Consider the following 53,906-nt stretch of genomic DNA (forward strand, 5'->3'; position numbering starts at 1 on the left):
CAGCGTTCCGTCGTCGCCTGACCGATGGATGCGATGTTGCCGATCCACGCACTGAGACAGCGACCTGTTGCCTCACGTCAAGATGCCCGGGAACAGCGAGTCGTTGCCTCATTGGGGACTGTCCGGGACCTTCCGGTGCCAAGTGCGCGGGTTTCCCGTGGGCTCGCGGTGCAGATAGCTCAAGTCGGGTAGCGCTTCTTGCAGCGGAGAGTGAGACGACGGCGGTTGATCCGGGGCATGACTGAGGTCACAACGGTGGCAACAGGCATTGCGTAGGGTCAGGTTTCGACGGTAGGCGTTGATACTTGTGAGTGAAATCCTGGTGACCGGGGGGACCGGTGTCCCGGGCAGACTGATCGTCCAACGCCTGCACGAGCAGGGTCATGAAGTGCGTGTGCTCCTGCCAGCCCGGTAGGGGCGAGTCAGACCCTCGCATCGCGTTCGATACAACGACGGGGACGCGCACATCCCCACGAACTCGAGGAGTCATCGTGGCAACCTCTTATGTCCCTCGTTCCGGACTGGGCACCGGCTCGCCGGCCCTGCCCACCACCGCGCTCCGGCTCGCGGGCACCGGCCTCCTCGCGCTGCTGGCGATCCCCCGGGGAAGATCGTCTTTCCCGGCTTCCCGGCCGACGATCTGTATCACTTCCGGCTGTACTCCTTGGCCGCGCAGCTGATCATGTGGGCGGTTATCGGAGTCGGGTTCGCCTGGCCGGCCCCGCGCCTGCTCGGTGAACACGCCGAGCTGTCGCAGTCCGGCGCACCCGTGCAGGCCGCATGAGTGCGGTAACGCGGCTGACGCTGATCACCCATGCGATCACCGACGCCGTGCAGGGCGCTCGGTTTCCGGTCGACGAGCCGCTCAACGCGCTCGGCGACCGGACCATCGCCAAGGTCGGCTCCCTGCTGGGGGCCGACCACACCGTGATCCGGTACGCGCCCGAAACCCGTACGCGGGCAACGGCATCCGGGCTCGGGCTGAGCGGTGAACCGGATGCGGCGCTGCGCGATATCGACCACGGCGGCTGGGCCGGACAGGGGATGGATGCCCTCGCGCCCGAGGATCTGATGGCCTGGCTCACCGATCCGGGCTACCGCGGGCACGGCGGGGAATCGATCACCGATCTGATCGAGCGGGTGCGGGACTGGCTGGGCGGGCTCGCAGGAAGCGGCCGGCACATCACCGCCGTCACCCATCCCGCGCTTGTCCGGGCCGCGGTGCTGTGCACCCTGGACGCGCCCGCACAAGCCTTCTGGCGCATCGATATTCCGCCGTTGACGGCCACCACGCTGCATCATCGCGCGCCCGCGTGGACGCTGCGGACCACGGCGGGCGCACTGTATTGAATCCCACCGTACGAGCGGGTGGCGGCATTCGGGCTCGACTCCGGCTATCCTGTTCGAGCAGCTGGTTCGCTGACGATGCGGCATACGGAGCCCCGAACCCATCGTGAGCGTCGAAACCTGTGCCCGGCACAGGTGAGAGGGAACCCGGTGGGAATCCGGGACTGTCCCGCAGCGGTGAATGGGAACGACGGTCGTCACACGCACTGGGCGCTTGCCCGGGAAGCGACGACCGACAGGTCCAGCCCCGGCCGGGTGCGCCGGGGTCGACCCGGAGCCGGGTCGGCGCCCATGAGTCCGAAGGCCTGCCCGTTGCGCCGGATACGCCGTATCCGGCGGTCGTGGCCTCGCGGATTGGGCAGTACGCCGAGTGGACCCGGGCACGGGATGATGCTTTCAGGGCTCCGTCCGCGTACACCCGCGCCGCGGCGACGACCATCGGCTTCGACCATGGAAACCAGCGATGCAGAACAACTTTGCCGCTCCGGCGGTCGGCTCCACGCACCCCCGTATCGCACCGATCACCTCCGGCGTCCCGTCGGTGGTGAAGAGCCTGCGCGCGCACTCCGGCGCACGCGTGCCGTTCTCGGTGGAATTCAATCCGCCCCGGGACGCGGCCGGGGAAGCGCGGCTGTGGCGCGCGGTGCGCGAATTCGAGCGCATGCACCCGGCCTTCGTCTCCATGACCTACGGCGCGGGTGGATCCACCAAGGACCGCACCGCCCGGATCACCGGACAACTCGCCCGGGAGACGACCTTGCTCCCGGTAGCGCACTTGACGGCCGTCGGCCACAGCATCGCCGAATTGCGCTCTCTCGTCGGCTCCTACGCCGACTGCGGCATCCGCAATATCCTCGTCCTGCGCGGCGATCCGCCGGGTGATCCGCTCGGCTCCTGGACCAAGCACCCCGAAGGCGTCGAGTACGCCGAGGAACTGGTCCGAATCGTCCGGGACCTCGGCGACTTCCATGTCGGCGTGGCCTCCTTCCCGCAGGGCCACCACCGCTCACCCGATCTGGATACCGATACGGCCTTCCTCGCCGCGAAACTCCGTGCCGGAGCGGACTATTCGATCACGCAAATGTTCTTCGACGTCGAGGACTACCTGCGCCTGCGCGACCGCCTCATCGCCCACGACCCGGTCGAAGGCGCGAAACCCATCATCCCCGAACTGATGCCGATCACCTCCCTGCGCACCGTCGCCCGCGCCGAAGAACTCAGCGGCCGCCCCCTCCCGCCCCGGGTCCTCGAACGCCTGCGCCGCGCGGCCGGCACCGGCCCCGAGGAGGACAAAGCCGCGGTCCGCGCGGCCGGTATCGAGATCGCCACCGAAATGGCCGCCCGACTCATCGCCGAAGGCGCCCCCTGCCTCCACTTCATCACCCTCAACTTCGCCAAAGCCACCGGCGAGGTCCTCGGCAACCTCGGCTACCGCTCGACCGCCACCCCCCTCAGCGCCTGACCCGGCACCCCTCTCGGCACCCCGGAACCCGTTGTCGCACCCGCGGCCGAGACCTATCGGTCGAGTTGGGCTTGGAAGACGGCTCGGTTGAAATAGGCGCGGGCTTCACGGATGAGGCCGTCGTCATCGAGCTCGTAGACGTTGATGCCCGACCAGTTGACCGGGGTGCCGGTGGTGGTGACGGCGGCTCCGGACCAGGTGACCGCGACGGAGTTGCCGACGGTGTGGGCTTCGCGCGGGGTCAGGCCGAGGAAGGGGCTGAAGTTCGGTAGTACCGAGGCGATGAACTCGCGGATCGCGGGGCGGCCGACGATCGGCGGTTCGCCCACCGGATCGTGGAATACGCCGTCGACGGCGAAGGCGCGGGCCCAGGCGTCGGCATCACCGGACTGGGAGGCGAGGAAGAAGCGTGTGACGGCGGCGGGCATGGCGGGCATGGTCATTGGAGAGTCTCCTGTCTCGAGGTTGGGAAATTCGTTGGCGCTCAGGCTGTTACCGGAGTGTGGTGGTCTCGGTCATAGCGCCGGGCGAGGGGCAGCACGGTCAGTCCGGCGGCGGCCAGCAGTGCTTGCAGTGCGCACACGCCCGTCCAGCCGAGCCCGGCGTAGCAGGCCGCCGCGACGGCGGTGCAGATCGCGCCGCTGAGGAAGACCGCGACCATGTAGACGGTGTTGGCGCGGCTGCGCGCCTCGGGCAGGTAGGCGAAGATGCGGGCCTGATTGGCGATCTGGCTCCACTGCACCGCGATATTGACCGCGACGATCGCCGCGATCATGGACGCCAGCACGCTTGCGCCGAGGGCATAGGCTCCCGCCGAGACCAGTGTCAGCGCCAGTGCCGCGGTGATGATCGGCAGCGGACCGCGCCGATCGATGAACCGTCCGGCCCACGGCGCGGCGACCGCGCCCGCGAGTCCCAGCACACCGAACAGACCGGCGGTCGCGGTGCCGAAGTGATACGGGTCGTGGGTGAGTACGAGGACCAGCGAGGTCCAGGTGGCGTTGTAAGCGCCGAACAGACTCGCGTGCAGCAGGCAGGAGTGCCGCAGGGCCGGTGCGCCGCGCAGCAATCGCGGCAGCGACGCGAGCAGTTGCCCGTAGCCGATCACGTTGGCGCGTTGGGCTTCTCGTGGAATCAAGGCCACGGTGAGCAACCCGGATGCCGCGGTCAATGCGGCGGCGAGCAGGTAGACCGCACGCCATCCCAGCACCTCACCGATGGCGCCGCCGATCACCCTGGACCCGATGATGCCGGTCATCAGGCCGATCTGGACCCCCGCCACGATCGAGGCTCGCCGCTGCGGCGGGGCCAGCTCTGCGGCCAGCGGCACGAGTACCTGTGGGACGACGGTGAATCCGCCCACCAGCGCGGCGGCCGCCGCGAGCAACGACAGTCCCGGCGCCAGCGCGGCCGACAGTAACGCGAGCGTGGTGACGGTCAGCATCGCCGTCAGCAGAGGCCGCCGCCGGCGCACATCACCGAGCGGCACCAGGAACAGGATTCCTGCCGCGTAGCCGAACTGCGCGCAGGTCACCACCACTCCCGTCGCGGAGGGCGCGACCCCGAATTCGCGTGCGAACAGCGTCAGCAACGGTTGTGCCAGATACACATTCGCCACGGTCACGCCGCTGCAGATCGCCATCACCGCGAACAACACCGGGCGGACCCGCGGTCCGCTATCGGACCGGATTGTCGGCGGGCTTTGCGTCGTAGACATCACCATCTCCAAACGATCGAACCAGTTAGTTCGAATGCTAGAAGTGTCCGCGCTTCGATGTCAAACGAACTGGTTCGTTACAATCTGATACGTGGCTTACGACTCAGCGGCAACCAAAGAACGCATCCTCACCGCGGCGGCGACCGAATTCGCCACCCACGGTGTCGCGGGCGCACGGGTGGACCGCATAGCGGCTGCCGCGCAGGCCAACAAGCGAGCCATCTATGACTACTTCGGTGATAAGAAGGCGCTCTTCGGTGCGGTGCTGGAACGGTTGATGGCCGAGTTGGCCGAGGCCGTCCCGCCCCGCGCCGAGGCGGACCTCGATGCCTACGCGGCCGCCCTGTTCGATTACCACAGCGCCCATCCCGAAGCCCTGCGGCTGCTGCTGTGGGAAGCGCTCGAACTCGGCGACGACCCCGTCCCCGACGAACAGGCCCGCACCGAGCATTACCTCGACAAGATCCGCGCCGCCGAATCCACCGCGACCGGCGACGACGATCCGCGCGCCCTACTGTTCTTCACCCTCGGCCTCGTGGGATGGAGCCTGGCCATGCCGCAACTGCGACGCATGATCCTCGGAACCGACTACTCGATGGCCCGATTGCGCGACTCGGTTTCCGCTGCGGTCCGAACGCTGTCCGGCGCAACGGAGTAGGACTGCCGCCGTTGGGTTTCAGGAGTCGCGGGGGTGGACTCCCACGGGCCGCGCCACACCGCGAACAGCCGATCGAGCCAGTCCTCGACGGAGGTCATGGTCGCGAGTGCATCCGCCATCCGGCACATATGCGAATACACCATTCGCGACACCGAACGCGCGGCGGTCGTCACGAGTTCGTCTCTGCCCAAAGGGAAATGGTGATGCAGGAAATCAGGGGAGGCGTTGCCGCGCTGGAGCAGTTCGTCCAGGGTGGTGGCGTGGACGCCGTGATCGGAGACGGTGGTGATGGTGCTGGCTATGAGTCTGGCGCGTGGTCCAGCGGGCATTACCCGGTGTGGTCCTCGTTGTACTTGGCCTGCAATTCGGCTGCGAGGTCGGCGTTTTCGGCTTCCATTTTCTGGACGTAGGTGACTGCGTCGCCGACGGTGCGGAGGTTGCCGAGGTCTTCGTCGGGGATTTTGACGCTGTACTTGTCCTCCAGCTGGACGGCGATTTCGACCAGGGAGAGCGAATCGATGTCGAGGTCGTCGATGAAATGTTTGTCGAGGGTTACCTCGGAGGCTTCGATACCGGTGACCTCCTCGATGATCTCGGCGATACCGGCGACGATCTTTTCCTGGGTGGTGGACACAAAGGTTCCCTTCGACATGGCAGGACTGTGGAGTGCGGACCGGTGACGGGCGAGTAGCTGGGGACCGGCGCTGGTCCGTTCAAAGCGGTTGTAACTCAACCGCTTTCCGTTATCTGCTGCACACAACATATACAGCCGGAGCGAGATCGGCTGATGGCGACCCGGTACGAAGGTGTGGAGATGGCTTTGTGGGAAACCTCCAATGGGGTGGCGGATGGGGGTTCCGGGACGCGCGGCTTATCCTGGGGAGCCGCGGTGTGCCGAAATGAGCGAGGGCTTGTGAAGATCGACCAGATTTCCGACTCCGTCTACGTGGTAGCCGGGACGAATGTGAACTGGGCGCTGGTGAGTGACGGGTCTCGGGTCGCCGTCATCGATGCGGGGTATCCCTCGGACAGTGCCGATGTGATCGCCTCGGTAGGCGAGATCGGGCATCGGCTGGGTGATATCGCGGCCGTGCTGATCACCCATGCGCATCTGGACCATATCGGCGGGGTGCCCACGCTCGTCGAACGGGCCGGAATGCCGGTCTACACCGGTGAGGAAGAGGTGCGGCACGCGAAACGGGAATACCTGCAACAGATCTCGCCGGTCGGCATGGTCAAACAGCTGGCGACCGCACGGGGGCGGCGCTGGGTTTCGCACACCCTGCCCGCGATCTTCGGCCATATCCGCATGACCCTGCCCACGGCGACCCCCGCACGCGCCGAGACCCTCGCGGCCCTGCCGGGAGGTTTGATCGCGATTCCGGCCCCCGGGCATACCAGCGGCCACACCGCCTATCTGATGCCATCCGAAGGCGTGCTGTTCTCCGGCGACGCCCTGGTCACCGCCCACCCGCTGTCCCCGCGCACCGGACCGCAGATTCTGCCGAGCGTCTTCAACCACGACGAATCCGGTACGCACGACACGGCATTGCGGTTGGTCACCCAGCCCGCCCGAATCCTCGTCCCGGGCCACGGCCTCCCCGTCCCCTTCGACCCGGCACGGTTCCGAGAGGCTCTGTCCGGGCAATGACGGCTACCCGTCAGGCTCCGTGCAACGGTTGGACGTACGGGAGCGCGGGCAGGGAACCGGCGATCGATGCGCCGTCGGAGTAGTAGCCCGGGGTGCGGGTGCCGTCGAGGAAATCGGCGGTCCAGGCCGTGGTGAGCTGTTGCAGGGCCGACACATTGAGGGTTTGGGGTACGCCGCAGAGGAGTTCGCCGAGGCCGTCGCTGCTGGCGCCCTCGGCGTCGGTGTGTTCGCCCGCGGGCAGACGGACGCCGATGAAGGAACGGTGCAGCAGGGTTTGCAGGGCCGTCGTTCCGCTGGCGAAGCTATTGCACAGCGAAGGCGGCCCGGCGATGGTGAGGATCGGCAGCCCGGTGGCATCGAGGTCCGCGAGCGCGCGGTCGGTGTTGTTGCCCAGGAACGACTTCACCGCGTCCAGCAGAACCAGACCGCGCAGGTGCGCCCAGGTGTCCGGGGCGGCGGTGTGCAGGCGATGGGCGACGTATTCGACCGCCTCCGCACCGGCCGAATGACCGATGAAGACGAGTTCGCGCGGCATCACCGGCACCGCTCGGCCCGCGTCGCCCGCCGCCGCGGCGAGGCTGCGCTGGAGCGGTCCGGTGGGATCGGCGGCCGTAGCGAACAATTGGGCGACCTGATTCAGGAACGGGGTATTGTCGCCGAGGTTCTGGAGCGTGCACCCGGCCGGATTCATGAAGGGCAGGGCGGGTGCGAAGACGAGATACCCCGCGTCGGTGAGTGTTTCGGCGAGCGCGGCGACATTGGCATTGCTCCTGGCGAAACCGTGCTGCACCCAGACCAGGCCCCGCGGCTGCCCGGCGGGCAGATACCAGTCGGCGCTCTGCCGTAGGGTCTCGGCGGCGCAGGGAATGTCGACCGTTCCCGAGAGCGTGGACGATGCGGCGGCGGGACCGATTCCGCCGGCTCCGAGGGCGCATACGGCGGCCAGGACGGTCAGGGCCGAACCTCGAAGGTTCATCGCGACTCCAGTTGCGCTACACGCCGTTTCCGTGAGCGGAATAGCGTTTCAGATCTATGGGTGATCATTAGCGGACATATCCCGGCACCTGTCAAGACTCCGGTGAACAGACCGTAAAAGTTGGGCGGGTCGAACCGATTGCCGATATGTTTCGTTCTGTGGAACAGTGTTTCGCGGAAGCCGAGTCCGGCGAATCCGGCTCGCGGTCAGGAGACCCGTGGTGAGATCTGTCCTCTATGTGCCCGGCAATCGCCCGGAACTGTTCGACAAAGCCCTGGCGGGTGCGGCCGATGTGGTGCTGCTGGACCTGGAGGACGCGGTTCCCCTGGGCGACAAGGACTCCGCCCGCGCGGAGGTGTCGAACTGGCTGCGCACCGTCACCGCCGTGCGCCCGCGCCTGTGGGTACGGGTCAATGCCGGGGCCGAGACCCGGCGGGACCTGAGCGCGGTCGCGCTACCGATCCTGGACGCGGTCTGTCTGGCCAAAACCGAATCGGCGGAACAGGTTCGCGCCGCCGCTACCATCCTGGGCGCGCACGAGGCGGTACCCGGCCGAATCCGGATCTGCCCGCTGCTGGAGAGCGCCACCGCGATCCTGGCGGCCCGAGCCATCGCCGGTGCGCCCCGGGTGGCGCGACTGCAACTGGGGGAGGCGGACCTGTGCGCGGACACCGGCATCGATCCGGGCGACCCCGCCGGACTGCTCGCCATTCGCACCCAGGTGGTGCTGGCCAGCGCCGCCGCGGGCATCGATCCGCCGATCGGCCCGGCCAGCACCGACTTCCGGGACCTGGACGCCCTCGCTGAATCAACGAAAACCCTGGCGCGCCTGGGGTTTCGCGGCCGGTCCTGCATTCATCCGGCGCAGGTCCCGATCGTCAACAGCGTATTCACCCCGGACGCGGCGGAGCTGGCGCGCGCCCGAGAACTGTTGTCGCGCTTCGAATCCGAGAAGGGCGGTATCGTGCTGGACGCAGACGGGCGCATGGTCGATCTGGCGGTGATCCGCCGGGCCCGCCGGATACTGGCCGATGCGGACGCCGATCGGTGAGTCCGCGGACCCCTCAGTGCTCGCGCAGCAATCGCCCCGCGCCCTCGACCCGATCGTCGAGCCCGTGCTCGCGCAGCGCATGCCATAGCGTGGCCGCATTGATAGCGATGACCGGCTTTCCCAGTTCTCGCTCCAGTTCATCGGCCAGGGCCACGAACGACAGATTGGTCCCCACCTGCACGATGGCCTCGACATCGGGCCCGTCGAGTTCGGCCACCACTGCGCGCAGCCGGTCGTCTCGGACCCGCGCGATATCCATCGCGGTAGGACAGCGCAGCCCGGTGATGGCGGCGACCTCGAATCCGGCCTCGGTGAAGAACGTTCCGACCTCGATATCGGCCACGGGCTGATACGGCGAGAACACTGCGATGCGCCGGCAGCCGAGTTCACCCAGCGCCGCCCGGCAGGAACTCGCCCCCGTGGTCACCGGCAGCCCGGTGCGCTCGCGCAGCCGCTGTTCGAACGCCGCGTTGCCCGCGACGCCGCCCCAGAACGTCTCCGCCGACATACCCATCACCATGCGATCGGGTTCGGCGGTGAGCGCATCGCGCACGGCCGTATCGATGGATGCGCGAATCTGCCCCAGCAGCGCCCGGAAATCGTCGTCATCGCCCATCACCGGATTCTCGATGTACATCGATCCGGCCCGGTAGGCGATGCCCGGCACACCCGCCGTCCAATAGTCGTGTTCGACAACGGTATTGGTGCTGGGCACGATTACGCCGAAGACGGCGCGGGTTCCCACTGAGTTGGTCATCGGGTTTCCTCGGATTCGCGAGATCTGATCACTGAGAGCGAGTGGTGAGGCGCGACAACGCATCCGCGACGGCACGATGAGCGCGCTCACGATCGGCCGGTCGATCCAGCAGCAGCGCATCGACCAGGAGCGGGGCGACGATCGTCATGGCGGTCTCCTCGACCACCGCCGCATCGGTGATTCCGGCGGCCAGGGCGGACGCGCGGAAGGGTTCGAGTAGATCGAGCACATAGCGCTGACGCAGCGCGACGCATTCGGGATCGGTGGCCGAGGCGGTCACCAGGGCGCGCAGAAACGCGCCGACGGGCTTGTCGCGCAACCGATCACACAGCAGGTCCACCTGTGCGTGCAGATCCGCCACCGCATCGCCGGTCGGCTCCGGCGACGGATGCGGGGCGACCGCGATGAGTGCGGCCAGGAAATCCTTCGGCGCGGGCCAGTGCCGGTAGATGGTGGTGCGCGCGACGCCCGTAATACCGTGCAGCCGTTGCGGAGTCAGGGCCGCGGCCCCCTCGGTGAGTACGAGCTCGAGGGCGGCGGTGAGCACGATCTCCGCGGTGTCGGCGGCGGGTCCGGCCGGTCGTCCAGGTCTGGTCACAGCAATAAACGATACATCTTGTTTTGCTTATTCGTAAGCGCTACATTCTGTAGCGGAATCACCGTCTCTCGGAATTACCGCTTCCCCCAGGAGGATTCATGCGCCCGCATGTTGAACTCATCGACGAAAAAGACCTCATCTGGCATCTCGCCGAGTTCGAGAACGCCACCGGCAGCGCCGAACAGCGCAATCTCAGCTATGACGAGGAGGATGGCTCGGCCTCGCTCAAGGTCCGGTTCACCAGCGAGTGGACCCGACCGGCGGGCGTACATCAGGCCGCCACCGAATGGTTCGTCCTCTCGGGGCGAGTCACCATAGGCGATACCGAACTCGGCCCCGAGGGCTTCTGGATGGCCCCTCCCGGTGTGCTGACCCCGGCGCTCTCGGTGGCGGCGGACACCGAGATCCTGCTGTTCCGCGAGGGCGGCGGCGGGGGCTTCGAAGCCGCGGTCGCGGATCGCGAATTCGTCCGCCCCGACCAGAAATTGGTCGTGCTGGACTCCGCGGCCATGCCGTGGATCGACGTCAAGGACGGCAGTCCGATGCGCTTCGACCTGGGCGGCACCCCCGTTCCCGGCCTGTACATCAAACTGCTGCGACGCGATGAGAAGACCGGTTTCTACACCCGCCTGATCAAGGCCAAGCCCGGTTGGCGTGAGGAGCCGCTCGCGCACCACCCGTGCAGTGAGGAGGCGTACTGCCTGGACGGCGGCTTCGAATACAACTTCGGAAGTATGTGGCCGGGAACGTATTTCTGGCGACCGCCCTTCATCCGCCACGGCGATTTCACCGCCGATGCCGAGCGGGGCTGTACCTGGATCGTGCGATCGGACGCCGATCTGGTGGATTGGTACACCGACAATGCCAAGGTCGTCATGACCGGTGACGCCACCAACTGGGGTCCGGACTTCCCGGAGACCGCCGCACCCCGATTCATCTCCCCGGTGCGCTCGGCCTCGATCGGGCTGTGGGCCGATCCGACGCATCAGTAGAACGACGCCTGGCCCCGACCGCGAGGGCGGGGCCAGGACGCTGCTGTGTCAGTGATCGCGGAGCAGCGACCCCGCGCCCTCGATACGATCGGCTATTCCATTGTCGCGCAGGGCCATCCACCACGTAGCGGCATTGATGGCCAGTACCGGTTTGCCCAGCCAGCGCTCGGCCTCATCGGCCAGTCGCACCATGGACAGATTGGTACCGCACTGCACCAGCGCGTCCACGCCGTCCCCGTCCACCTCCAGCAGCGCGGTGCGCAACCGGTCCTCCGGTACATGCGCGATGGATACCGCTGTCGGACAGCGCAATCCGGTGATCGACTTGACCTCGAAACCGAGTTCGCCGAAGAACCGCACCACATTCTCATCGCCGACCGGCTGATAGGGCGTGACCACGCCGATCCGCTTGGCCCCGAACAACTCCAGCGCCCGGCGACATGCCTCCGCCCCGGTGGCGACCTGCAATCCGGTGACCTCGTGGATCTGCTGGACGAACCGCCGATTGCCTTCGACTCCGCCCCAGAAGGTTTCGGCGGACATACCCATGACCATATAGTCGGGTTCGCAGGTCAGCACCCGCTCGCAGGCGGCGACGAGTTCGGCGCGAATCTGCTCCAGCAGGCGTTCCATCCCGGCGTCATCGCTCATATTCTGATCGCGGATATGAATGCGGCCGAAATGGGCCGTCACCCCGGGAACGCCCATCCGGGCGAAATCCGGTTCCACGACGGTATTGGTCGAAGGCGCCAGCACGCCGAACTTCTTGCGCCAGCCCAGGACGTCAGGCATCGAATCAACCCCCGGTGGTGTGAGTTTCGGATTCCGGCGCGAAGAGATCGCGCCGGCGGAACGGGGCCGCGGCGAAGCGGCGCATGACCTTTCCGGTGGTAAGCCATCGCACCTGAGCGCCATTGCGGGTCTGGGTGGTGACCCGTTCGGCCAGCCACGGGGTGACGGTCTCGACGCGATCGGCCAGAATATTGAACACCCTGCGCGCCTTGGCGAGTTCGGCCTCGTCGTAGCCGTCGGTGAGCAGATCGGTCACGACCATGCCGGGGCTGAGCAGACCGACCGTCACCTGGGCGGGGACCTCCTTGGCCAGCGCCCGGGTCAGATAGGTGACCGCGCGCTTGCTCGCACCGTAGACCCCGAGCCCGGCGACCGCGCGGCCGTCACTGCCCAGACCCTCCATATTCCAGATATGACCGTGCCCGCGCGCGGCCATGGCGGGTACGGCGACGGCGCAGCCATTGAGGACGCCGAACAGGTTGGTGTCCAGTACCGTTCGGGTTTCGGCGGGGCTCAGTTCCCACAGTGGCGTGCGCCGATGGGAGACACCCGCGTTGTTGATCCAGATGTCCACGCCCCCGAGGTGCCGCACCGCCTCGTCCCAGAAGCGCTGGAGCTGTGCGCGATCGGTGACATCGGCGATGAAGGCGAGACTGTCGGCCGGGAGTTCGGCACGGATCTGTTTCACGCGTTCGGGATTCGTCCCGCAGACGGCCACCCGATGTCCGCGCGTGAGCAACGCCCGCGCCATTCCGAGTCCGATGCCGCGGGTGCCGCCGGTAATGGCGATGGTGCTCATTCGCGCTCCAGGACGCCGTGCATGATCGCGGCCGGCCGATTGTGCTGGAAGAGCTGATAGACCACCGCGAGCCGAGTTCCCGAACCCATACCGGGCTCGGCGTCCATCATGAATTCCCTTCCGACGAGCCGGGTTCCGTCGTTCCGGTGCAGGCGGACGAAGTTGGCGCGCCCGTAGGCCAGACCATTGCCCCACACATCGGGCCCCTCGTGGAAGGAGCGGATACCGTCCCGGCGCACCGTGATTCGAGAGTCGGAGTCGATGGCACCGGACATCTCCAGGTGGTGCTCGGCGCTGAGCAGGCTCAGCGGATCGATGGTGAGCGTCATGCGCAGACCGCCGAGCTCGTGCTGTTCCGGGCTCCACAGCTCCAGCTCACCCGCGTAGCGGCTCTCGTCCTTGGTCGGCACGGTGAACGGCACCGCCCCGCAGCGTGTCTCGGTGTCGATGCGGTCCTCGACCAGCTCCGGATCGCGGGTGTACAGGCCGTTGAAGACCCCCACCACGGCCGGTCCCTGATACAGCACCGACGAGTACACCTGGGTATCGCCGAGGGTCTGATTCCAGGTGTTCAACGACACCTGCCAGCCGGGTCCGTAGTAGTTCGCGTCCACGAAACCGCCGTAGGGCTGCCCCGCGCCGTAGAAATCGGGTCCGGTGTAGATCCGGTCGCCGTCGGAATCGATCACCCCGAAGGCGAACGGCGCGCCCAGGGCGAAGCGGCCGGCCAGTTTGCCGCCGCCGGTGAGCCCGCCGTCCATGTAGTAGGTCGTCTCACCGTCGGCGTGCACCGAGGACCGCCTGATGTCCTCGAATCCCAGCCAGACGCCCTCGGCGTCGAAAAGGGAAGGCCGCCCGGCCCATTCACCCGCGATCCGCTGCTGCCAGCTGCCGGGTGCGCCGGTCATGACGCCAGCTCCTTGCGTACCCGTTCGGACTGTTCGGCCCCCAGCAACCGGGTGACCTGCGCCCACACCGGATCCACCTGCGGGCTGAAGAGATTCGCGCGATTGGCCAGATCACGTCCGGGCAAATCGGCCTCGACGGCGGGAACGCCCTTGTCCACCAGGGTGAGCCAGTGCTGGAGATAGGCGTCCACGCTCGCGCCCAGTGCTTCGAAGGCGGGCTCGGTGGCCCGGCACACCACCATCCACGGCGACATCAGCGCCCGCTGCCGGGGGCCGATCGCCGCCGGTGTCACGCCGTCGATGTCCCACGCGGCATCAAGGAGTGTGGTGAGCGGCAGATACGCGCTGTCCAGATACTCCAGGTGCACCGCCAGATCCACCCGCGGAATCAAATCCAGATGCATGGCGTAGTAGTCCCCGCCGTACACCGAGTCGAGGGTGAAATGCGGTACCGCGGAATCGCCCGGGGTGAAGGCGAAGATCATATGGCTGTCCAGGCCGATGGGCGGCACCACCAGGTCGACGGTGACGGCCTTGTCGATCGGCCCGCCCCGCAGCACCCGCAGCCGCCCCACCGGATCCGGGCTCATCGGACTGGTCAGCGGGATATCCTCGGCGACGGTCAAACACAATGCGCCGGACAGTGTTTCGAGTGTGCGCTCACTGAGCGCGGCGGGCAGGCTCATTGCGGGGTTCCTCCATTGCGGGCCTTGTGCACCCAGGCGCTGGCGAGGTCGGGATTCTCTCGGCGTGCGGGTGAGGCGATGACGGTGGCGGTGCGCCGTGGTCCGTCGCCGGTGATGATGTCGTCGCCTTGCACCCACCAGCCCTGTTTGATCAGCTGTGCGCGCCGACGGCGGTACGCGACCTGGAGTGCGTCACTGCGCACATGCAATTCGTCGGACAGATCGAACGGCAACAGTTCGGGCCGCTGGGACTCCACCACGGGCCGATCCTGGAGCAGGATCTTCTCGATTCGCTTGCGCGCGTTGGCATCGGCCCAGGCGCCGGTGAAGAAATCGCGGAAGCCGAGAATCTTGACCAGCGTGCGGTCCTGCGAGAGCGGGATATTGAAGTCGTAGAGAATCAGATCGCCGATCGGCAGTCGCACATGCAGTTTCACGATATTCGGCAGATACCAGGCATTGGTGACGGTGACATAGTCCGGCCGCGGCTTACCTCGCGAGAGCAGACCCCACAGCCCTTTCGGCGGTGGCGGACTGAGCTGGATATCGGCCTCGGCCGACCAATCGGTCTGGCTCACCCGGAAATCGGGGATCTCGGGCTTGCTGGGATTGCCGAAGGCGGTGCCGTGCACGAACGGGGTGTGCGAGGCGTCCACGACATTCTCGAAGGTGCGTTCGTAATTGGCCTCGACCACCATCTCGTACTCGACCGCCCGGAAGGACGGGTCGCCCCACTGCGGTATCTCCGGAATGGGCGGACGCTCGGCCTCGGGCAGATCTCCGAGGAAGGCCCATACCATGCCGTGCCGTTCGAGCGTCGGATAGTTGTCCACGCGCGCCTTGCGCGGAATCATCCGCTCGGCCGCATTGGCCGGAATGCGCACGCAGACGCCCTCGGCGTCGTACTGCCAGCCGTGGTACGGGCAGGTGATGCAGTCGCCGTTCACCGTGCCCATGGACAGCGCTCCGCCGCGATGCACGCACAGATCCGAAAGGCAGACCACCGCCCCGGCTTCGGTGCGGTACAGCACGAAATCCTGTCCGAGACAGGTGACTTTGCGTGGTTCGCGACCAACCCGGTCGGCGAATTCCACGGCGTACCAGAAGTTCTTGAGCACCCGATCTCCTATCGCCGCTTCAGCAGCATGCCGTCGTCGAAACCGGCGAGCTCGGCGCGCGCGGTCTCGTCCGCGCGCAGGTGGGCGCGCAGGAACAGGGAGGTGAGCCGGGCGAAGCCGGGCAGTGCGTCGGTCTCGGCCGGACCGTCCAGGAAGGCGCGGGCCGCGGTCGGATCGGGCTCGGCGATGCCGAAGTGATTGGCGCCGGGCACTACCGCGAGCAGATGGTCACCCTCGGGCAGCGCCTCGGCGAAGGTGCGGGCCACCGGATCGGGTCGATCCGCGCCCTCGCCGTAGCGGTCCGCGCTGCCCATGATGACCCCGTCATTGGTGCCGACCCCCAGCAGCACCGGACAATCGACCTGCGCGGGCAGGACGGTGCCCGGATCCCAGCCGAGCATGGTGGCGACCATGGTGTGCGCGCCCCAGGCGAAGACCGCGCGGACGGTGGGGAAGTAGCTCGCCGACTGCAAGACCACGGTGCCGCCCGCCGAATGCCCGCCCAGGGCGATCCGATCCAGATCCAGTGCGCCGCGCAGCGGTTCGGACTCATTGAGCTCCGCGAGTGCGGTGAGCACCGCCGGAATCGTGGGGCACGTCGGCCGGGTGCCGTAGGTGCTGGGCCGCGCGGCATCGATATCGACCCCGGGCGTCAAACCGCGCTGGCCGCCGAACAATTCCGCGACCCGGTCGAAAGTCACTACGACGAAACCGGATTCGGCCAGCGCGGTGACGTACCGGCGGTAGCAGTCCTGGCCGACATTGACCCCGGACAGGAACAGGACCACCGGATACGGCGCGTGCGCGGGATCCGGTGCGAACACGCCGGTCAGCCGTTCGGCATCGGTACCCGAGGCCACGGCCGGGTAGTAGACCTTCAGGTGGGCGGTGTCGAAGGGCGCGTCACCGTCGGTGCGCACCGACCACCAGAGCGAACGGATCATGCCCGCGCCGCCGGTCTCGCAAGCACCCGGTCGCCGCCCCAGAGCGCCCGGACCAGGCGCTGGGTCATCTCCGCGCCGAACATGCGCTCGCCCATCACATTCGCAGGATCCCGCTCGGCGATATTGCGGCGGGTCCGCAGATCGCGCGCGGCGAGTTCGGCCTGTTCGGCGACGGGCACCGGTTCGGCGGCGTCGACCCAGCCCAGCCACTGATCCACCTTGGCGCTCAACAGATCCCGCACGGTGTCGAGATTCGGTCGGGTGGCCGGGAAGGAGTAGCAGTAGGCGGTGGGGGACAGGCTGGCGCGAATGAAGCCGGTGCGACTGGTGAACCAGGTGAAGTCGGGATGATCCGGCTTGAACTGGAGCCAGGGCTCATCGGCGTCGAGGTAGTAGCGGTCGTAGTAGTCGCCGTCGCCGACCAGATCCCCGCGCGGCATGGCATCGACATAGAACCACCCCTGCGGATACAGCAGCAGCGCCGAACCCAGATGCGGTACCCGCACGTGCGGGCCCAGCCACGCGGTCAGGTGCAGGTTCACGAAACCCGTACGCGGATCACCGATCCAGGAGTGCACCAGCCAGTCGATCTCCGGACCGGAGTAGGCGGCCAATCGGCCCGATGGTCCGGTCGCGGCGTCACCGTAGGACTCCAGATCAGCGGTGCTGGGGTCGCGGTGCAGTTCGAAACGGGCGGCGATGCGGCCCTGGAGTTCGCTCAGCAGTTCCTGCCACTCCTGGAAGGTCTCCGTCACATCGACCCGGGGTGTTTCGTCGACCATCTGCTCGACATGTTGCACGGTTTCGCTCATGGCAGCTCCGTCTGTGTGGTGAGTGCGGCGGGTTCCCGGATCAGGGCGGCGAGTGCGGCGCGCGGCCGTCCCCCCACCAGATCGGTGCCCCTGGATACGTTTCGGTTCACGGCCTGGGCCGGGCGGATGAGCGCTCGCACCCGGTCCGCGCCGGAATCGGTGGTGATATCGGGATGGCTGATGACGCCGGTGAACGGGCCGCTCCATGTGGTCCACAGGGTGAAATCGGGACTCAGCGCGTAGACCGCGGCGCTGAGGTGACCGTCCGAATCGAGCCCGGCCGCAACCACATTGAGGCGATTCTCGGCCGCTCGTTCGGGCAGGCCGAGTCGCTCTTCCCAGGGTTCGGCCGGGGTGTGCGCGATGGCGACCACATCGGCGTCCTGCACGGCGGCCAGGCGGCAGGTCTCCGGGAACAGCGCGTCGTCACCGACCACGATGGCCAGTCGGCCCCACGGCAATTCGAATATCTCGAGGGCCTCGCCGAGCGTGGTGAGCCAGGGGTGGCGGTGGGTGCGGTGCAGCTGGGGCTGGCGGCCGGCTATGCCGTGGGCGTTCACCAGGACGCCGTGGTGGGCGTCGCCCGCGCGCACGGTGAGCACGGCGTGCGCGTCGGTGCCGTGCAGCGCGTCGGCGACCTGGTTCGGGGTTGGTCCGGACAGCTCGGGGAGGACGATCAATTTCGCACCGGCGGTGGCCGTTTCGGTGAGCAAAGCGAGATTCGGTGCGATGGCGGCCACCGGCACGGCCTCCGCGCCCGCCGGAGCGCGGCGCGTCGAGGAGTTCGCCAGCAGCGGGGTGTAGAGCCGGGGTCGGCGGGACGTCAGGATGTCGGTGCCGTCCGGCCGCCGCTTGTCATCGGCCAGCGCCACTTCGATATCGGCGATGACGAAGCCTTCACCGGTCACCGGCGCTTTGGTGAGCGTCGTGCCGTTCGGCGCAACGATCTGGCTTTCGCCCGCCCCGTGCAACCGGTCAGGTGGTACGCCGAGCCGTTCGGCGATCGCCGGAAGCTGCGGTGCGGGCAGCAGCGGGCCGATCTTGTTGGCGGCCACCACCCACACTTTGTTCTCCGCGGCGCGCACCGGAATGTGCAGGCTCGCTTCATCGCTCGCGAACGAGTTGAGGCTGTTGAGCAGCAGTTGCGCCCCGCGCACCGCCAGTGACCTGGCCACTTCGGCGGTGACGCCTTCCATGCAGGCATACATGCCGATGCGGCCCAGGGGCGTCTCGATGACCGGCGAATCGGTGTCGCCGGGATCGAGGTGGTCGTTCTCCGCGCCCATCAGGATCTGCTTGTCGGATTCGCCCAGCAGCGTGCCGTCCGGACCGTAGAGCAGGCCGGTTCCGGTGGTGCGGCCGTCGTTTCGAGCGAGCGTCACCCCGATCTTGATGTAGATCCGGTGCCGCGCGGCGCGTTCGGCGATGGCGGTCAGGAACGGGTCACCCAGTCGGCAGGCTATTCGGTGCGCGTGGTCGCGGTCGGTGTACCACGATAGGTGATTACAGAACTCGGGCAGCACCACGAGTTCGGCTCGGTCCGCCGCGGCGGCGTCGATCATGCGCAGGCAGGCATGCAGATTGGCCGCCACATCGGTGCCCGCGGCGAGTTGTGCGGCCGCGACTCGGGTCATGAACTCGCCCTCTCGCTGAGTGTTTCGGAGATCGAAACGCTGTTTCCGAATAGTCGTGATTCTGTACCGGTCGCGGGGATCTGTCCAGTGCTCGCCGAATATCCGTTGTTTCCAGTCGGTTACGGATCCGAACGGCCTTGACATGCGCAGATGGCGCGGGTTCAATATGGCAACTGCGAAACCGTGTTTCCACTAGAGAAACACGTGCTGGAGGTGAGGGATGGCGACTCGAAGCGCATCCGGTCTCGGAAACCAAGCGGCAACCTGGCTCACCGTGCTCCTGGCGACCGCGGTGGGACCGCTGACCGCCGTGCAGATCGCGCTGTCGACTAAACCTCTCGGCGGCGCCGTCGGCTTGCCCGGCGCCGTGGTGGGCTATATCGCGGTGACAGCGGTGGCGCTCGGCGTCGTCGCGGTACTGCCCGCGATGCGGCTCTGGCGCAATGGAATCGGTCGCGGTACCGGTGCGATCGGGATGGTGGCGGGCGCGGGGTTGATCGCGGCGGGCACGACCTCGGGTATCGGAGCGTTCACCGGCGGTCTGCTGGTCGCGGGCGCGCTCATGATGGTGCTGCTGGTATCGGGGCTCCGGGCGGCCGAAGCGGTGCGCGGATCGTTCGCGGTGCTGGCGGCCGGGCCTATGGCGGGCGCTCTCAGTGCGTGGGTTTGCTTCGAGCATCCCGGAATCGCTTTGCTGACAACAGGAGTCGTGACCGTCGCGCTCGGTGGCGGGCTCATGGTGAGTGCCCGGTCCACCGCCGCGGCATCGGAAGATCATGGCGTGCGGCGGGCCGCGCGCACCGGTCTGGGTGTGCTACCCGCTTATGCCGCAACGGGGTTGGCGCTCGGCGCTACCGTCCTGCCCGCCCTGCACCTGCTGCTGTTCCGCTGGAGCGTGCTCGATGCCGATCATCCCCGGTACCTGCTCTGCGCCACCGCACCGATGGCGGTGGTGGCACTGCTGCCCGGTCGAACGGGTCGCGCCCTGCCCCCGTTGCTCATTCTGCAGGCGGGCGGTGCGTTGCTGATCGCCACCGCACCCGGACCTTGGCCATTGACCGTCGGCGTGGGCGTCACGCTCGCGGCGGGGGTGCGGTGCCTCTCGGTCGCGGATTCGGTACTGAGCCAAGAGTTCTCGCGAGATGCCGGAACCGCGCGCCACGCGGTCACCGTACTGGCGGCGGCCGTCGGCGGCCTCGCCGGCATCGCCCTCGCGGCCGGGCTGGCGCGGTGCTGGGGGACGGGCTCGGCCCTCACCCTGCTCGCCGTTCCGGTCCTGGTGGCCGCGCTCGGCATGGTGCGCGCCGTCCCCGCGTCGGCTCATCCCCGCCGCACGGTCGGTGCGGGCACCCCATTCGCCACCGAAGGAGGGCTCCGATGATTCGCGCGATCCCACGCTGTTGCGCCGCCCTCGCGGTCGCGGCGCTGACCGCCACCGCACCCGCGCGTGCGGACGCCCCGGCGGCACTACAGGTCAGCGCCACCACCGAATTGCACGACGGTCAGCGAGTCACGGTGGCGGGCAGTGGATTCCAGCCCGGTCTTGCCGCCGTCGCGGTCGGACTGTGCAAGCTGGGCTTCACCAACGGGCTGAAGGACTGCGACCTCGAGGGCGGAGCCACCTTCGTCAATATCGGATCCGATGGCGGCTTCGGCACCCTGACCCTCACCGTGCGACCGACCTTCCGGGCCGTCGACTGCGTCCAGCAGCAGTGCGTCATCGCGGCCGCACCATTGCCCGGCACCGAACCCGCGGCGGTCATCACCGCCAATTCGGCATCGGTGCCGGTGCGCTTCGCGGGCTCGCGGCTACCGGTGGCCACGCCCGCCGCCGCCACCGCCGCCGCCACCGCCACCGATACCAACGGCCCGTCCACGCTGCTGTGGTCGGTGACCGCGGGTCTGCTCGTCATCGTCGCCGGAATGGCCTTCGCCGATCGGCGGCGGCTGTAGTGAAACAGAAGGAGAACACCATGTTTCGAACCTTTCTACGCGGTAGCGCCGTACTCGCGGGCTTATCGGCACTGGCCGTATTCGGCGGTGCGACCGCGCAGGCGGCCTCGGTCTCGCTGAGCCAGACCGGCGGGCTGGGGGCCGGTCAGTCCATTACGGTCTCGGTGAGCGGGCTCGCCCCGAATCTCGCCTCCGTCGCCGTGGGCCAGTGCGCGGCGCAGGTCTCGGGTCCGGGGGACTGCAACCTCGGCGGATCCATTCTCGGTCGCGCCGACGGTGACGGTACTTGGCAGGCGAGCCGGAACACCATCACCCTGGTCGGATCGGTCGGCGGTGTCGACTGCGCGTCGGCCCCGGGTGCGTGCACCATCGCGGTCACCAGTTTGACCGACCCGACCAATATCATCGCCTCGATCCCGCTGACCTTCGGCTGAGAAACGGTATGAGAAGCAACATCTTTCGAGGTGTCGCGGGCGCGGCGGCCCTGACCGCCGCGCTGCTCGCGACCAGCCCGTCCGCCGCGGCGGCCCCCGCCCTGCATCCCACCCCCGCCGGTGAGGTGACCGTGGGACAGACCGTCACGGTGGCCCTGGACGGGCTGCCGGCGAACCTGCCGACGGTCGCCATCGGACAATGCAAACCCACCATCACCACACCGGCCGACTGCAATCTGAGCGGTTCCCTGCTGGGCACGGCCGATGCGGCGGGCGTATGGCAACCCGGCGACCGGGGAACTGTCCTCACGATCGTGTCCAAGGTGGGTGATGTGGACTGCACGGCCGCGCCGGGGGCCTGCACCCTGGCGGTCACCAGCCTGACCAACCCGTCCGCCATCCTGGCGGCGATACCGCTGACCTTCGCCAGGCCCAAGGCCACGGCGACCGTCGAAAACACCACCGCCGCATCGGATTCCGATGATTCCAACACCGGCACGATCGTGATCATCAGCGTCGTGATCGTGGTGTTGCTCGGGATCGGTGTCGCGGTGCTGCTGCGTCGCCGGGCCGGGACGCGATGACCACCGGCCGCTACCCCGGGTAGGCCCGGGCGGGCATGCCCGCGCCGCCGGGGCGGAAGGCGGCGGGGGCGTGCACGACCGTGGTGCAGACATACTCGAGCAGTCCGGCCTCGGCGTACTCGCGGCCGTAGCCACTGGATTTGGTACCGCCGAACGGTGCGCGCAATGTCATTCCGGTGCGGTTGTGCGTATTGACGAAGGTGAAACCGGCCTCGATACCGGCGGCGAAGGCGAAGGCCCGGGACTCGTCGGCGGACCAGACCGAAGCACCCAGTCCGAGCTCGGAATCGTTTGCGCGGGTGAGCACTTCGGCTTCGCCGCGATAGGTGAGCAAGGGTACGACCGGACCGAATTGCTCGGCACACACCAGCGGGGCGTCATCGGGCAGACCCAGCACGAGTACCGGATCGACGAAATACCCCTGCGACTCGGCGGCTTTCGCCAAAGGCAGGATGCGGCCTCCGCGTGCGCGCGCGTCGGCAATCAGGTCGGTGACCCGTGCGGCGGCCTCCCGCGTGACCACGGGCCCCATGGTGATCGCTTCGTCCAATGGATCACCGACCGTCAGAATGCGCTGTGCCGCAGCGAGATACGCTTGCGTGAACTCGTCCGCGCGACGTTCCGGGACATAGAGCCGCTTGGCCGCCATGCACACCTGGCCCGCCGTGGCGAACGAGGCCAGCACCAGGCGTTCGTAATCGTCCGGGGTGAGCGCGAAATCGTCCAGGAAGACGGCCGGATCATTGCCGCCGAGTTCGAGAACCACCGGGGTGATGGCCTGACCCGCCGCGGCGGCGATACTGCGGCCCGCCGCCTCCCCGCCGGTGAAGGCGACCTTGCGCACCAGGGGATGGGCGATGAGCGCGTGCACCAGATCCGGGCCGCCGTGCAGCACGGTGGTGGCGGGGAAGAGTTCGGCCACCGCGCTGATCGTCAGCGGGGCGAGCGGAGAGGGCTTGAGCAGCACCGTATTTCCCGCGGCCAGCGCCGGACCCAGCTTGAGCAGGGACAGGATCACCGGTGCGTTCCACGGCGTGATCGCGGTGACCACGCCGTAGGGGCGCGGGGTGATACGCAGCCGCCCGCGCCCGTCATCGGTCTCGTCATCGGTGTAAACCGCCTCGGCCCGATCACAGATCCAGCGCAGATACGTGGCGGCGAAGGCGATTTCGCCACGGCAGTCGGCGACCGGCTTACCGGATTCGCGCGCCAGCAGCTCCGCCAGCGCGGGACGATCGGCGTCCATCGCGTCGGCCGCCCGCCACAGCGCGGTGAGCCGCTCGGCAAGTGGCCGGGCCGACCACTCCCGGAATCGCCGATCTGATTCGCGCACAATGACATCCACCGCCTCGGGCGGGGTCACCGGAACCGATCCGACGATCTCCCCGGGACGGGCGGGATTCTCTCGGCTGATTCTCACTACGCGGCCTCCCACGGCTCCATCAGACAGGCGCGCCGGAGATACGCGCGGCTCGCCACCGGATCCGCCGCCAAGGCGCGGAGCCGGTCCCGGTATTCGCTGTCCTGCCCGCGCAGGCTGGACCAATTGTCATGGCTGGTGCGCTGCACCTGCTCGATGGCGACGGTGCGGCGCAGTGCCGCGGCCTCGTCCAGCACCCGTTCGGGCGCACCGGTGATGACATCGGCCAGTGCGTGCGCCATGCGCACCGCATCGTGGATACCGCTGTTCATCCCGAGGCCGCCGAGCGGATTGTTCACATGCGCGGCGTCACCCATCAGCAACACCCGGCCGTCCCGGAATCGCGGCGCCACCCGCTGATGCACCCGGTAGAGGGCGGCCTGGTCGATGCGCCAGGGCCTGCCGAGATCCGCGACACCCGCCAAACGGCCGGGCAGGCGGCGCAATTCGGTGTCGTCGTCGGTCTCGCCCGGGGTGGGCAGCAGCACCCGCCAGTGGTCGGGGGTGCGCAACAGCACCAGCCATTCGCGCGGATCGAAGATGTAGTTGATGGGGGCGATGCCCGGCAGCGCGGCGGTCAGGTCCTCGCGCACCGAGGCGACCAGGAACCGTTCCGGATATGTGCTCCCCTCCAGACTCATACCCGTGGACCGCCGCACCGCCGAATGCGCACCGTCCGCGCCGATCAGCCACTGCGCGTGCAGCACACCGGCACCGGTGCGCACGCGCACCCCGTGCGCGTCGGTGTCCACCTCCTCGACGCGATGGTCGAAGCGCACCCCGAGATTTCCCGGGGCGGCCGCGAGCAGGATCGGGGTGAGTTTGCTCTGCTCGCACTGCACCCGGTACGGGAACGGCGTGTCACCGGCCAGCACGCCCATGTCCAGGGTGGCGATGGCCTCGCCGCCGCGCTCGCGGTACTGGAAGGTCTCCGCGACAATCCCTTTGCGCAGCAGCGCCCGCACCACGCCGAGGTCGCTGAGCATCTCCAGGGTCGGCGGATGGAAGGTGGAGGCGCGTGATTCCGCGGCCAGCTCGGGACCCGCCTCCAGCACCGTCACATCCACCCCGCGCCGGGCCAAAGTCAGTGCGGCGGTGAGCCCCACCGGTCCGGCGCCGGCGATGACGACGGTGCTCATGAGGTGTGCAGGGCGAAACGCCCTTCGACACCGACCACCCGCGCACCGGTGAAGAAGCGCAGCGTCTCGGCCGTGCCCTCCTCGCCCAGGCCCGAAACACCCCACGCCGGACGCGGGGTCATCAGGTGCAGGCTCATGATCGAGGAGCCGTTCACCTTGACCTCACCGGCGCGGATGCGGCGCGCGATGGCGAGCGCGAACTCGGTATCGGCACCGCACACATAGGCTTCCAGGCCGTACGGCACCGCATTGGCCAGGCGCACCACCTCCTCGACGCTGTCGTAGGTGGCCACACCGGCGACCGGGCCGAAGACCTCCTCGGCCAGATCGTCATCGAGAAGCGTCGGGGGGAAATAGTTTCCGGACTCCGGAGTCTTGCCGAAGGTATGGGTCGCGCGCCCGGCGATCGCGGCGCGCAGCGCGCCGACGTGGCGCGAATGCACGAGCGGGCCGAAGTCCGTGGCCGGATCCAAAGGCGCTCCGACGCAGAGTGATTCGAGTCGTTCGCCGATCGCCTCGACGATTTCCCCGACCCGCTCGACCGGTACGATCAACCGCCCCAGCGCCCGGCACCATTGGCCATTGAGCGTGGTCAGCAACTCCGCGCCCATGCGGGCGGCGGTGTCGAGATCGGCATCGGGCAGCACGATGAGCGGATTGTTCCCGCCCAATTCCAGCTGACACGGCCGGAACAGGGGAGCGGAGGCGACCGCTACGGCCTGCCCGCCCGCCACCCCGCCGGTGAACGACACCGCCTTGATCCGGGGATCGGCGACCAAACGCGCACCGGTGGCGGCACCACCCTGCACCAACTGGAACATGCCCGGCGGCACATGGTTCGCCACGACCTCGGCGAGCAGCACGGCACTGTACGGGGTCAATTCACTCACCTTGAGCAGCACCGGACATCCGGCCGCCAGCGCATTGGCCACCTTGTGAGCCGCCATGGGCGCGGGCGCGTTCCACGGCACCAGGCACAGCGCCGGACCCAGCCCCAGGCGATGCACCTCGACCCCGTCCCGATCGTCCCGGAGCGCACCGGCGCGCAATTGCGCGGCCGCCAAGCGGAAAGCGCCCGAGACGATGACGCCCAGCGGCGTGGTCTGGCGGATCGGAACCCCGGTCGCGAAGGCGTCGAGTTCGATGATCGTCGTCAGCCGCGCGTCCAGGTCGTCCGCGATGGCCTCGAGCGTCTCCGGGGTGATCCGCCCGTGCGCGCGCTCGGCCACCGCGAGTGCGCGTTCCACCCGCTCGGGCGCGGATGCCACCGCCCGGGCGACCTGCGCGCCCGTGGCCGGATCCTCCAATGCGATACCGAGATCCACGGCGGGCACACCCCATTCGCCGTCGATCAGATCGCGAATCGCGGGCAGTTCCGGAGTCATCGGCCGACCTCGGCGGGGACGTTCGCCTGCTCGGGAGCGGTGGCGAAGAGTTCATTGGCCTTGGCCTCGGTGACAATGCGGGCGACCTCGAGCATGCCGCGCTCGGCGGGGAAGGTCATGACCAGGCCCATGGCCAGATCCCGAAGTGCGCGCCCGGCAGTGCCTTCCATCGACGCGGCGGAGGTGCCGCCCGCCTTGAGCGCGCCCAGGGCCACCCGGAAACAGGCTTCGGTGACCGCGCCCTTACCGAGCCGCCACTGGGTGAAGATCTCCTGCTTGGGTTTGAACGGGACCTCGGCGGTCTCGACCGCGAGCTGATAGCGCAGCCACAGATAGGCGGTCTCCAGATCGCGGGTCATCTCACCGAACAGCACCTGATGCACCGGCGAGGACGCGATGGGCGCGCCGGTGTCGGCGAAGGTCTTGGTGGTGGTGGCGCGCAGCACCTCGTCGTAAACGCGCTGGGCGCAGCCGGTGTAGACCGCGGCGATGGCGAGCTGATTGCCGACGAAACTGCCCCGGCTCATGGTCAGCATCTTGGTGAAAGCGCCCGGCACCGTGAGGGCTTCGGCATCGGGGATGAAGACATCGACGAGCCGGATGCCGTTATTGGCGGTGGCGCGCATACCGAGACCGTCCCAGGGTGCGCGCACGCTGACACCGGTGGCCTCGCGTGGAACGAAGAAGGTGGCCAGGCCCTGCGCGGTGTCGTAGCCCTCCAGTTTCGCCGAGGTCAGATAGTAGTCCGCTACCCCGGTGGCGCAGCCGAAGGACTTCTCCCCGTTGAGAATCCAGCCGCCGGACACCTTGCGCGCGGTGGTGGCGATGGTGATGTTCGCCCCCTCGGTCTTGACCGATTCGGAAGCGAAATTGGCCAGCCATACCCCCTCGGCCATCCGCGTGAGCACCTTCTCGGCGAAGGCCCGCACCACGGGAACCTCTGCGGCGTCGAACAATCCGGCTTCGATCGCCTCCAGCGGCAGCAGTCCGCGCGAGGCGCTGGTGTTGTGGAAGAAGTACGCCAGCGCCGTGGACGGACAGGCCGTGCCCATGGTGAAGGTGGCGGCGGCGAGATCGCGCAGCGTGCCGCCCAGACCGCCGAAGCGTTCGGGCACCACCAGGCCCAGTAGTCCGGCCTCACGCAGCAGGCCGATATGCGAGGCCGGGAAGGTGGCGGTGCGGTCGGCCTCCGCGGCGGCCGCGTGCAGGGCGGGCAGCACCGATTCGACCCGTTGCGCGCGTGCGCGTTCGGCGTCGGTCATCTCTTCGACCAGTCGTTCACCGATCATCGGGCAATCCCCTCGTAGTAGGTGCGGTCGTGATAAATGAGCGGGGCGGCCGGACGCGGGGTGGCCGCGTCCTGGACCATCCCGAGCACAATGGTGTGGTCTCCGGCCGGATAGCACGCGGCGACAGCGCAATCGAGCCAGGCGACCGCATCGGCCAGTACCGCCGCGCCGGTGGTCGCGGTCTCCCAGTGCCCGCGCGCGAAACGGTCGTCCACGGCGGAACCGGCGAAGCGCCGCCCGATCTCCTCATGGTCGCTGCCGAGCACATTGACCGCGAAAATCCCACTGCGCCTGATCATTCGGCAGGTCGCGCCGGTCGAGGCGACACATACCGAGACGAGCGGCGGATGCAGCGCCACACTGGTGAACGAGCTGGCCGTCATCCCGTGGCGACTGCCTTGGTCGTCCAGGGTGGTGACCACCACGACGCCGGTTGCCCACTGCGCCAGCACCGTACGGAGATATTGCGGCTCCATATCCAACTCCGTTTCGGTAGCGGAAACGCTGTTACGCACAAGGTAACGCTCCGAGATGGGCGGGCGCAAGGGGAACAACGGGGGGATGGTGTTTCCCATCGGGAAATCCGCCCCCTAGACTGACCGCGTGCCCGATATGGAATCCGACACCCAGAGCCGTTCCATCGCAGCCGTCGAACGCGCCATGGACGTGCTGCTGCTCTTCGGACGCAGCGGCCGGCCAGATCTCGGGGTCACCGAGATCGCCAATGAGCTCGGCATCACCAAAGCCGCGGTGCATCGCATCCTCACCGCCCTGCGCAGCCGGGATCTCATTGTGCTCGAGCCGACCACTCGGCGTTACGCGCTCGGGCATGCCGCGATGGCGCTGGGCCGGGCGTATTTGGCGCGCACCGATCTTCGCGTCATGGCCGCCCCCGAGCTGCGGCGATTGGCCTCGCTGACCGGCGAGACCGCGACCCTGTCCATTCGGCGCGGCGACACGCGCATGTATGTGGACCAGGTGGTGCCGGATCAGGAACTGCGCATGGAAGTCGCACTGGGACAACCGTATCCACTGCACGCGGGCAGTTCCTCCAAGGCGATTCTGGCCTATCTGCGCAAGGAGGAGATCGATGAATATCTGGGACGGCATGAACTGAGCGCCTTCACCGACGCCACCGTCACCTCGCAGCGCAAACTGCGCGCGGAGCTCAATACCATTCGCAAGCGCGGATACGCGGTCTCGCTGGGGGAGCGGCAGATCGGCGCGGCCTCGATCGCCGCACCGATTCTGGATCACGACGGCGGGGTGGTCGCCGCGCTGAGCGTCTGCGGACCGCTCTCGCGGTTCGAACCGCGCATGGACGAATACGCGCCGATCCTGCTCAAGGCCTCCGGCGCGCTCTCGACCCAACTCGGTTATACGGGTTAGAGATTCGCGCCCGGTTTGAATACGCCCAGCGCCGCGGCGGCGAGTACGCCGCCCCAGATGATCCAGACGTAGGGGAGGCAGCCGTTCACGCTGCGGCGCAGGATGTGCTCCACCTCCGGGTTCGAGCCTTCGGTCTGTAACCGGCCGAAGGCGGGTCCGAAGGGGCGCAGGGTGATTCGAATGCCCAGGCCCGCCGCGATGGCCGCGGTATAGAGCAGGATCTTGCCGCCCAGCCAGCGCGGATTGGTGGTGACGCCGAACGGGTCGTGCGCCACCAGGGTGTGGAGACCAGCGACGGTCATCGCCGTGATCACGGCGAATCGAATGATCAGATCGGCGCGATAGACGCTCGCGATGCGGCCGTGGGTGCGATGCGCGACAATCGCCAGGGTCAGCCACGCGGCGGCGAAGAGCCAGGTCGGAATCACGAACCACCAGGGGAACAAGGTGATTCCGAAGGCTTTCGCGCCGTGCGGATCCAGGGCCATGAGTGTCACGCCGCTGGGCAGGAACAGCACCAGGCAGATTTTCGGGCCCAGATCCAATCCGCTCATGATCGCCAGGGCGGTCGCGCGCGCCGGGGGCGTCCGGCGTGGATCGATGACGAAGCGGCTCGAATAGAAGACCCCGAGGTCGCCGCCGAGCCAGAACACGAACAGCGTCAGGTGCAGCAGGATCCACCATCCGTGATGATGCGGGCCCATGGAAATCCCTTCGGGAAGAGTGGAATTGCGAGTCAGCGCAGAATGCTCAGCGCACGGTCGAGGTCGATCACATCGGCGTACTTGGCATCGAGATCCAACAGGTTCGCCTCGTGCAGGCGGCGGTCGCGATCACCGCAGGCGTCCGCGACCACCAGGGGCCGGAAACCGTATTGCAGTGCGTCGGTGGCGGTGGCGCGCACACAACCGCTGGTGGTGAGTCCGGTGATCAGGACGGTGTCCACGCACTGCGCGGTCAGGGTCGCGGCGAGTGAGGTGCCGTGGAAGCCGCTGGCATACTGCTTGGTGACCACCACCTCGCCGGGGAGCGGTGCGGGGTCGGCAAGGAAGTCGCCCATCGGATTGCCCTCCTCGAACGCGTTGAGCGCCGGGACTTTTCGCCGGAACAGACCACCGTCGGCGCTGCCGGGCCGGTAGCTCACCCGGGTGAAGACGACCGGCCTGCCGACGTCGCGGGCTCGCTCGACCAACCGGGCGGTGGCCCGCACCGCCTCCTCGACCGGGGCGCGCAGTGGCGAACCGTCGGTGAGGTAGGCGGCGCACACATCGATGACCAGCACCGCCGGGCGTTCCCCCGCGCCGAGCCGGGCCGCGAAGCCGTGCCGGAGGTAGTCCTCGGACAGGTCGGACATGACATCGCCTCAGATCACGCCGGTGCCGGCCAGTTCGGCGAGCCGGTCCGGGTCCAGTCCGAGGATCGTGCCGTAGACCTCGGCATTGTGCTGGCCCAGCTCCGGGCCGGGATGACGCACCGAGCCCGGTGTCTCGCTCAGTTTGGGAAAGACGTTCTGCATGGGGATCTCGCCGAACTCCGGATGTGCCAGGCGCACAATGGCTTCGCGGGCCGCGAAATGCGGATCGGCGAACATGTCACGCGCGGTGTAGATCCGGCCCGCGGGCACCCCGGCCTCGTGCAGCAGATCCAGTAACTCCGATGCGGCCAGGGTGCCGGTCCACGCGCCGATGATGTCGTCGAGTTCGGCCATATGCTCGCCCCGGGTGGAGTGTGTGGCGAAGCGTTCGGTGGCGGCGAGTTCGGGCTGCCCCATGACCTTGGCCAGGCGCGCGAAGACGGTGTCCTGATTGGCCGCGATGAGGATCAGATCCCCGCCCGCGGTGGCGTACACATTGCTGGGGGAGACATTGGGCAGCACCGGGCCGGTGCGCTCGCGCTGATATTCGGTGATACCCCATTCGGGCAGCAGCGATTCCATCATCGCCAGCACCGCCTCGTAGATGGCGGCATCGACGATCTGACCGGCCCCGGTGCGCTCGCGATGATGCACCGCGGCCAGGGTGCCGATGGTGGCGAAGACCGCGGCCAGCGAATCACCCAGGGAGATACCGGTTCTGGCGGGCGGGCTGCCGGGATCACCGGTGGTGTAGCGGATACCGCCCATGGCCTCGCCGATCGAGCCGTACCCGGCGCGCGGTGCGTACGGGCCGGTCTGACCGTAGCCGGTGACCCGGGTCAGGATCAGGGCCGGATTGTCTTCCCGCAGCGTCTCGTAATCCAGGCCCCAGCGTTCCAGGGTACCGGGGCGGAAATTCTCGACCACGATATCGGCCTGCGCGATGAGCTCGCGCGCCAGGCGCTGACCGGCCTCGGTGCGCAGATTGCAGGTGACCGACTTCTTGTTGCGCGCCACCACCGGCCACCACAGTGAGCGCCCATAGGGCTTCTCGCGCCCCCACTCCCGCATCGGATCGCCCTGCCCCGGAGATTCGAGCTTGATGACCTCCGCGCCCAGATCGCCGAGCAGCTGCCCGCAGAACGGGCCCGCCAGCAGCTGGCCCATCTCGATCACCCGCAGGTCGGTCAGCGGTCCGGTCGGGGCGGTGGTGGGTTCTGCCATGCGGCCAACTCCGTTCTGTCGCACCGGCGGTGGCGTGCAGCGCGGCGCCGGGAAGAATGGATACAATGTATCCCGTAGCGAAACGGTGAGCAAGATCAGTGCGGAATCCGTCCGCGCGCGCACCGAATGCCCTGGCATCGAGGAGAATTCGTGGACACCACACTGGTCGAGGTCTCGCCCCGCGACGGCTTGCAGAATGAATCGCGAATGGTCTCGACCGCGGCGAAGATCGAACTGATCCGGCGATCGGTGGCGGCGGGCGTGCGCCGCATCGAAGCGGTGAGCTTCGTCAACGGTGCGCGGGTGCCGCAGATGGCCGATGCCGAGGCGGTTATGGCGGGCGTCCCGCGCGGTCCCGGTATCTCCTATGCCGGATTGGTTTTCAATGACCGCGGGCTCGATCGGGCGCTGGCCGCCGGAGTCGACGAGATCAATGTCGTGGTGGTGGCCACCGATACCTTCAGCAACCGCAACCAGGGCTGCGATACCGCCGAGGGCGTCCGGCGCTGGTTTCGCCTGGCGGAACGCGCCGCCGCCGCGGGACTGTGGCGGACGGTGACGATCGCCGCGGCCTTCGGCTGTCCCTTCGAGGGTGAAGTGCCCAAGTCCACCGTCCTGGACCTGATATCCCAAGTGGCCGAGGCGAATCCGGAGGAGATAGCGCTGGCCGACACCATCGGCGTCGGCACCCCCGATCAGGTCCGGCGACTGGTCCACGGACTGCGCTCGCTCGCACCCGATGCGCTGCCCCGCTGCCATTTTCACAACACCCGCAATACCGGCTACGCCAATGCCGTCGCGGCGCTGGAAGCCGATGCCCGCGTGCTGGACGCCAGTATCGGCGGCATCGGCGGCTGCCCGTTCGCCCCGGCGGCCACCGGCAATATCGCCACCGAGGACCTGCTGTACACCCTGGACCGCATGGGCATCGACACCGGTGTGGCCATCGGTGCGATCATCGACACCGCCACCTGGCTCGGCGACACCCTCGGCACCCCGGTCCCCGCCCTGCTCGGCCGGGCGGGCGTCTTCCCCCACCCGTCGCGGTAGTCGAAGGCCCGCGTCATCCGCCATGACATGGCGCGGGCATCATTCGCCGCGACCCGTGTCATCGTCGCGTATCGCGACCGGTGTCGTTTCCGCGTATCGCGACGGGTGTCGTTCCCGCGTATCGCGACGGGTGTCGTTCCCGCGTATCGCGACGGGTGTCGTTCCCGCGTATCGCGACGGGTGTCGTTCCCGCGTATCGCGACGGGTGTCGTTCCCGCGTATCGCGACCGGTGTCATCCCCGCCATGTCGCAACCGGTGTCATCCCCGCTCATCGCACCCAGGTCATCCCCGCGTATCGCGACCCATGGCGTCCCCACGCGCGGCGACCCTGACCGTCCGTCGGGGCGGCGGCCCGCCCGGACATGCGCTGGGATCGACCGTCGTGGTGGGCGGAGGGGCGTCCGCCGACCCTCGTCATCCCGGCGTGCTTTCGGCCGGGATCCACGACGTCAAACTCGCCAGCAACGCCGTCGGATCGGGCGCGTGCACCAGTCGATAGACGTGATCGGTCACCTGATCGGCCGCGGCCGGAGTGAGCGCGGACGCGGCGTTGAGGCGGAATTTGGTGGCCAGCTCCTCGGCGGAGAGCGGGTTGTCCGGGCCGCCGCGGTTCACGTCCACCCGCTCGGTGCACGTCTGGCCCGTGCGCAGGCGCGCGGTGAGCACCGCCGGGAACTGATGCGGAAAAATGCTGTCGCAGTGGCGATCCGGGACACAGTTCACCCGTGCGGCCAGGGCCAGGCGCTTCGGGTCACGGGCGGCGGCATCGGTGAAATCCTCGTGGAACAGTCCCAGGCCGCCACCGCCCAGGAGTGCGGCCGCGACGGTGTACGGTCCGGAGAACGCGGCGTGATAACCGGATTCGGGGCGGGCCTTGACCTCGGCGGGGAAGCCTATGGTGCGCAAAGCCGCTGTCGGCGCGCCCAACTCCAATTCCGCGATATCGTCCGGATCGATACCCCGCGCCCGCAGCCGCAGCGCGGCATCGATACCGGCGTGCGTGAAATGGTTGCAGGGGTACGGTTTGAAGAACACGCCCGGCAATTCCCACTGCTCGCCGAGATCTCGGCAGACGGCATCGATGTCGGCACTGTTACCGCAAAACGCTTGCAGCAGACCGAATCTCCCTTCGATCACCGTGGGCGGTCCGGTCATCCCGGTGCGAGCGAGACCGGCCGCGGTCACCCCGGCATGCGCCGCCCAGCCGCAGTGCACGCGTTTGACGGTGCCGCCGGTGCGATTGGCTTCCAGCAGACCCGAACCCATACTCGCGGCGATCCCCATGGCGTGCGCGATCCCGGCCGCATCGAGGTCCGAGAGCATTGCCGCGGCGGCGGCCGCGCCGACCGTGCCGCAGATGGCCGTGGCATGCAGGCCGCGTTCGAAGAATATCGAATTCCCCAGCCCGGCATCATATCCCGCCATGCCTAGGCGGATGGTGATCTCGATGCCGATGGCGACCGCATCCAGTAGCCGCGGTCCGGTGGTGTTCCGGGATTCGGCGACCGCCAGCGCGGCGGGCACCACCGAGGCCGAGGGATGCAGGACCGACGGCAAATGCGTGTCGTCGAAATCCATCGCGTGCGCGAGCGTCCCGCCGAGCAGTGCGGCGCTGGGCTCGGGCAGCGCGCCGGGCAGGCCGAGCGCGGTCGCCTGCGGTCGGCCACCCCACTCATCCACCAGGGTCCGCACCGCGACCGCGGGCGGAGTATGCAGCGCGGCAAGACTATTGCCGAGCACATCGAGCACCCGTCGGGCGGCATCGGCCCGCAAGTCCGCACCCACGCCTCGGGTTGCGGCGGTGTAGGCGAACGCGGCCAGCCGCTGGACCACCGTCGGTTCGCTCATCGCGACACCGCCGCGAGGGGACGCACCGGTGATCCGGTGCCACCGACAATGCGCAGAGGCGCGAGCAGGAAGACGAATTCGGTGAGTTCGGCGGCGGCCAACTCCTCGAGCGCCAGATGCTCGAGGATGTAGATCCCGGATTCGACCAGCAGGATGCGGTGCACCGGCAGGACGCTGTGGCCCGCACCGGGCGGAATGCACTCGTACGCGGTGGTATCGGATCCGGTCGCCACCACACCCTGTTCGGCCAGCCAGCGGGCCGCGCCCACACCCGCGCCGGGCACGCCCGAGGCGCCGCCCAGGTAGGCGTCCCGGTCGGTGAAATGGCGTGACCATCCGGTGCGGATCAACGCGATATCGCCCGGATTCAGTTGCGTTCCGGCCTGTTTCGCGGCTGAGCGCAGATCCTCGGCGGTGATCTCATATCCGCCGGACAGGACCTCGACATCATGCAGCCGCGCCACATCCAGCAGGACACCGCGCCGTATCAGCCCCGGAAGATGTTCGGCCCCGTGCCGGGTGAACGCGCCGCCGCGCTGCGCCTCATGCGCGTCCGCTCCACCGTGCAGCAGGCCCTCATGGCTCACATGACTGAGCGCGTCGATATGGGTTCCGACATGGCCGCCGGTCACAATGATCTCGTTCGCCGCCGACCCGCCGTCCGGGCGGACCATATCGCCGTGGCGGCGGATCAGGGTCATGCGAAAGCCCGGATGATTCGGTGAGCACGGCATACCGGTGAAGAACGGCTGACCCAGCTCGATGAGCCGCACCCCGGCGGTGACGGCCGCCACCAGTGGATTTCGGGTGGATACCTGGTTCGTCCCGCTCATCGCACCACTCCCGCCGCGCGCAACTGTGTCAGGCGATCCGCGCCGACACCGTAGTCGGCCAGCACCTCGGCGGTGTGCGCACCCAGGGGCGGTCCGGTCCAGCGAATCGCCCCGGGCGTCTCCGAAAGCCGGAAAAGGATGTTCTGCATGCGAATTCGTCCCAACTCCGCATCCGGCAGGCTGATGATCGACTCCAGCGCCCGGAACTGCGGATCGTCGAAGATATCGGCGGTGGTGTACACCGGCGCGATGGCGGCCTGCGCGTGCTCGAACGCCGCCACCACCTCCTCGGTCTTGCGGGCGGCGATCCAGGAACCGACGGCCTCGTCCAATTCGTCGGCGTGCGCGGCACGTTCGGCTCCGCTGGCGAACCAGGGGGCGCGCACCAGGTCCGGCCGCCCCACCAATCGCACCACCCGTTCGGCCACCGATTGGGCGCTGGTGGACACCGCGACCCACTCGTCGTCGGCGGTCCGGTACAGGTTGCGCGGTGCGTTGTTGGAGGATCGATTGCCCGTGCGCGGGGGCACCTGCCCGAGCTGATCGTAGGCGGTGATGTGCGGCCCGAGCAGGGTCAGCATCGGCTCGATAATGGCCAGATCGACCTGCTGTCCCCGCCCGGTCGTCTCGCGGGATCGCAGGGCGGTCATGATGGCGAAAGCCGTTGTCAGGGCGGCGATTCCGTCTGCCAGACCGAACGGGGGCAGCGTCGGCGGGCCGTCGGGCGCACCGGTCATGGCCGCGAACCCGCTCATCGCCTCGGCGAGGGTGCCGAATCCCGGGCGCTGCGCGTACGGGCCGATCTGGCCGAAAGCGGTCACGCGCGCCAGCACCAATCGCGGATTGATCTCGCACAGTGCGGCGTACCCCAGACCCCAGCGCTCCAGGGTGCCCGGCCGGAAGTTCTCGATGACCACGTCGGCGTCGGCGACCATGCGGCGGAACAACTCCTGACCCTCGGGTGCGCCGAGATACAGGGTCACCGACCGTTTACCCCGGCCGATCATCTTCCACCACAGGCCGATTCCGTCCCGCTGCGCGCCGTGGCCGCGCACCGGATCACCGCGCGGATGCTCGATCTTGATCACCTCGGCCCCGAAATCGGCCAGCAGCGTGGCCGCCAGCGGTCCGGCGAACAATGTCGCGATGTCGAGCACCTTGATTCCTGTCAGCGGCCCGGTCATGGCCAATCTCCCTATCCCCGAGTGTTTCCCACAGTGAAACTTTCGGGAAACCTGCGGCGTTGACTACCAGCGCATCGTACTGCGATGATCGCACAGTTGGTAAAGATGTTTCGCACAAGGAAACTGGAGACGGTAGTGGCCGACAATGATCTGGTGATCCGGAACGCCCGGGTGGTTCGGCCCGGTGACGCATCCACCGCACTGCCCGAACCACAGGACATCGTCGTCGCCGACGGCCGGATCATCCGGGTGGGCGCGGGCCTGGCGCAGGGCGCGGCCGAGACCGTCGATGCGGGCGGGCGGTTGGCTTTTCCGGGAGTCGTTGACGCCCATCAGCATTGGGGGATCTACGCCGACCTCGGCGATGACACCGAGACCGAGAGCCGCGCCTGTGCGCAGGGCGGCGTCACCACCTCACTGAGTTATCTGCGCACCGGGCGCTACTACCTCAACCGCGGCGGCTCGTACCGGGATTTCGTTCCCGAGGCGCTCGACCGGATGGCGGGGCGCGCCTACGTCGACCACGCCCTGCACCTCGCGCCGATGACGCGTGAGCACATCGCCGAGATACCGTTCCTGGTAGAGGAATTCGGCATCACCTCGTTCAAGATCTTCATGTTCTACGGTGGCCACGGACTGCACGGGCGTTCACACGACCAGGCGGACTTTCTGATGATCCCGCCCACCGAACGCTACGATCTGGCGCACTTCGAATTCGTCATGCGCGGTCTGCGCAGCGCGCGCGAGCGCTACGGCGAACTGATCACCCTGTCGCTGCACTGTGAAACCGCCGAAATCATGGCCGCCTACACCGAACTCGTCGAAGCCGACCGTACGCTGACCGGCCTGCGCGCCTACAGTGCGTCGCGTCCGGCGCATTCGGAGGGCCTGGCCATCACGGTGGCCTCGTATCTGGCCCATGAGACCGAATTCCCGAATATCAATCTGCTGCACCTGTCCTCGGACAAGGCCGTGGACGCCGCGCTGCGCATGGCGTCGGCGTTCCCGCATATCGACTTTCGGCGAGAGGTCACCATCGGGCATCTGCTCGCCGATGTGGACAGCGCGCACGGGATCGGCGGCAAGGTCAATCCGCCGCTGCGCGAACGCGCCGATGTCGAGGCGCTGTGGCGACATCTGCTGGCGGGTGATATCGATTGGGTGGTCAGCGATCACGCGTGCTGCCGCGCCGAGGAGAAGTTCGGCGACGATCCGCAGGATGTCTTCCTGGCCAAATCCGGATTCGGCGGGGCCGAGTACCTGCTGCCCGGACTGGTCGGGGAGGGGCTCGCGCGCGGACTGCCCCTGGGCCGCATCGCCGAATTGACCTCCGCCGCACCCGCCCGCCGCTACGGGCTCACCGATAAGGGCTCCCTGGACCCCGGCGCGGATGCCGATATCGTGCTGGTCGATCCGCACGCGCGGTGGACCGTTCGGGCCGCGGACTCCGAATCCGCCCAGGAATACACGCCTTTCGAAGGCTTCGAGATGAAGGCCCGGGTGACCGATGTCTTCCTGCGTGGTCGCCGCATCGTCCGCGACGGCCACATCGAGGGCACGCCGCGCGGCCGCTATCTGCGCCGGGTACCGGCCGCGACCGTCACGAACGCGCGGGTCTGAGCGCGAGCTCCGCGCGCACCCGCAGCAGTTCGGCCGCGAGTACGGCATTGGCGTCCTCGAGCTCGAGGATCCGGGCGATCGCGGCGAGATTGATGCCCTCGGCGGCCAGGGCGATGATGCGCTGCAATCGCACCAGATCGTCCCCGCTGTAGCGGCGGGTGCCACCGGCGCTGCGGGCGGGCAGGATCAGGCCGTGCTGTTCATAGAGCCGTAGCGTCTGCACCCCGATGCCGGCCAGCTCGGCGGCGACCGAGATCGCGTACACGGCGCGGCTCGAACCCGGTAGGTGCTGTTCAGGGGGATGCGGCATGGGACTCCTCAGGATCGCCGGGTCTCCGGATTAGATTACCTGTGCTTCAATCTTGCACTCTCCTGGTGCGAGTGCTAAATAATATCTATGTCAGATGACAGAGGTTATCTGAACAAGAGACTATGAGATTGGAGTGAGAGGTGGCGACCATGCTGATGCGCACTGATCCGTTCCGTGATCTGGATCGATTGACGCAGCAGGTGTTCGGCACGGCGGCCCGTCCCGCGGTCATGCCGATGGATGCCTGGCGCGACGGCGACGAATTCGTCGCCGAGTTCGATCTGCCCGGTATCGATCCGGAATCCCTGGACATGGACGTCGAACGCAATGTGGTGACGGTCCGGGCCTCGCGCCCCGAATTGGATTCCGGACGATCCATGCTCGCCGCGGAGCGCCCGCGCGGCGTCTTCAGCCGCCAACTGTTCCTGGGTGAGAGCCTGGATACCGAGAAAATCCGCGCCGACTACCGAGATGGTGTGCTGCGCTTGACGATTCCGGTGGCCGAGAAGGCCAAACCCCGCAAGATCGAGATCGCCCGCCATGACGGCGACCGGCAGGCGATCAACGCCTGAGCGTTCCTGAAACTTTCCGTCGCGGGGTGGGTCCGGTTGATCGGATCCCGGTCCCACCCCATTGGATCGGGGAATTTCCATGAGAGTGTCTTCGCAGACCGCCGACCGCGCACATCGCGGCGGTCGACGTGACGAACCGCGGCGTCGTACTGCCGCAACGGATTCCGATGATGTGCCGGTGGTGTACTGGCCCGAACCGAGTCGGCTGGATTCCTGGTGGAACGCCGTGATGCAACCCGCTGGCGGTCATCGCTGAAGTGCGTGGTCGCACTCAGTAGGCGATGAAGAGGATTCAGTGGGCGATGAAGAGGATTTCGTCCCGGGTGTAGTCGTGGGTCGGGTGCCGTTCGGCCAGATGCGCCAGCGTGCGCTCGACCAGGTCGTTTTCGTCTTCGCCCCGAATATGTTCTCCGCAGGGGCAATTGAGTCTGGTCTTCATGATTCGCCGCGGACACCGGTCATGTCGAATTCCACTCCTCGTGCGCGGGCGCGTCGATCTTGGTTCGGGCGTTCTGAAATATAGTTCCCGCTTCCGACCGGGCGCAAGGGCTGTGCGGGCCTTGTTCTGGACTTCCATTCGTAGTACCGTCCGGACACGTGTCTGGGGTGCCGAGGTGGTCGCCCGGAGAGGAATTTCCCATGCCAATGGTCAAGCCGCGACGGGTCTCGGGCGGTGCGGGCGAGCACGGTCATCTCGAGGAGTTCCGGACCGATCCGATCGCGTTGATGGGGCGGGTGCGCGCCGAATGCGGGGACGTGGGGTCGTTCGAACTCGCCGGGCGTGATGTGATCCTGCTGTCCGGGTCCGAGGCGAACGAGTTCTTCTTCCGCGCCAGCGACGAGGATTTGGATCAGGCGGCGGCGTATCCGTTCATGAAGCCGATCTTCGGTGAGGGTGTGGTGTTCGACGCCAGCCCGGAGCGGCGCAAGGAGATGCTGCACAATCAGGCGTTGCGGGCGGATCATATGCGCGGGCACGCGGTGACCATCGCGGCCGAGGTGGATCGGATGCTCACCGGATGGGGGGAGCAGGGTGAGATCGATCTGCTGGAGTTCTTCGCCGAGTTGACGATCTACACCTCCTCGGCGTGTTTGATCGGCAAGAAGTTCCGCGACGAGCTCGATGGGCGGTTCGCGCATCTGTATCACGAGCTCGAGCAGGGCACCGACGCGCTGGCGTATGTGGATCCGTACGCGCCGATCGAGAGCTTCCGCCGCCGCGATGAGGCCCGCGTCAAGCTGGTGGAATTGGTGCAGGCGATCATGGACGGGCGGGCGGGGAATCCGGTGTCGGGCAAGGACTCTCGGGACATGCTCGATGTGCTGATGTCGGTGCCGGATGAGAACGGCGCGCCGCGGTTCTCGGCCAGTGAGATCACCGGGATCTTCATCTCGATGATGTTCGCCGGGCATCACACCACGTCGGGGACCGCGGCGTGGACCATTATCGAGCTGCTCAGGCACCCGGAGGTATTGGCGAGCGTCGTGACCGAACTCGACGAGTTGTACGCCGACGGTTCCGAGGTCAGCCACAATGCGCTGCGGCAGATTCCGAATCTGGAAGCGGCGCTGAAGGAATCGCTGCGATTGCATCCGCCGTTGATCATCCTGATGCGGATCGCGCGCGACGAGTTCGAGGTGTGCGGGCATCGCATCGCCCCCGGGGACATGGTGGCCGCGACCCCGGCGATCTCGAACCGCATCGGCGAGGACTTCCCCGAACCGGACCTGTTCGATCCGAGCCGGTACCTGGATCCGCGTCAGGAGGACATCGTCAACCGCTGGACATGGATTCCGTTCGGGGCGGGTAGGCACCGCTGTGTGGGCGCTCCGTTCGCGCTGATGCAGCTCAAGGCGATCTTCTCGATCCTGTTGCGGGACTGGGAGTTCGAGTTGGCCCAGCCCTCGGACACCTATCGCAATGATCATTCGAAGATGGTGGTGCAGCTGCAACAGCCGTGCCGGGTGCGTTACCGCCGCCGTCAGCGGTGATCCACCGGTTCCAGACAGCGTTGTCCTCAGGAGGCTGATTTGTCCGCGCCCGCATTGCCCGCCGGGTTCGATTTCACCGATCCCGCACTGTGGGAAACCCGGAATCCCGCAGCGGAATTCGCGCACCTGCGGCGCACCGCCCCGGTCTGGTGGAATCCGCAGACCGACGCGCAATCCGGCGGATTCCACGACGGCGGCTACTGGGTGGTGTCCAAACACGAAGACATCAAAGAGGTCTCGCGCAATCCCGGATTGTTCTCCGCGCAGCGCAAGGGTTCGATCATCCGGCTACCCGGTGCCGTCACCGCCGAGCAGATCGAGCTGACCAGCGCGATCCTGCTGAATATGGATCCGCCCAAGCACACCAAGATTCGCCGGATCATCTCCAAGGGCTTCACCCCGCGCGCGATCGAGGGCCTGCGCGCGGCACTGACCGACCGGGCCGCCGCGATCGTGCGGGCCGCGAAGGCTTGCGGCGGTGGGGATTTCGTCGAACAGGTCGCCTCGGAGTTGCCGTTGCAGGCAATCGCCGAACTCATCGGGGTGCCGCAGGCCGACCGGCACAAACTGTTCGAGTGGTCGAATCAGATGCTCAATTACGACGACCCCGACTACGGCGACACCACCAGCACCGACAGCTCGACCCGAGCCTCGGTCGAACTGCTGGGCTACGCCTGGAATATGGCCGAAGACCGGCGCGGGAACCCGGTCGAGGACATCGTGAGCCGACTCGTGCACGCCGATATCGACGGTGAGGCACTGGGTTCGGACGAATTCGGCTTCTTCGTCATCCTGCTGGCTGTCGCGGGCAATGAGACCACCCGCAATGCCATCACGCACGGAATGAAGGCGTTCGTCGACCATCCCGAGCAGTGGGAGCTGTACCGCCGAGAGCGCCCGGCGACCGCCCCCGACGAAATCGTGCGCTGGGCCACCCCGGTGACGGTATTCCAGCGCACCGCCACCGCCGACACCGAACTCGGCGGTCAGCGCATCCGGGCCGGTGAACGCGTCGGGCTGTTCTACGGCTCAGCCAATTTCGATGAGGACGCCTTCGAGGACCCGTTCACCTTCGACATCCTGCGCGACCCCAATCCGCACCTGGCCTTCGGCGGCACCGGACCGCACTTCTGCGTCGGCGCCAACCTGGCCCGCCTCGAAATCGATCTGATGTTCAATGCCATCGCCGACGTCTTGCCCGACCTGCGCGAAGTTGCGCCCCCGCAGCGGCTGCGCAACGGGTGGATCAACGGTTTCAAACACTGGCAGGTCCGCTACACCTGATTAGCGCACGCCCCCCGGTTTGATTTCGCGATGGTCGGCAATGCCTGACACATGATCAATTCACGCTCTTCCGCCGACCCCGAGGACACCGACACCGAACGGGACGACAACGAGCCCGAGGCCAGAGACGACGCTCCGGCGAAAACCGAAGATCAGGCCGCGAATATGGACTACGAGGGCGATATCCCGCAGTGATCGCCCTCGTTTAAGCCCGGTTGTCACGGGTAGCCGCCCGACTATGAGCACCGTAACCGCTTCAACCGAAGTCAAGGCACCCATCCGAACCGTGTACAACCAATGGACCCAGTTCGAGTCCTTCCCGGAGTTCATGACCGGCGTGGAACAGGTCCGGCAGATCGACGACACCCATACGCACTGGAAGGTCAAGGTCGGCCCCGTCGAGCGCGAGTTCGACGCCACCATCACCGAACAGCATCCCGACGAGCGCGTCGCGTGGCGGTCCGACAGCGGACCGGAGCACGCGGGCGTGGTCACCTTCCATCGCATCGATGACGAAACCACCCGGGTCACCACCCAAATGGCGGTGGATCCCGAGGGGTTCGTCGAGAATGTCGGCGACAAACTGGGACTCCTCGACCACCGGGTCAAGGGTGATCTCCAGCGCTTCAAGGCCTTCATCGAGGAGCGCCCCGGCGAGACCGGGGCTTGGCGCGGCGATGTGCCGCGCCCAGGGTTGTGATCTCGCCGTCGAACGAATCGCGCGGGCGCCGCCCGTGATTCGCGGACTATCCGACCTGGCGGGCCAGGAAGTCGCGAATCAGGGTGGCGATCTCGGGGCCGTGGGTCTCGAGGGCGAAATGCCCCGCGTTCAGCAGGTGGAGTTCGGCCTCGGGGATATCGCGCAGGTAGGCGCGGGCTCCATCGGGGCCGAAAATCTCATCGTGCTCGCCCCAGGCGATCAACGTCGGCGGGCGATGCTCGGCGAAGTATTTCTGGAAGTCCGGGTAACCGTCCAGATTGTTCTTGTAGTCGGCGAACAGCTGGAGCTGAATCTCCTTGTTGCCCGGCCGATCCAGGTAGTGCTGGTCGAGGATCCAGGTATCCGGGCTGACCCGGTCCAGCCGGTCGGCCGGAACACCATGGGTGTACTGCCATTTCGTGGCATCGAGTTCGAGGAGCTTGCGCACCGCGGGCTCATGGGTGGCACGGTCGGCGGCGTGCGCGAACAGCACCTCCCAGAACGGGGTGAACCCCTCCATATAGGCATTGCCGCTCTGGGTGATCAGTGCGCTGACCCGCTCGGGATTCCGCGAGGCGATGCGCAGGCCGATCGGCGCGCCGTAGTCCTGGATGTAGAGCGCGAAGCGTTCGATGCCCAGGGTGTCGAGCAGTTCCAGGGTGATCTCGGTGAGCTTGTCGAAGGTGTACTCGAATTCGTCCACCGCCGGCATCGCGGACTGCCCGAACCCGATATGGTCCGGCGCGATCAGATGATATTCCGCCGCGAGCGCGGGAATCAGATTGCGGAACATAGCCGAGCTGGTCGGGAAGCCGTGCAGCAGAACGAGTGTCGGCTTGGCAGGGTCGCCCGCCTCGCGATAGAAGACGGGCAGGCCCTGGATCTCGGCGGTGTGATGGGTGACAGTGGTCATGATGTTCTTCTCCGGTTTCTGGTTGTCGTACTGAGCGGTGAAAGGGGGTCAGGCCGCGGTCGCGGCGAATTCGGGTGTGCGAGCAGGGATGAGCAGCAGTGCCGCGCCGACGCTGAACAGCAGGCCGAGCGCGAAATAGCCGCGGTAGCTGTCGGTCAGCGCGTGCAGTGAACCGGCCACGGCCAGCCCCGCGGCGGCGGCGAGTTGGTGGATCACCCAGGCGGGCGAGAGCGTGCGACCCATACGGGCGGGATCGAGGCCGCGGGATACCACCGCCATGGTCAGCGGCACGATCGGGAAGGACGCGGCACCGAACAGCACCGCGACCGCGATCAGGGTGGGCGTCGCGCTACTCGAAACCGCCAGCGCGAGGGCGACAATCCGCACGGCGTACAGCGCCTGTAGCAGGTGTTCAGCGCGGTAGCGGCGTTGCAGCCGGACCATGGCGGCGGAGGTGAGTCCGGCCGCCAGTGCGGCCAGGGCCACCAGCCGGCCCGCGCCCACCACGGACCAGCCCGCTTCGACCGCATGCTTGGGCAGCATCAGGATCACCACGTAGAGGGTCGCCGAATGCAGCCCGAAGGAGATCAGCACCCGCCCTCGACCGGCCAGCGATTCCGCCTGTCCGGCAAGGGGATTGGTCACCCGGTCGCCGGGTAGCAATGCCCACAGTATGCCGGTGACGGCCAATCCGACGGCGCCGAGCACCCCGTAGGTGGCCCGTACGCCGAGAGGTTCGAACAGTGCGGTGGCGGCCCAGGGCCCGATCAACTGGCCGAGATTGATGCCGACCGCGGCCCTGGTCAGTGCCGGGCCGACCTGACCGCCGAGCGTCCGTCCGATGAGCGTGGTGATCGTCAGGGTAGACGAGGCCGCGAACCCGAGGCCGCCGAGAAGCATGTAGGCGGTGACGAATTGCCAGGTCTCCCGCACCAGGGCCAGGGCGAGATAGCTGGCGCTGATGAGTGTCAGCCCGCCGATCAGCACCGGTTTGGCCCCGGCGCCGTCCAGAAGTCTGCCGACGAACGGTTGCGCCACCCCGGTCACCGTTGTCCCGAGCGCCGCGGCCACCGCGAGCGCCGTCGCACTCACCCCGTACGAGGCGGCGGTCGGTGCGAAGAACACCCCCATGGAGAAGTTCAGCCCGAACGACACCGTCATCGCCGCCAGCCCCGCCCACGCCACTTGATCGCGTCGCACGCCCATCACTTCCTCACTGTCCGAATGCTTTTGACCAGCGCAAGCAGAGCGGATCGCCAAGATCTCGACAATCTCGCATCGACTCGTTCTAACCAGTCATCGACGTTTTAAAGGTTATGCACAGTGCGAAAATTCCCGGTCTCGGAAAATTTCCTCGCGGGCCGCCGAATGCCCTGGTGGACAAGCGATTCGCGTCACCGGGCCTGCACCATGAATCTATGGCCGGTTCGATCGCGGATCGCCGGACACTATGCGCCGCGATCCGGTCCCGCCCCGCCAACCCAACCGGTTGGCAGTAAGTGCGCCGCGGGTCGTGCCGCCCGGTTCACGCGCCGCTGGGCACGCCGCGGCGGAAGGCGTCCGGATTGGTGCCGGTCCAGCGCTGGAATGCGCGGCGCAGGGCGCGGGCGTCGGTGTAGCCGACACGGGTCGCGACCGATTGCAGGGGGAGCGCGGTCTCGCGCAGCAGATCCACGGCATGGCGGTGGCGGGCCGCGTCGACCTCCGCGCGCCAGCTGGTGCCCTCCTCCTGCAAACGGCGTTGCAGGGTGCGCGGGCTGGTGGCCAAACGGCGTGCCACATCGGCGAGATCCAGCGCACCCGCCGCCATCGATTGATGCACAGCGGCACGGAGTTTGTCGTGCCAGGTCGGGGCCGCATGCGCGGCGGCAAGGGAGAGTTCGGCATGGCGACTCAACAGCGCGCCCAGGCGCGGGTCGCTTCCGGTGGGGAGCGCGCCGACATCGAGGAAGGTGATTTCGGAGTGGGGTGCGTCGAAATCGATATTGCCGGTACCGAATTCGTCCACGAGATAGCCGCGCCCCGGTCCGGGCGGCTGGGTCAATCTGACCCGTACCGGTGCGACCTGCCGCCCGACGGCGGCGCGTACTCGCCGCAGCATGACCGCGAGCACGAAGACCTCGACCGGGGCGAGCACCGCCTCGGGTTCCACGGCCACCGCACAGCGGATCGTGAGCAGGCCACCGTCCTCGATCACCTCCCAGCCGACGCCCGGATCGGTGACCACCGCACGTAGCTCCATCACCGTGCGCAAACTCTCGGCGAGCGTGGGCCGACTGGAGAACAGGTAGTCCCACACATGCAGCCCGTCGCGATCGGCCTGCTCGGCCGCCAGCAGACCGGCGCGAGTTCCGGCGCCCGCGCGGAAATCGATCAATTCCCACACCCGCCAGACCGATTCGGTCGGCACCCGCAACAGATCATCACCGAAGGTGGCCGGATCCAGCCCCGAGGAATGCGCCAGATGCACCGGCGAGACACCGATCCGGCGGGCGGTCGCCCAGATGAGTGCGGCGGTCCGTGCCGGGATGGTGTGGTCGATCACCGGCGCAGCATAGGTCAGAGTTCGCGGCGACCGCGGGCTCCGGTGCGCCGCTTCGCTGAACGCGAACGGCCGCCGAGCTGGGTAGCCCGGCGGCCGCGGGATATCCGCGTGTCAGCTAGCGCTTGAAGGCGTTCTTCACCTTGTCGACGCCTTCTTCGACGGCATCCTTCACATTCTCCACCGCGCCCTTGAGCCCGGACTCGGCCTGATCGGCCTTGCCTTCCGCGCGGAGGGAATCATCGTCGGTCAGATTGCCGGCGGCCTCCTTGGCCTTGCCACCCAGCTCCTCGGCCTTGTTGCTGATCTTGTCACTCAGAGACATGGAACCCTCCGAATCGATTGATCGCACCCGACGGTCGGGCCAAGATCCACCGTACAGCTACTCGATGGTTAATGTCGCGGGGGCGAGGTGTGCGGGCACGGCCCCGAGCGGACGAGTCGGGTCAACAGACGCTGTCTATAAGGTGGGTGCGGTCGGTTATCGAGACTGGTCGTCTGTCTGGGCGATGAGGTGACGAGCGGCTCGGATCAAGTCGGCATTGCTGTCGGCCGGGGACTCGTCGGGTAGGTGAAGGACGTCCTCGAGACCGATTCGGGTATCCAGGCCCCGGGCGGCGGCCATTGCCAGGATCGTCCAGGCCGAGCTGTCCTGTCCGTGAAGCAGGATCGGTACATCGGTCACCGTGGTCAACGTGTCCAGGAGAACGGCGGCTGTCTGTCGGGCGGTGGACGGGTCGGTGTCGGTGACTTCGGCCAGAATGCGCAGGACCCGGTGGGCGTGCGGCCAGTCGAGGAACAGCCGGGCGGAATCGGTTCCGGACCAGATCCCGGCCTCGATCCCAATTCCCTTGGCCAGCAGCGTCTCCGCGACCACGGCGGCACCGTCCTCATGCCAGTTCACCGAGGCATGATCCGGTAGCACGGTCCACCCGCTCACCTGGGCGACACGCTGGTGGGTGTCCTGGGCGGTCCACGCACCGGTGGTTACGCCGATCTGGACGCCCGGCACTGCCGCCCGCACCGCCGTCACTGCGGCGGCGACATGGTCGGGCTCCAAGGTGTCGTGCCCGGTGGAGTCCTTGGGATGCAGATGAATGTCCGCGGCTCCGGCGCGAACCGCGTCCCGGGCCGCTGCCGCCAGCTCGGCAGGGGTCACCGGGAGGGAGGTGAATTCGTGTCGACGTCGGGCACCGTTCAGGCATACCTGCAGCATGTGACCAAGTCTTTCAGATGACGGTGACATGAATGGGGTCTCTGTAACCCACGGCCATGACGGGTGGGTCAGATCGGTTGTCCGGCAGGGCAACTGGATCTTCGCCCGACAAGCGTACATGCGTGGCCACGGTTCGAACGGCTGGCCCCCCGCCTTCGCTGGACGGGCTCACCCACGGCTCGAGACACAGATCGTTGTCATAGTTGCAGTGACTTCACCTGAAGATATTCTTCATACCCCAGTCGGCCTTGGCAGCGGCCGTAGCCGGATTGTCCGTAGCCTCCGAAGGGGGCGTCGGGGAGCATTTTGTAGCCGTTGATGTCGACTTGTCCGGTGCGTATGCGCAGCGCGGCGGTGACGGCGGGGTCGTGGTCGCCGGAGAACACCGCGCCGCGCAGGCCGTAGGGAGAATCGTTGGCGATATCGACAGCGTCCGCGTCGCCGTCGTGGGCGATGATGCTCAGCACCGGGCCGAAGATCTCCTCCCGAGCGATGGTCTGCCACCGGCCAAAACTGTACTGAAACTGGAATTTTCGGACGTCGCGGTGTGGCAAGGTGCCCCTGACCGTGGCGTTCGCCGGGGAATAGGTAAAATCGGTGGTTCTTGTGTGTCGTGAGGGCGCACAGTCGAGCAGTTATCCGTCAGCACACCCACGCACGAGGAGACGTTTGTGATCACCGCGACCGACCTGGAGGTCCGGGCCGGAGTCCGCACCCTGTTGACGGCGCCCGGGCCGGCGCTGCGGGTGCAGGCCGGTGATCGCATCGGTTTGGTCGGGCGCAATGGCGCCGGGAAGACCACCACGCTGCGAATTCTGGCCGGTGAGGGAGAACCTTACGCGGGCAAGGTGATGCGGTCCGGGGATTTGGGGTATTTGCCGCAGGATCCGCGCGAGGGCAATCTCGATGTACTGGGGCGGGACCGGGTGCTGTCGGCGCGTGGGCTGGACACGCTGATCCGCGATATGGAGAAGCAGCAGACCATTATGGCCGAGGTGGCCGATGATGCCGCCCGCGATAAGGCCGTGCGCAAGTACGGGCAGCTCGAGGACCGGTTCTCGGCGCTCGGCGGATACGTCGCCGAGAGTGAGGCGGCGCGGATCTGCAGCAGCCTCGGACTGCCGGATCGGGTGCTCGCGCAGCCGCTGCGCACGCTCTCGGGCGGTCAGCGCCGTCGAATCGAATTGGCGCGCATCCTGTTCGCCGCCTCCGACGGCAGCGGCGGCAAGTCCAACACCACGCTGCTGCTGGACGAGCCCACCAACCACCTCGACGCCGATTCCATCACCTGGCTGCGCGGCTTCCTGCAGAGCCACGAGGGCGGGCTCATCGTCATCTCCCACGATGTCGAACTGCTCGGCGACGTGGTGAACAAGGTCTGGTTCCTCGACGCCGTGCGCGGTGAGGCCGATATCTACAACATGGGCTGGCAGAAATACCTCGACGCCCGCGCCACCGATGAACAGCGCCGCCGGCGCGAACGCGCCAATGCCGAGAAGAAGGCCGGCGCGCTCAAGCAGCAGGCCGCCAAACTCGGCGCGAAGGCCACCAAAGCCGCTGCCGCACACCAGATGATCAAGCGCGCCGAACGCATGCTCTCGGAGGTGGACGAGTTGCGCGTGGCCGACCGGGTTGCCCGCATCAAGTTCCCCAACCCGGCCACCTGCGGCAAGACCCCGCTCATGGCCGAGAACCTGACCAAGATGTACGGGTCGCTGGAGATCTTCGCGGGCGTGGACCTGGCCATCGACCGCGGCAGCCGCGTGGTCATCCTCGGGCTCAACGGTGCGGGTAAGACCACGTTGCTGCGCCTGCTCGCCGGGGCGGAACAGCCCACCGCGGGCAATCTGGTCCCGGGCCACGGCCTCAAGGTCGGCTACTTCGCCCAGGAGCACGACACTCTCGACGACAATGCCAGCGTCTGGGAGAACATCCGGCACGCGGCTCCCGACGCCGGTGAGCAGGACCTACGCGGACTGCTCGGCGCGTTCATGTTCTCCGGTCCGCAGCTGGATCAGCCCGCGGGCACGCTCTCCGGCGGTGAGAAGACCCGTCTGGCGCTGGCCGGTCTGGTCTCCTCCGCCGCGAACGTGCTGCTGCTGGACGAGCCGACCAACAACCTCGACCCGATCTCGCGTGAGCAGGTGCTGGACGCGCTGCGCAGCTATGCGGGCGCGGTCGTACTGGTCACCCACGATCCGGGCGCGGCCGAGGCGCTCAATCCCGAGCGGGTCATCATGCTGCCCGACGGCACCGAGGACCACTGGTCGCAGGAGTACCTGGAGCTCATTCAGCTCGCCTGAGCCGAGCGGGCACCGACTGCCGAATGGCAGTCGGTGCCATTCACGGTCAGTGCCGTTCCGCCAGAAGCTCTTTCAGCTGATCATGCGGGAGCGCGGGGGAGAAGTGCCCATCGCGCCCGGTCATATCGGTATTCACGATGAGCGCGTTCAGCACCGCCTCCTCGACCGCGTCGACCACGGCCGCATAGAACCGATCCATCCGATTCCACGGCAGCCGCGTCGTGGTGATCAACTCGTCCGCGCTCGGATCCCCCACGGGGAAGCCGGTTTCCGCGGGCCGGTCCCCGGCGGTGGAGAAGGCCAGGAACAGATCACCGGAGAACAGACTGCCCGTGGTTCCGGTGCGGCCCAGGCCGAATGGCACGCGCCGCGCCATCGCCGTGCATTGCAGCGCGTGCAGCGGTGCGTCGGTCGCCACGATCACGATGACCGATCCGGCACCGCCCGGCGCGGCGGGCGAGCGGTCCGGCGCGGTGCCCCAGGAACCGGACTCCTGCGGATTGCCCGCTGTGATCCGGGAGCCGATTCGCCGACCGGCGACCGTAAGTTCGTGGCGCGAACCGAAATTCGCCTGGAGGAACACCCCGACCGTGTAGGTCCGCGCCCCGAACTCGACCAGCCGTGAGGCGGTCCCGCTGCCGCCCTTGAACGCATAGCAGTTCATGCCGGTCCCGCCGCCCACCGAACCCTCCTGGAGGGGACCGGATTCCGCCGCGTCGAGTGCCTCGGCCACGATCTCCGGCGTCACGTGACCGCCGTTGATGTCATTGAGATACCCGTCCCAGGTCTCAGCGCAAACCGGTAGCAACCATTGCCGCGCCAAGTCCGGATGCCGCCGATTGATCCACTCGATCGTCCCGGTGTGACTCGGCCCGATCGCATGGGTGTTGGAAATGGTGATCGGCGTGGTCAGCTCGCCCACCTCGTCGATCCATGCGGTGCCGGTCATTTCGCCATTGCCGTTGAGCACGTACCGCCCCGCCGCGCAGGGACGGCCCACCCCGGCGCGCCCGCGCGGCAGGATCGCGGTCACGCCCGTGCGCACCGGGCCCGCACCGCGCCGCAGCGGGCCCTCTCCCGCGATGAGAGTGCGGTACCCGACCTCGATGCCCGGAACATCGGTGAGGGCGTTCCACGGCCCGGTCCGTCCCGGCAGGTCGATACCCAGCCCCCGCGCCCGGGGGCGGCCGTCGGGTGAAAACGCTTGCGGGTCGGTCATCTACAGCTCCTTCGGCGGCGTGACGATATCCGGGCAGCAGGTGGCGGTGCACGCGTAGGAGCAGATCAGCCGGGCGGCACGGGCTTTGGTCATGGTCCGGTTGCCGCCCACGATATGCAGGCCGTAGGCGTCCTCGAGGGCCACGAAATTGGCGGCCACGTCCAGGATGGGCGCGTCGATCAGGAAATGTCCCTGTGCCACACCGACTTCCAGGGCGGTCAGATACAGCGCCACCTGCTTCTCGAACAGCGAGGTGATCAGATCTCCGTGCGCGGCGGCGATATTGGTGTACCCCTCCAGCCGGTACAGCGCGACGACGAGGGCATCGGCATCGGATTCCGGCAGACCCGCCCAGATGAGCGCGCCCAGTTTGCGGCGCGCGTCGATGATCCCGGTGACCATTTCCAGGCGCTCGGTGAAGAACCGGTCGCCGGCCTCGCGATGCACCGTGCGCAGCAGATTGTCCAGGTCTTCGAAGTAGTAGTGCACGGTGCCGGGGGAGACGCCCGCGAACTCGGCGACATCCCGGATCCGCACCCGGCCGACACCGCGATCGGCGACCGTGGCCAGTGCCGCGTCCAGGATCGTGCGGCGGGCCCGCTCCTGATTCTTCTGTCGCGCCATCGTTGCCCCTCCCGCATTCATTGACGTGCGGTTAAGTGATCGGTATATCCAATACCAGGTATTGCCAGCGATGCAGGCTCATTCTTCGATTGTAAGTCAGAGAAAGGCCGCATGATGACGACTCCCGTACCGACCGGCCGCAATGCCGACGACGATGAACGATCCAGCTACCGGCAACAACTCTCGCGCGCCCTCGGCGTAGGCGAGAACATTCTCATCACGCTCTCGGCCGTGACACGGCCTCGAGCGTCTTCCTTTCTCGCAGTTGAGCGGTAAATGGGTCGGCGTCGCGGTGATCGTGGGACGACCGGGGTCGCGGTGCTCAATATCAAGACCAATGCCCGGGTCACCGGCGTCTTCCTCGCGATCGAGGTGGCGGCCATCGCGGTGCTGGTCGTGCTCGGCTTCGCGAATGTGGAACGTGGTCTGTCCGAATGGCTTCGGGTGACCACCGGCGGACCGGACCGTCTCACCCGGGTCGGGGCCAGCGCGCTGGCGCTGTGCACCCGTGCTGGCAGACACCCGTCGCGGCCACGGTGCTCACCGGTGCCATCGCCGCGATCGCCGCCGCCACACTGCCTTTGAGTTGGTTGATCACCGCCACCGGCGCCGGATTGATCGTGGTTTACTTCCTCGTCGCGGCCCCGCGGGTGCGCGGCGAATCCTCCAGGGGGACCCGTCGAATGCCGCTGTGGCCGCTGCCGCCGCTGCTCGTCCTCGGCGTGATGGGCTATGCCGCATGGAGTTTGGGACGAGATTCCGCCTCGCAATCGATGGTCGCGGGGGGCCACCCTGCTGCTCGGATTCGCCTACTACCTGGCCTATCCGCGACCGCGGCCGGGTGAGCGCCGGGTACTCCCGGAACCGATTTGCGAGGATTGAGGTGACTCCGATCACAATGATTCATTGATCACAGCCGTCCGAGTCTCTAACCTGGAGTGAGGCGCCCACGGCGACTCGGAGGAAGTCATGAGTGACAGGCCCGCACAGGGTAAAGCCGTATTGGGTAAAGGCACACGCGTGACGGGAAAGTCGCGAGACCGCCTGCAAACCCAGCTCAAGAAGCAGTATGAGGCGGGAGCGAGTATTCGCTCCCTGGCCCGAGATACCGGCCGCTCATACGGTTTCATTCACAATGTGCTGGTGGAGTCGCATGTGCAACTCCGCAGCCGCGGTGGTGCGAACCGCCGCAAGGCGGCGGCGAAGGCCGGGAGCAAGTAGCCGACCGGGGGATCGCAGTGGGTCGGCGGTGAAAACCGTTCGACCACTTGCGATATCGCGTGGCCATCGAACGATGTGCCGCGGCCGCCGGTCGGCGACCGTCCCGCTGCTCAAACGGTGACGGTGCCGTCGCCCAGCACCAGCAGATTGGCCAGCGACTCGAAGATCGGCAACCCGGTCTTGATCTCGAGATAGGCGAACTGTCCCTGCGGGTTCACCTCGAGGAACCAGACCTCGCCATCGCGGCCGACCCGCAGATCCAGCACCCCGAAGGCCAGTCCGAGCGCGCCCATCAGCGTGGAGAGCGATTTGCTCACCGAGGCGGGCAGGCGGTCTCGGGTGAAGGCCACCGAGGTGTCCAGGCGCGAATCCACCCGTCCCACACCGGCTTGCGAATCTATCCGCACCACCCACTCGATGCCGTCCACCCAGACGATGCGCAGATCGCATTCGGCGTGGATATAGTCCTGGAAAATGGTGGGGGAGTTGCGGATTCCCGGCAGCAGATCGATATCGGCCGGGGTCACGATGCGCGTCTCGGTGAACGCGCCGCGCCCGGTACCGGTGCGCTTGAACACCACCGGCCCGGGCCGCGATTCGATGAACGAGCGGGCCTCGCCGGCATCATTGGTGATGAGCGTTTCGGGCACCGCGAAGCCGGCACGATAGGCCGTCTCCAATTGCACCAGTTTGCGATTCGCGGTGCGGTCGGCACCCGGATCGTTCACCCACAGCGCGGGCATGGACCACAGCAGACCCTGGAGGAAGCCATCGCATTCGGCCTGCCGGTAGTCATCGTCCGCACTGCGCATACTGCCCGGCACCTGGGTCGGATGCGGGCGTCGCCACCACACCGAGGAGACCGCGTCGAGTCCGAGAATATGGGAGAGGCTGCGTGAGGTGCCGTCCCGGCTGACCCGGAAAGTGCCGTTCTCACGCGGGAAGTCACGCATATCGAGCCGAATCGGACTGAGCGCGTGGTGTTTACGAAGCGTGGCGGCGAGCGCATCGCCGTGCAGGTCGTCGGCTTCGGTGACAACGAGCACCGAACCCATGGAGCGGGCAGACATCCGAGCGTCAGTCGAGACTGTCGGCGGCGATGCCGTCGTCACTGCCGCGCAGCGAACGTGTCTGCACGCAGGTCATGGTGGCACCGGCGACGCCCGGGTTCGGGGTGAGCTCGAGACCGCGAGCCCAGACCTCGGTGAGCGCGGCCAACTCGTCATCGCCGCGGGCGGGGGAGTAATCCTGCGGAATCGTCGGCGGTCGCTCGGTGAGTTCGATACGACGGCGCTGCGTAAAATCCGCTGTGGCGCCGTTACGTACGCGGACGAATACCGGACGGCCCTCGCAGATTCCCTGCGCTGCCGCAACTTCCCTTTCGGTCAGGTCCAGTACATC

Annotated in this window: 60 protein-coding genes, 2 pseudogenes and 1 riboswitch (2 of these 63 cut by a window edge); of the genes and pseudogenes, 24 read left to right on the top strand and 38 right to left on the bottom strand. The window is 67.4% G+C overall.

The features are described 5' to 3' along the window. From NA10_RS15325 to NA10_RS15335, 5 genes and pseudogenes are all read left to right on the top strand, one after another. Positions 1-21, top strand: a pseudogene (locus NA10_RS15325) (citrate/2-methylcitrate synthase); its annotated part reaches 129 nt to the left of the window's first position; the annotation flags it as partial. 301 nt (positions 22-322) lie between these two features. Next, the gene (locus NA10_RS36720) at positions 323-415 is read left to right on the top strand and encodes a hypothetical protein (protein WP_245677276.1); all 93 of its coding nucleotides are present in this window, start codon (positions 323-325) and stop codon (positions 413-415) included. 51 nt (positions 416-466) lie between these two features. Further along, positions 467-784, top strand: a complete 318-nt coding sequence (locus NA10_RS39540) for a CbtA family protein (RefSeq protein WP_084514721.1) — start codon at positions 467-469, stop codon at positions 782-784. Continuing rightward, entirely contained in the window at positions 781-1,350 is a 570-nt protein-coding gene (locus NA10_RS15330) for a histidine phosphatase family protein (RefSeq protein ID WP_067568503.1), read from the top strand. Before NA10_RS39540 ends, NA10_RS15330 begins: the two co-directional genes overlap by 4 nt. A gap of 100 nt (positions 1,351-1,450) precedes the next feature. Beyond that, positions 1,451-1,674: riboswitch (cobalamin riboswitch) on the top strand. A gap of 136 nt (positions 1,675-1,810) precedes the next feature. Next, positions 1,811-2,809 (top strand): methylenetetrahydrofolate reductase, encoded by a 999-nt coding sequence (locus NA10_RS15335; protein WP_084514722.1) that lies wholly within the window; start codon positions 1,811-1,813, stop codon positions 2,807-2,809. Between the two features lie 53 nt (positions 2,810-2,862). Here the strand turns inward: NA10_RS15335 and NA10_RS15340 are convergent, their stop codons facing one another. Together NA10_RS15340 and NA10_RS15345 are read right to left on the bottom strand one after the other, a co-directional pair. After that, complete coding sequence (locus tag NA10_RS15340; RefSeq protein WP_067568504.1) at positions 2,863-3,252, bottom strand: nuclear transport factor 2 family protein; 390 nt, start codon at positions 3,250-3,252, stop codon at positions 2,863-2,865. Positions 3,253-3,293: 41 nt separating this feature from the next. Further along, positions 3,294-4,451 (bottom strand): MFS transporter, encoded by a 1,158-nt coding sequence (locus tag NA10_RS15345; protein ID WP_169812585.1) that lies wholly within the window; start codon positions 4,449-4,451, stop codon positions 3,294-3,296. Positions 4,452-4,617: 166 nt separating this feature from the next. Here NA10_RS15345 and NA10_RS15350 point away from each other — a divergent pair, with 166 nt between their 5' ends. Next, the gene (locus tag NA10_RS15350; protein WP_067568506.1) at positions 4,618-5,184 is read left to right on the top strand and encodes a TetR/AcrR family transcriptional regulator; all 567 of its coding nucleotides are present in this window, start codon (positions 4,618-4,620) and stop codon (positions 5,182-5,184) included. Here the strand turns inward: NA10_RS15350 and NA10_RS36730 are convergent. Beyond that, positions 5,115-5,513 (bottom strand): TetR/AcrR family transcriptional regulator, encoded by a 399-nt coding sequence (locus tag NA10_RS36730; protein WP_157556528.1) that lies wholly within the window; start codon positions 5,511-5,513, stop codon positions 5,115-5,117. The two genes, NA10_RS15350 and NA10_RS36730, sit on opposite strands and share 70 nt — an antisense overlap. Beyond that, positions 5,513-5,818, bottom strand: a complete 306-nt coding sequence (gene acpM / locus NA10_RS15355; protein ID WP_067568507.1) for a meromycolate extension acyl carrier protein AcpM — start codon at positions 5,816-5,818, stop codon at positions 5,513-5,515. The genes NA10_RS36730 and acpM overlap by 1 nt, the downstream gene beginning before the upstream one ends. Positions 5,819-6,097: 279 nt before the next feature. On the opposite strand from acpM, the gene NA10_RS15360 reads away from it, so the two are divergent. Beyond that, entirely contained in the window at positions 6,098-6,835 is a 738-nt protein-coding gene (locus NA10_RS15360; protein WP_067568508.1) for an MBL fold metallo-hydrolase, read from the top strand. A gap of 10 nt (positions 6,836-6,845) precedes the next feature. Here the strand turns inward: NA10_RS15360 and NA10_RS15365 are convergent, their stop codons facing one another. Continuing rightward, positions 6,846-7,811, bottom strand: a complete 966-nt coding sequence (locus tag NA10_RS15365; RefSeq protein WP_067568509.1) for an alpha/beta fold hydrolase — start codon at positions 7,809-7,811, stop codon at positions 6,846-6,848. Between the two features lie 217 nt (positions 7,812-8,028). On the opposite strand from NA10_RS15365, the gene NA10_RS15370 reads away from it, so the two are divergent. After that, complete coding sequence (locus tag NA10_RS15370; protein ID WP_218021526.1) at positions 8,029-8,862, top strand: HpcH/HpaI aldolase/citrate lyase family protein; 834 nt, start codon at positions 8,029-8,031, stop codon at positions 8,860-8,862. A 13-nt stretch (positions 8,863-8,875) separates the two neighbouring features. Here NA10_RS15370 and NA10_RS15375 read toward each other — a convergent pair whose 3' ends face one another. Both NA10_RS15375 and NA10_RS15380 read right to left on the bottom strand, forming a co-directional pair. Further along, the gene (locus NA10_RS15375; protein WP_067568510.1) at positions 8,876-9,619 is read right to left on the bottom strand and encodes a maleate cis-trans isomerase family protein; all 744 of its coding nucleotides are present in this window, start codon (positions 9,617-9,619) and stop codon (positions 8,876-8,878) included. Positions 9,620-9,647: 28 nt separating this feature from the next. Continuing rightward, complete coding sequence (locus NA10_RS15380; RefSeq protein WP_067568511.1) at positions 9,648-10,217, bottom strand: TetR-like C-terminal domain-containing protein; 570 nt, start codon at positions 10,215-10,217, stop codon at positions 9,648-9,650. 98 nt (positions 10,218-10,315) lie between these two features. Between NA10_RS15380 and NA10_RS15385 the strand changes: the two genes are divergently transcribed. Beyond that, positions 10,316-11,209 carry a DUF4437 domain-containing protein gene (locus NA10_RS15385; protein WP_067568512.1) on the top strand — a complete coding sequence of 298 codons (894 nt, stop codon included), beginning with the start codon at positions 10,316-10,318 and terminating at the stop codon, positions 11,207-11,209. Between the two features lie 48 nt (positions 11,210-11,257). Here the strand turns inward: NA10_RS15385 and NA10_RS15390 are convergent, their stop codons facing one another. The 8 genes from NA10_RS15390 to NA10_RS15425 are packed head-to-tail and all read right to left on the bottom strand — an operon-like array spanning position 11,258 to position 18,902. Continuing rightward, positions 11,258-12,001 (bottom strand): maleate cis-trans isomerase family protein, encoded by a 744-nt coding sequence (locus tag NA10_RS15390; protein WP_067568513.1) that lies wholly within the window; start codon positions 11,999-12,001, stop codon positions 11,258-11,260. Positions 12,002-12,005: 4 nt separating this feature from the next. Further along, positions 12,006-12,800, bottom strand: a complete 795-nt coding sequence (locus tag NA10_RS15395) for an SDR family oxidoreductase (RefSeq protein ID WP_067568514.1) — start codon at positions 12,798-12,800, stop codon at positions 12,006-12,008. Continuing rightward, a complete protein-coding gene (locus NA10_RS15400) occupies positions 12,797-13,708 on the bottom strand; it encodes a hypothetical protein (RefSeq protein ID WP_067568515.1) in 912 nt (303 codons plus the stop codon). The genes NA10_RS15395 and NA10_RS15400 overlap by 4 nt, the downstream gene beginning before the upstream one ends. Continuing rightward, positions 13,705-14,394, bottom strand: a complete 690-nt coding sequence (locus tag NA10_RS15405) for a hypothetical protein (RefSeq protein WP_067568516.1) — start codon at positions 14,392-14,394, stop codon at positions 13,705-13,707. The genes NA10_RS15400 and NA10_RS15405 overlap by 4 nt, the downstream gene beginning before the upstream one ends. Continuing rightward, entirely contained in the window at positions 14,391-15,512 is a 1,122-nt protein-coding gene (locus NA10_RS15410; protein ID WP_067568517.1) for an aromatic ring-hydroxylating dioxygenase subunit alpha, read from the bottom strand. Before NA10_RS15410 ends, NA10_RS15405 begins: the two co-directional genes overlap by 4 nt. Before the next feature lie 8 nt (positions 15,513-15,520). Beyond that, the gene (locus NA10_RS15415; protein ID WP_067568518.1) at positions 15,521-16,456 is read right to left on the bottom strand and encodes an alpha/beta hydrolase family protein; all 936 of its coding nucleotides are present in this window, start codon (positions 16,454-16,456) and stop codon (positions 15,521-15,523) included. After that, a complete protein-coding gene (locus NA10_RS15420) occupies positions 16,453-17,268 on the bottom strand; it encodes an oxidoreductase (protein WP_084514726.1) in 816 nt (271 codons plus the stop codon). The genes NA10_RS15415 and NA10_RS15420 overlap by 4 nt, the downstream gene beginning before the upstream one ends. Further along, on the bottom strand, positions 17,265-18,902 hold the full coding sequence (locus NA10_RS15425; RefSeq protein ID WP_067568519.1) for a nitrilase-related carbon-nitrogen hydrolase: 1,638 nt from the start codon (positions 18,900-18,902) through the stop codon (positions 17,265-17,267). Before NA10_RS15425 ends, NA10_RS15420 begins: the two co-directional genes overlap by 4 nt. Positions 18,903-19,122: 220 nt before the next feature. On the opposite strand from NA10_RS15425, the gene NA10_RS15430 reads away from it, so the two are divergent. Genes NA10_RS15430 through NA10_RS15445 form a run of 4 tightly spaced genes read left to right on the top strand, consistent with a single transcriptional unit; the run spans position 19,123 to position 21,873 of the window. Beyond that, positions 19,123-20,283 (top strand): hypothetical protein, encoded by a 1,161-nt coding sequence (locus tag NA10_RS15430; protein ID WP_157556529.1) that lies wholly within the window; start codon positions 19,123-19,125, stop codon positions 20,281-20,283. Further along, a complete protein-coding gene (locus NA10_RS15435; RefSeq protein WP_067568521.1) occupies positions 20,280-20,855 on the top strand; it encodes a neocarzinostatin apoprotein domain-containing protein in 576 nt (191 codons plus the stop codon). Before NA10_RS15430 ends, NA10_RS15435 begins: the two co-directional genes overlap by 4 nt. A gap of 20 nt (positions 20,856-20,875) precedes the next feature. After that, positions 20,876-21,289, top strand: a complete 414-nt coding sequence (locus NA10_RS15440) for a neocarzinostatin apoprotein domain-containing protein (RefSeq protein ID WP_157556530.1) — start codon at positions 20,876-20,878, stop codon at positions 21,287-21,289. Positions 21,290-21,297: 8 nt separating this feature from the next. Beyond that, positions 21,298-21,873, top strand: a complete 576-nt coding sequence (locus NA10_RS15445; RefSeq protein WP_067568523.1) for a neocarzinostatin apoprotein domain-containing protein — start codon at positions 21,298-21,300, stop codon at positions 21,871-21,873. A gap of 10 nt (positions 21,874-21,883) precedes the next feature. Here the strand turns inward: NA10_RS15445 and NA10_RS15450 are convergent, their stop codons facing one another. From NA10_RS15450 to NA10_RS15470, 5 genes are read right to left on the bottom strand one after another with little or no spacing between them, the layout of a single operon-like run. Further along, positions 21,884-23,293 (bottom strand): aldehyde dehydrogenase family protein, encoded by a 1,410-nt coding sequence (locus NA10_RS15450; RefSeq protein ID WP_067568524.1) that lies wholly within the window; start codon positions 23,291-23,293, stop codon positions 21,884-21,886. Beyond that, positions 23,293-24,432 carry an FAD-dependent oxidoreductase gene (locus tag NA10_RS15455; RefSeq protein ID WP_067568525.1) on the bottom strand — a complete coding sequence of 380 codons (1,140 nt, stop codon included), beginning with the start codon at positions 24,430-24,432 and terminating at the stop codon, positions 23,293-23,295. Before NA10_RS15455 ends, NA10_RS15450 begins: the two co-directional genes overlap by 1 nt. Further along, positions 24,429-25,817: an aldehyde dehydrogenase family protein gene (locus NA10_RS15460; RefSeq protein ID WP_067568526.1), complete on the bottom strand. Its 1,389-nt coding sequence runs from the start codon at positions 25,815-25,817 to the stop codon at positions 24,429-24,431. The genes NA10_RS15455 and NA10_RS15460 overlap by 4 nt, the downstream gene beginning before the upstream one ends. Continuing rightward, entirely contained in the window at positions 25,814-27,106 is a 1,293-nt protein-coding gene (locus NA10_RS15465) for an acyl-CoA dehydrogenase family protein (RefSeq protein ID WP_245677254.1), read from the bottom strand. The genes NA10_RS15460 and NA10_RS15465 overlap by 4 nt, the downstream gene beginning before the upstream one ends. Further along, on the bottom strand, positions 27,103-27,582 hold the full coding sequence (locus NA10_RS15470; RefSeq protein WP_067568527.1) for a flavin reductase family protein: 480 nt from the start codon (positions 27,580-27,582) through the stop codon (positions 27,103-27,105). The genes NA10_RS15465 and NA10_RS15470 overlap by 4 nt, the downstream gene beginning before the upstream one ends. 136 nt (positions 27,583-27,718) lie before the next feature. Between NA10_RS15470 and NA10_RS15475 the strand changes: the two genes are divergently transcribed. Beyond that, complete coding sequence (locus NA10_RS15475) at positions 27,719-28,495, top strand: IclR family transcriptional regulator (RefSeq protein WP_067568571.1); 777 nt, start codon at positions 27,719-27,721, stop codon at positions 28,493-28,495. On the opposite strand, the gene NA10_RS15480 is transcribed toward NA10_RS15475, so the two are convergent. From NA10_RS15480 to NA10_RS15490, 3 genes are read right to left on the bottom strand one after another with little or no spacing between them, the layout of a single operon-like run. After that, complete coding sequence (locus NA10_RS15480; protein ID WP_067568528.1) at positions 28,492-29,199, bottom strand: hypothetical protein; 708 nt, start codon at positions 29,197-29,199, stop codon at positions 28,492-28,494. The two genes, NA10_RS15475 and NA10_RS15480, sit on opposite strands and share 4 nt — an antisense overlap. Positions 29,200-29,231: 32 nt before the next feature. Then, positions 29,232-29,849 (bottom strand): isochorismatase family protein, encoded by a 618-nt coding sequence (locus tag NA10_RS15485; RefSeq protein ID WP_067568529.1) that lies wholly within the window; start codon positions 29,847-29,849, stop codon positions 29,232-29,234. A gap of 9 nt (positions 29,850-29,858) precedes the next feature. Continuing rightward, positions 29,859-31,073, bottom strand: coding sequence for a CaiB/BaiF CoA transferase family protein (locus NA10_RS15490; RefSeq protein WP_067568572.1), 1,215 nt, complete (start codon positions 31,071-31,073; stop codon positions 29,859-29,861). A 126-nt stretch (positions 31,074-31,199) separates the two neighbouring features. On the opposite strand from NA10_RS15490, the gene NA10_RS15495 reads away from it, so the two are divergent. Further along, positions 31,200-32,123, top strand: coding sequence for a hydroxymethylglutaryl-CoA lyase (locus NA10_RS15495; protein WP_067568530.1), 924 nt, complete (start codon positions 31,200-31,202; stop codon positions 32,121-32,123). Between the two features lie 415 nt (positions 32,124-32,538). Here NA10_RS15495 and NA10_RS15500 read toward each other — a convergent pair whose 3' ends face one another. Genes NA10_RS15500 through NA10_RS15510 form a run of 3 tightly spaced genes read right to left on the bottom strand, consistent with a single transcriptional unit; the run spans position 32,539 to position 35,989 of the window. Then, positions 32,539-33,972, bottom strand: coding sequence for an MmgE/PrpD family protein (locus tag NA10_RS15500; RefSeq protein WP_067568531.1), 1,434 nt, complete (start codon positions 33,970-33,972; stop codon positions 32,539-32,541). After that, complete coding sequence (locus tag NA10_RS15505; RefSeq protein ID WP_067568532.1) at positions 33,969-34,805, bottom strand: cyclase family protein; 837 nt, start codon at positions 34,803-34,805, stop codon at positions 33,969-33,971. The genes NA10_RS15500 and NA10_RS15505 overlap by 4 nt, the downstream gene beginning before the upstream one ends. Beyond that, positions 34,802-35,989 (bottom strand): CaiB/BaiF CoA transferase family protein, encoded by a 1,188-nt coding sequence (locus NA10_RS15510; protein ID WP_067568533.1) that lies wholly within the window; start codon positions 35,987-35,989, stop codon positions 34,802-34,804. Before NA10_RS15510 ends, NA10_RS15505 begins: the two co-directional genes overlap by 4 nt. A gap of 105 nt (positions 35,990-36,094) precedes the next feature. Between NA10_RS15510 and NA10_RS15515 the strand changes: the two genes are divergently transcribed. Continuing rightward, complete coding sequence (locus NA10_RS15515; protein WP_245677257.1) at positions 36,095-37,609, top strand: dihydroorotase; 1,515 nt, start codon at positions 36,095-36,097, stop codon at positions 37,607-37,609. Here NA10_RS15515 and NA10_RS15520 read toward each other — a convergent pair. Beyond that, complete coding sequence (locus tag NA10_RS15520) at positions 37,590-37,919, bottom strand: MerR family transcriptional regulator (RefSeq protein ID WP_067568535.1); 330 nt, start codon at positions 37,917-37,919, stop codon at positions 37,590-37,592. The two genes, NA10_RS15515 and NA10_RS15520, sit on opposite strands and share 20 nt — an antisense overlap. 149 nt (positions 37,920-38,068) lie before the next feature. Between NA10_RS15520 and NA10_RS15525 the strand changes: the two genes are divergently transcribed. Continuing rightward, on the top strand, positions 38,069-38,491 hold the full coding sequence (locus tag NA10_RS15525) for an Hsp20/alpha crystallin family protein (protein ID WP_067568573.1): 423 nt from the start codon (positions 38,069-38,071) through the stop codon (positions 38,489-38,491). A gap of 292 nt (positions 38,492-38,783) precedes the next feature. Here the strand turns inward: NA10_RS15525 and NA10_RS15530 are convergent, their stop codons facing one another. After that, positions 38,784-38,930 carry a DUF1059 domain-containing protein gene (locus tag NA10_RS15530; RefSeq protein ID WP_067568536.1) on the bottom strand — a complete coding sequence of 49 codons (147 nt, stop codon included), beginning with the start codon at positions 38,928-38,930 and terminating at the stop codon, positions 38,784-38,786. A 200-nt stretch (positions 38,931-39,130) separates the two neighbouring features. Here NA10_RS15530 and cyp51 point away from each other — a divergent pair, with 200 nt between their 5' ends. Genes cyp51 through NA10_RS15545 form a run of 4 tightly spaced genes read left to right on the top strand, consistent with a single transcriptional unit; the run spans position 39,131 to position 42,467 of the window. After that, complete coding sequence (gene cyp51 / locus NA10_RS15535; protein WP_067568537.1) at positions 39,131-40,483, top strand: lanosterol 14-alpha demethylase; 1,353 nt, start codon at positions 39,131-39,133, stop codon at positions 40,481-40,483. 39 nt (positions 40,484-40,522) lie between these two features. Next, a complete protein-coding gene (locus tag NA10_RS15540; protein ID WP_067568538.1) occupies positions 40,523-41,767 on the top strand; it encodes a cytochrome P450 in 1,245 nt (414 codons plus the stop codon). 51 nt (positions 41,768-41,818) lie between these two features. Beyond that, on the top strand, positions 41,819-41,962 hold the full coding sequence (locus NA10_RS36735; RefSeq protein WP_157556531.1) for a hypothetical protein: 144 nt from the start codon (positions 41,819-41,821) through the stop codon (positions 41,960-41,962). A gap of 43 nt (positions 41,963-42,005) precedes the next feature. Further along, positions 42,006-42,467, top strand: coding sequence for an SRPBCC family protein (locus NA10_RS15545; RefSeq protein ID WP_067568539.1), 462 nt, complete (start codon positions 42,006-42,008; stop codon positions 42,465-42,467). Between the two features lie 46 nt (positions 42,468-42,513). Here the strand turns inward: NA10_RS15545 and NA10_RS15550 are convergent, their stop codons facing one another. The 6 genes and pseudogenes from NA10_RS15550 to NA10_RS35630 form a co-directional block, all read right to left on the bottom strand. Next, the gene (locus tag NA10_RS15550) at positions 42,514-43,380 is read right to left on the bottom strand and encodes an alpha/beta fold hydrolase (RefSeq protein ID WP_067568540.1); all 867 of its coding nucleotides are present in this window, start codon (positions 43,378-43,380) and stop codon (positions 42,514-42,516) included. Positions 43,381-43,428: 48 nt separating this feature from the next. Then, positions 43,429-44,580: an MFS transporter gene (locus NA10_RS15555; RefSeq protein WP_169812586.1), complete on the bottom strand. Its 1,152-nt coding sequence runs from the start codon at positions 44,578-44,580 to the stop codon at positions 43,429-43,431. A 325-nt stretch (positions 44,581-44,905) separates the two neighbouring features. Beyond that, positions 44,906-45,925 carry an AraC family transcriptional regulator gene (locus NA10_RS15565; protein ID WP_067568543.1) on the bottom strand — a complete coding sequence of 340 codons (1,020 nt, stop codon included), beginning with the start codon at positions 45,923-45,925 and terminating at the stop codon, positions 44,906-44,908. 115 nt (positions 45,926-46,040) lie between these two features. Beyond that, complete coding sequence (locus NA10_RS15570; RefSeq protein ID WP_067568544.1) at positions 46,041-46,247, bottom strand: CsbD family protein; 207 nt, start codon at positions 46,245-46,247, stop codon at positions 46,041-46,043. 156 nt (positions 46,248-46,403) lie between these two features. After that, positions 46,404-47,168 (bottom strand): 3-keto-5-aminohexanoate cleavage protein, encoded by a 765-nt coding sequence (locus NA10_RS15575; RefSeq protein ID WP_307188394.1) that lies wholly within the window; start codon positions 47,166-47,168, stop codon positions 46,404-46,406. A 167-nt stretch (positions 47,169-47,335) separates the two neighbouring features. After that, positions 47,336-47,632: pseudogene (locus NA10_RS35630) on the bottom strand (aldehyde dehydrogenase family protein); the annotation flags it as partial. A gap of 177 nt (positions 47,633-47,809) precedes the next feature. Here NA10_RS35630 and NA10_RS15585 point away from each other — a divergent pair. Next, the gene (locus NA10_RS15585) at positions 47,810-49,441 is read left to right on the top strand and encodes an ABC-F family ATP-binding cassette domain-containing protein (protein ID WP_067568547.1); all 1,632 of its coding nucleotides are present in this window, start codon (positions 47,810-47,812) and stop codon (positions 49,439-49,441) included. 46 nt (positions 49,442-49,487) lie between these two features. Here NA10_RS15585 and NA10_RS15590 read toward each other — a convergent pair whose 3' ends face one another. Continuing rightward, complete coding sequence (locus NA10_RS15590; RefSeq protein WP_067568548.1) at positions 49,488-50,660, bottom strand: DmpA family aminopeptidase; 1,173 nt, start codon at positions 50,658-50,660, stop codon at positions 49,488-49,490. Further along, positions 50,661-51,284: a TetR/AcrR family transcriptional regulator gene (locus tag NA10_RS15595; RefSeq protein WP_067568549.1), complete on the bottom strand. Its 624-nt coding sequence runs from the start codon at positions 51,282-51,284 to the stop codon at positions 50,661-50,663. Positions 51,285-51,560: 276 nt separating this feature from the next. Between NA10_RS15595 and NA10_RS15600 the strand changes: the two genes are divergently transcribed. Both NA10_RS15600 and NA10_RS15605 read left to right on the top strand, forming a co-directional pair. After that, a complete protein-coding gene (locus tag NA10_RS15600) occupies positions 51,561-51,869 on the top strand; it encodes a hypothetical protein (protein ID WP_067568550.1) in 309 nt (102 codons plus the stop codon). 384 nt (positions 51,870-52,253) lie between these two features. Beyond that, positions 52,254-52,505, top strand: a complete 252-nt coding sequence (locus NA10_RS15605) for a helix-turn-helix domain-containing protein (RefSeq protein ID WP_067568551.1) — start codon at positions 52,254-52,256, stop codon at positions 52,503-52,505. Between the two features lie 110 nt (positions 52,506-52,615). On the opposite strand, the gene NA10_RS15610 is transcribed toward NA10_RS15605, so the two are convergent. Next, positions 52,616-53,575 (bottom strand): MvdC/MvdD family ATP grasp protein, encoded by a 960-nt coding sequence (locus NA10_RS15610; protein ID WP_067568552.1) that lies wholly within the window; start codon positions 53,573-53,575, stop codon positions 52,616-52,618. 7 nt (positions 53,576-53,582) lie between these two features. Further along, positions 53,583-53,906: the 3' portion of a hypothetical protein gene (locus NA10_RS15615; protein ID WP_067568553.1), read on the bottom strand. It continues 138 nt past the right edge of the window; the window shows 324 of its 462 coding nt (coding positions 139-462); its start codon lies off the right edge, out of view; its stop codon occupies positions 53,583-53,585.

It is taken from the genome of Nocardia acidivorans NBRC 108247 (assembly GCF_001625085.1).
GTDB classification, from domain to species: domain Bacteria; phylum Actinomycetota; class Actinomycetes; order Mycobacteriales; family Mycobacteriaceae; genus Nocardia; species Nocardia acidivorans.

Excerpts from the sequence above, each read along its gene's own strand:
- NA10_RS15480 (WP_067568528.1), bottom strand. The coding sequence starts at position 29,199 with ATGGGCCCGCATCATCACGGATGGTGGATCCTGCTGCACCTGACGCTG.
- NA10_RS15425 (WP_067568519.1), bottom strand. The coding sequence starts at position 18,902 with ATGACCCGAGTCGCGGCCGCACAACTCGCCGCGGGCACCGATGTGGCG.
- NA10_RS15335 (WP_084514722.1), top strand. The coding sequence starts at position 1,811 with ATGCAGAACAACTTTGCCGCTCCGGCGGTCGGCTCCACGCACCCCCGT.
- NA10_RS15400 (WP_067568515.1), bottom strand. The coding sequence starts at position 13,708 with ATGACCGGCGCACCCGGCAGCTGGCAGCAGCGGATCGCGGGTGAATGG.
- NA10_RS15415 (WP_067568518.1), bottom strand. The coding sequence starts at position 16,456 with ATGATCCGTTCGCTCTGGTGGTCGGTGCGCACCGACGGTGACGCGCCC.
- NA10_RS15495 (WP_067568530.1), top strand. The coding sequence starts at position 31,200 with ATGCCCTGGCATCGAGGAGAATTCGTGGACACCACACTGGTCGAGGTC.
- NA10_RS15430 (WP_157556529.1), top strand. The coding sequence starts at position 19,123 with ATGGCGACTCGAAGCGCATCCGGTCTCGGAAACCAAGCGGCAACCTGG.
- NA10_RS15385 (WP_067568512.1), top strand. The coding sequence starts at position 10,316 with ATGCGCCCGCATGTTGAACTCATCGACGAAAAAGACCTCATCTGGCAT.
- NA10_RS15550 (WP_067568540.1), bottom strand. The coding sequence starts at position 43,380 with ATGACCACTGTCACCCATCACACCGCCGAGATCCAGGGCCTGCCCGTC.
- NA10_RS36735 (WP_157556531.1), top strand. The coding sequence starts at position 41,819 with ATGATCAATTCACGCTCTTCCGCCGACCCCGAGGACACCGACACCGAA.
- NA10_RS15500 (WP_067568531.1), bottom strand. The coding sequence starts at position 33,972 with ATGAGCGAACCGACGGTGGTCCAGCGGCTGGCCGCGTTCGCCTACACC.
- NA10_RS15330 (WP_067568503.1), top strand. The coding sequence starts at position 781 with ATGAGTGCGGTAACGCGGCTGACGCTGATCACCCATGCGATCACCGAC.
- NA10_RS15375 (WP_067568510.1), bottom strand. The coding sequence starts at position 9,619 with ATGACCAACTCAGTGGGAACCCGCGCCGTCTTCGGCGTAATCGTGCCC.
- NA10_RS15570 (WP_067568544.1), bottom strand. The coding sequence starts at position 46,247 with ATGTCTCTGAGTGACAAGATCAGCAACAAGGCCGAGGAGCTGGGTGGC.
- NA10_RS15530 (WP_067568536.1), bottom strand. The coding sequence starts at position 38,930 with ATGAAGACCAGACTCAATTGCCCCTGCGGAGAACATATTCGGGGCGAA.
- NA10_RS15590 (WP_067568548.1), bottom strand. The coding sequence starts at position 50,660 with ATGACCGACCCGCAAGCGTTTTCACCCGACGGCCGCCCCCGGGCGCGG.
- NA10_RS15610 (WP_067568552.1), bottom strand. The coding sequence starts at position 53,575 with ATGTCTGCCCGCTCCATGGGTTCGGTGCTCGTTGTCACCGAAGCCGAC.
- NA10_RS15490 (WP_067568572.1), bottom strand. The coding sequence starts at position 31,073 with ATGGCAGAACCCACCACCGCCCCGACCGGACCGCTGACCGACCTGCGG.
- NA10_RS15455 (WP_067568525.1), bottom strand. The coding sequence starts at position 24,432 with ATGAGCACCGTCGTCATCGCCGGCGCCGGACCGGTGGGGCTCACCGCC.
- NA10_RS15435 (WP_067568521.1), top strand. The coding sequence starts at position 20,280 with ATGATTCGCGCGATCCCACGCTGTTGCGCCGCCCTCGCGGTCGCGGCG.
- NA10_RS15465 (WP_245677254.1), bottom strand. The coding sequence starts at position 27,106 with ATGATCGGTGAACGACTGGTCGAAGAGATGACCGACGCCGAACGCGCA.
- NA10_RS15470 (WP_067568527.1), bottom strand. The coding sequence starts at position 27,582 with ATGGAGCCGCAATATCTCCGTACGGTGCTGGCGCAGTGGGCAACCGGC.
- NA10_RS15545 (WP_067568539.1), top strand. The coding sequence starts at position 42,006 with ATGAGCACCGTAACCGCTTCAACCGAAGTCAAGGCACCCATCCGAACC.
- NA10_RS15440 (WP_157556530.1), top strand. The coding sequence starts at position 20,876 with ATGTTTCGAACCTTTCTACGCGGTAGCGCCGTACTCGCGGGCTTATCG.
- NA10_RS15510 (WP_067568533.1), bottom strand. The coding sequence starts at position 35,989 with ATGACCGGGCCGCTGACAGGAATCAAGGTGCTCGACATCGCGACATTG.
- NA10_RS15445 (WP_067568523.1), top strand. The coding sequence starts at position 21,298 with ATGAGAAGCAACATCTTTCGAGGTGTCGCGGGCGCGGCGGCCCTGACC.
- NA10_RS15345 (WP_169812585.1), bottom strand. The coding sequence starts at position 4,451 with ATGGCGATCTGCAGCGGCGTGACCGTGGCGAATGTGTATCTGGCACAA.
- NA10_RS15420 (WP_084514726.1), bottom strand. The coding sequence starts at position 17,268 with ATGAGCGAAACCGTGCAACATGTCGAGCAGATGGTCGACGAAACACCC.
- cyp51 (WP_067568537.1), top strand. The coding sequence starts at position 39,131 with ATGCCAATGGTCAAGCCGCGACGGGTCTCGGGCGGTGCGGGCGAGCAC.
- NA10_RS15460 (WP_067568526.1), bottom strand. The coding sequence starts at position 25,817 with ATGACTCCGGAACTGCCCGCGATTCGCGATCTGATCGACGGCGAATGG.
- NA10_RS15600 (WP_067568550.1), top strand. The coding sequence starts at position 51,561 with ATGGGTCGGCGTCGCGGTGATCGTGGGACGACCGGGGTCGCGGTGCTC.
- NA10_RS15595 (WP_067568549.1), bottom strand. The coding sequence starts at position 51,284 with ATGGCGCGACAGAAGAATCAGGAGCGGGCCCGCCGCACGATCCTGGAC.
- NA10_RS15395 (WP_067568514.1), bottom strand. The coding sequence starts at position 12,800 with ATGAGCACCATCGCCATTACCGGCGGCACCCGCGGCATCGGACTCGGA.
- NA10_RS15340 (WP_067568504.1), bottom strand. The coding sequence starts at position 3,252 with ATGACCATGCCCGCCATGCCCGCCGCCGTCACACGCTTCTTCCTCGCC.
- NA10_RS15405 (WP_067568516.1), bottom strand. The coding sequence starts at position 14,394 with ATGAGCCTGCCCGCCGCGCTCAGTGAGCGCACACTCGAAACACTGTCC.
- NA10_RS15365 (WP_067568509.1), bottom strand. The coding sequence starts at position 7,811 with ATGAACCTTCGAGGTTCGGCCCTGACCGTCCTGGCCGCCGTATGCGCC.
- NA10_RS15515 (WP_245677257.1), top strand. The coding sequence starts at position 36,095 with ATGTTTCGCACAAGGAAACTGGAGACGGTAGTGGCCGACAATGATCTG.
- NA10_RS15475 (WP_067568571.1), top strand. The coding sequence starts at position 27,719 with ATGGAATCCGACACCCAGAGCCGTTCCATCGCAGCCGTCGAACGCGCC.
- NA10_RS15390 (WP_067568513.1), bottom strand. The coding sequence starts at position 12,001 with ATGCCTGACGTCCTGGGCTGGCGCAAGAAGTTCGGCGTGCTGGCGCCT.
- NA10_RS15505 (WP_067568532.1), bottom strand. The coding sequence starts at position 34,805 with ATGAGCGGGACGAACCAGGTATCCACCCGAAATCCACTGGTGGCGGCC.
- NA10_RS36730 (WP_157556528.1), bottom strand. The coding sequence starts at position 5,513 with ATGCCCGCTGGACCACGCGCCAGACTCATAGCCAGCACCATCACCACC.
- NA10_RS15605 (WP_067568551.1), top strand. The coding sequence starts at position 52,254 with ATGAGTGACAGGCCCGCACAGGGTAAAGCCGTATTGGGTAAAGGCACA.
- NA10_RS15575 (WP_307188394.1), bottom strand. The coding sequence starts at position 47,168 with ATGTCACCGTCATCTGAAAGACTTGGTCACATGCTGCAGGTATGCCTG.
- NA10_RS15485 (WP_067568529.1), bottom strand. The coding sequence starts at position 29,849 with ATGTCCGACCTGTCCGAGGACTACCTCCGGCACGGCTTCGCGGCCCGG.
- NA10_RS15525 (WP_067568573.1), top strand. The coding sequence starts at position 38,069 with ATGCTGATGCGCACTGATCCGTTCCGTGATCTGGATCGATTGACGCAG.
- NA10_RS15520 (WP_067568535.1), bottom strand. The coding sequence starts at position 37,919 with ATGCCGCATCCCCCTGAACAGCACCTACCGGGTTCGAGCCGCGCCGTG.